Here is a 56,747-nt window from a genome sequence, read left to right on the forward strand (position 1 = left end):
GGCGCCCTTCTCGACGCTCTCTCCATAAATGCGCCGCAGCCGCATCTTGAGGCCGCCCGTCATGGTGAAGCTGCGCTCCAGCAGCAAAAGGTCGCCATCGGGCAGAAAGGCGCCATCGGTGATGTCGAAATCGCCGCTGCGCTTGACTGTGAAGACGCCCTTGCGCGGCCCTTCGATGATGGCGGCGTAGATGTTGCCGGTCTTGTCGAGGCTCCTTTCCGAGACCACGACAAGGCCGCCTCGATGCTGGCCGTTGGCATTTGAATGGGTGACTGTCTCGAAGCCGCGGTTCTGCCGCAGGTCCCGCGCCGGCACCAGGAAATCCAGCTGCCTGAACGGCGCCTTCATGTTGTCCGGGTCGATCCTGAACTGGACGACGCGGTGGTTGCGCTCGAAACCGACGGTGGCAATGCCGTCCTTGACCGCGAGGCCCTCGGCATCGATTTCCCGTTTTTCGTCGATCGGCTGGCCGCTCTGGTCGACCATTTGCTGCATGCGAAATTTCTGGATACCGACGGGTCGCCCGTCGGCGTCTCGGGCCACCGAGCCGAAGAACCAGTAACCGGTATCGGCCACACCGATGAAATCGCTGCCGGCTTTCAGAAACCGGAAGGCCGACAGCGCGCCGAAATCGTGTGATGGCGAGGTCATCTCCAGCCCGCCGACGAATTCGAGTTGGCCAACTGCTTGTCGGTACCGCCAATATGGAATTCGGTGATCGGGCGGGCCGAGATTGCGACAGGCTCAACTGCGGCCGAGCCGGCCGAACCGGCTGGCGCCGAAGCCATGCCGGCAAGCAAGGCGATGGCGGCGAAAAGCGTGTCCCGAAGCCCGCGCCGCGAAAGGATCATCCGGCGCGTCGTGTGCCGCCGCGCCGCGTATCCTTCGCGCTTTCCTCGGCAAACAACGAAGCCAGTTGCTCGGTCATGGCGCCGGCCAGTTCCTCGGCATCGACGATGGTGACGGCGCGCCTGTAATAGCGGGTCACGTCATGGCCGATGCCGATGGCCAGCAGTTCGACCGGCGAACGGGTCTCGATCAGCTCGATGACGGCGCGCAGATGGCGTTCGAGATAATTGCCCGGATTGACCGACAGCGTCGAATCGTCGACCGGCGCGCCGTCCGAGATCATCATCAGGATCTTGCGCTGTTCGGGCCGGGCGATCAGCCGGTTGTGCGCCCACAGCAGCGCCTCGCCGTCGATGTTTTCCTTGAGCAGGCCTTCGCGCATCATCAGGCCGAGATTGCGCCGCGCCCGCCGCCAAGGATGGTCGGCCGACTTGTAGATGATGTGGCGCAGATCGTTGAGCCGGCCGGGGTTCGGCGGCTTGCCGTCCTTCAGCCATTTCTCGCGCGCCTGCCCGCCCTTCCATGCCCGCGTGGTGAAGCCGAGAATCTCGACCGAGACGCCGCAGCGCTCCAGTGTGCGCGCCAGGATATCGGCGCAGGTGGCGGCGACGGTGATCGGCCGGCCGCGCATCGAACCGGAATTGTCGAGCACCAGCGTCACCACCGTGTCGCGGAATTTGGTGTCGCGCTCCTGCTTGAACGACAGCGGCTGCATCGGGTCGATGACCACGCGCACCAGCCGCGCCGGGTCGAGATAGCCCTCTTCCAGGTCGAAATCCCAGGACCGGTTCTGCTGCGCCATCAGGCGGCGCTGCAGCCGGTTGGCGAGCCGACCGACGACGCCCGACAGATTGGCGAGCTGCTTGTCGAGGAAGGCGCGCAGCCGGTCGAGCTCTTCCTCTTCGCAAAGCTCCTCGGCGCCAACCGTCTCGTCGAAAGCTGACGTGTAGATCTTGTAGTCGATTTCCTTCGGCAGATTGGTGAAGGGATTGTCGTTGCGGCGTGCCTCGCCGGGTGTCTCGGCGTCGGCATCGTCATCGTCGGACAGATCGTCGGCCGTTGCGTCGGAGGCTTCGGTCTCCGCCGATTGCTCGTCGTCTGCCGACGCCTCGGCATCCTCGGACTGCGACTGCTCGGAGCCGGAATCGTCTTCGCCGCCCTCCTCGCTCTGTTCCTCGCCTTGCGGCTGGTTGCCGTCATTGTCCTCGGAGTCTTCGGTCTCCTGGTCGTCGCCGAGTTCCTCGGCCATTTCCATGGAGGCGAGCATCTCGCGCACGACGCGGGCGAAGGCCTGCTGATCCTCGAGCTTTTCCGACAGGCCGTCGAGGTCGGCTCTGGCTTTCTCCTCGACCCAGGGCCGCCAGAGTTCGACCAGCCGCTCGCCGCTCTTCGGCACCGGCCGGCCGGTCAGCTTTTCGCGCACCATCAGCGCGAGCGCCTCCTCGATGGGCGCGTCGGCCTTGTCCTTGACGTCGACGAGGTTGGCCTTGGTGTATTTATCCTCAAGCATCGAGCCGATATTGTCGGCGACGCCCTGCATGGCGCGGCTGCCGATCGCCTCGACGCGAGCCTGCTCGACCGCATCGTAGATGGCGCGGGCGGCCTTGCCTTCGGGCGCCAGCTTGCTGTGGATGCGAACATCATGGCAAGCGCGCTTCAACGCCATGGAATCGCCGAGTCCGCGGGTGATCGCGATGTCGGCTTTCGATGCCTTCTTGGGCAGTTCGGGCAGGCGCGCGCGGCTGCCCGCCAGCGCCGGCCTGTCCTTGGCGAAGCCGACTTCCATCTCCTTGTCGCCGGCGATGGCGCGCATGCAGACGGTGACGGCGCGCTTGAAGCTGTCGGCTTCAGACCCCGTCTTCGACTTGTTGCGCGTGTTGTCGCCTGGACCCGCCATCGAGGCTCTGCTTAGCCCAGCACCACGTTGGCCGCGCTCTCTGGCAGATCCTGGCCGAAGGCGCGCTGGTAGAACTCGGCGACCACCGAACGTTCCAGCTCGTCGCACTTGTTGAGGAAGGTCAGCCGGAACGCCATGCCGACATCGCCGAATATTTCGGCATTCTCGGCCCAGGTGATGACGGTACGCGGGCTCATCACCGTCGACAAATCGCCATTGATGAAGGCCGAGCGCGTCATGTCGGCGACGCGCACCATCTTGTTGACGATGTCCTTGCCTTTGGTGTCGCGATAATGCTTGGCCTTGGCGAGCACGATGTTCACTTCATTGTCGTGCGGCAGATAATTCAGCGTGGTGACGATCGACCACCGGTCCATCTGCGCCTGATTGATCTGCTGGGTGCCGTGATAAAGGCCGGTAGTGTCGCCCAGCCCGACCGTGTTGGCGGTCGAAAACAGGCGGAATGCCGGATGCGGGCGAATGACCCGGCTCTGGTCGAGCAGCGTCAGGCGGCCGGACGATTCCAGCACGCGCTGGATGACGAACATCACATCCGGACGGCCGGCGTCATACTCATCGAAACACAGCGCGACATTGTGCTGGTAGGCCCAGGGCAGGATGCCGTCGCGGAATTCGGTGATCTGCAGGCCGTCCTTGACGACGATCGCGTCCTTGCCGACAAGATCGATACGACTGACATGGCTGTCGAGGTTGACGCGCACGCACGGCCAGTTGAGGCGGGCGGCGACCTGTTCGATATGGGTCGATTTTCCGGTGCCGTGATAGCCCGAGACCATGACGCGGCGGTTGTAGGCGAAGCCGGCGAGGATCGCCAAGGTCGTCGCCTTGTCGAACAGATAGTCGGGATCGATGTCGGGCACATGCTCTGATGTCACCGAATAGGCCGGCACCACCATCTTGGACTCGAAGCCGAATTTCTCCTTCACCGACACCGTCGTGTCGGGCAGATTGGCGATGTCGCGATCGACCTTGTTCATATCTCTCAACGTCTCCACGGGCGAAACGTCGCGTTGCGCCGGCAATCCATTTTGTTCGGGGGCGGTCTTAGAGCCTTTTCCAACCTTATGAAAGTTGGAAAACGACACAAACCATGGGGTCGCTCAGCACAGGCCTGCCTGTTTGAGCACGCGATAGGCCTGAAGCACATCGCGGAACCGGTCTTCCGAACCTCTGTCGCCGCCATTCGCATCCGGATGGTGACGCTTCACCAGTTCCTTATAGCGCGCCTTGATGTCCTTGCCAGTCGCCTTTGTATCAAGACCAAGCGTTTCCAGCGCCTTGGCCTCAAGGGGCTTGGCCTTGCGCTCGCGTGCCTCGCGCGGATCCTTCGGCCCCTTGAACAGGTCGAACGGGTCGCGCATGCGGTTGTAGTAGCCGGCGCGGCCGGAGCGCATCTGCGCCATATCGGGCGAGGAGCGTGTCGAGGCGCCGTTGACGCCCATCTTCCAGGTCGGCCGATGGCCGGTCATCGCTTCCTTCTGGAAGCGGGCGACCTCGGTGTCCGGCACGCCGGAGAAGTAGTTGAAGCCCTTGTTGTACTCGCGCACATGGTCGAAGCAGAAGCGGAAATACTCGCCCTCCTTCATGCGCCCGACAGGCGCGCGATGCGTGCCCGCCTCCTTGCAGCCATCCCACTGGCAAATCGGCGCGTGCGCCTTCACCTCCGCGTCCTTGTCTGGACGGACGCGAATCTTCTCGAAATATTTGGGATACGGCTTCATCTCACCCATTTATGGGGCGTTCGCAGATGCGAAACAAGAATTGACATTTTCGCGATCATCGCCCTAACCGCTGAATCGCGGCTTAAAGCGGGCGAATGACCGATTTTGTTGTACGCCGGCGGCCTGGTGAAACCGATTTTCGGTTTTCATGGCGGCGAGCCAGCCATATGTGGTGAAGGGAAAAGACGATGTCCATACAGGCGACCATGGAAGACAAGCTCAACAAGGCATTTTCGCCCGAGCGGCTCGTCATCCTCAACGAAAGCCATCTCCACGCCGGCCATCATCACATGGAATCCGGTCACCACACAGAATTCGACGGCGCCGGAGAGACGCATTTCCGGGTCCGCATCGTCTCTCGAAGTTTTACGGGCATGAGCCGCATCGACCGTCATCGCGCCGTCAACCAGCTTCTGGCCGACGAGTTGAAATCGGGCGTGCACGCCCTGGCGATCGAGCCCGCGGCGCCCGGCGAACAGACGCGCTGGTAGGCCAAGCTGCGAGCCAGCCCTGCGCCTCTCATGCTGCGTTTAAATGACCGCTTCGATCAGAAACGGCCCCGGTCGAGACAAGGCAGCGTCGAGCAGCGCGTCGAAACGTTCGCAGCTATCCGCACGCGCCGCCTCCACGCCCATGCCTTTGGCCAGCGAAACCCAGTCCAGCGCCGGATGGTCGAGATCGAGCATGCGCCTAGCATTCTCGCCGATCGCGTTCACGCCGACATTACGCATCTCGCCATGCAGGATCGCATAGGTGCGGTTGGAAAAGACGATCGTCAGCACGTCGAGATGTTCCCGCGCCTGCGTCCATAGCCCCTGCACCGTGTACATGCCGCTGCCATCTGCCTCGAGATTGATCACCTTGCGGCCGGGACAGGCGATCGCCGCACCTGTCGCCAGCGGAATGCCGCCGCCGATCGACCCGCCCGTGCCCATCATGTAATCATGCGGCGCGGCAAAAGCCGACAGCGCGAAGAAACGTCGCGCCGAGGTGACGGCCTCGTCGCAGACTATCGCGTCGGCCGGCAGCTTTCTCGCGACGGACAGCGCAATGGCATCTTCCGTCAGCCGGCCATTCGGCGTTGCCTCGTCAGGGAAGGCAGTGGCAACCGCCGTCAGCTGTGACCGCTTGACGCCCAGTTCGTCGCGAAGCGCTTCCAGCGCCGCATGCAAGTCTTGCCCATGGGCTGCGAGCGTCAGCACCTGGCAGTCACCACGGACAAGCCGTCCCGGTTTTCCCGGATAGGCAAAGAAGGCGACCGGCTCCTTTCCGCCGACCAGCACAAGGACATCGATATCCCTGAGCATCGCCGTCGCCGCGTCGACCGGATAGGGGATGCGCGTCGGCGCGACACGCCCGCGCCCGCGCTGCATCCGGGCGATCAGGACCTCGCTGAACAGCCTGACATCGCAGGCCGTCGAAATCTGGCCGGCGATTTCAAGAGCATCGGCCCGTGCCGCCCGCCCCCGGACGACCATGCCAACACGGCCCGGAGTCGCGCGGATCGCGGTAGCGATCGTTCGCACGGCCTCCATGCCGACGGCTGGCGGCGATGCGAGTTCCACCTTGCCGGGCGAAACCGCGTTGGCGTCGCCCCATGCGGCATCAGCCGGCAGGATCAGCGTCGTGACGCCGGGCGGCGTCAGCGAGGCGCGAAAGGCCGCCTCCGTGGCCGGCTGGACATCGGCGGGCCCTTCGATGCGTCGAACCCAGTTGGACATCGGCGCCGCGAGGCCTTCGATATCGCTGGTCAGCGGCGCGTCGAGTGGCAAATGGTATGAGGCGTGGTCGCCGACGATGTTGATCATCGGGCTCATGGCGCGCCGGGCGTTGTGCATGTTGGCAAGACCATTGGCCAGCCCCGGCCCGGTATGCAGCAGCGTCGCGGCGGGACAGTCGGTCATGCGCGCATAGCCGTCGGCCGCACCGGTCACCACGCCCTCGAACAGGCCAAGCACACAACGCATCTCGAGCTTACGGTCGAGCGCGGCGACAAAATGCATTTCGGATGTGCCGGGATTGGCGAAGCACACCTTCACATCATTGGCCAGCAGCACGTCGCACAGGACATCGGCGCCATTCATGCAAGTTTCTCCCATTCACGAAGAGCAGTTGCACCCGCGGATGTCCGCACGGCAATATCCCGCCGCCGCTTTTGGCATGATCCAGCCACAGGGCGCCGCGGCGGTCAGCATGTCTCCATCCCTGCCGAAATCGCGGTCGATCTCCAGATCGCAAGAGTCTCCGCGGACGCTGCGAGCGCTCAATCAGGACGGGCAGCCATTCGGGCTGGAGCGATGCCAGGATTTTGATGCCAGATGCACGCGCGTCGACGGAACAAACAATGCCTTCCCGCAGTTGAATGGGTGGGCCCCGCCAGAATGGCTCTGAAGGCAATGATCATGCGTGAGAACCCATCCGACGTCTTCCACCTGTTTTCGGAAATTTATGCAAACGCCGCCCAGGAGGAGATAAGTCTCCAGCAATATCTGCTTGCCTGCCGCGAGGACAAGTCGATGTATGCCTCGGCGCCGGAACGAATGGTCGAGGCGATCGGCGAGCCTGACCTGGTCGACACCAGCAAGGACGAGCGGCTCGGCCGCATTTTCTCGAACCGGACCGTCAAGATATATCCCTCCTTTTCCGATTTCTACGGAATGGAGGATACGATCGAGCGCATCGCCGGATATTTTCGCTATGCCTCTCAGGGCCTCGAGGAGCGCAAGCAGATCCTTTACCTCCTAGGCCCGGTCGGCGGCGGTAAGTCCTCCTTGGCCGAACGGTTGAAGAAATTGATGGAGGAGCGCCCGATCTACACGCTGAAGGTCGGCAACCAGATCAGTCCGGTTTTCGAATCGCCGCTTGGCCTGTTCCATCCGGATCGCATGGGCGATCTCCTGGAGGACAAATACGGAATAGCCCGGCGCCGCCTGAACGGGCTTATTTCGCCATGGGCGGCCAAGCGCCTCGACGAATTGTCCGGCGACATTTCCAAATTCAGCGTCGTCAGACTGATGCCGTCGCGGCTGCGCCAGATCGGCATTGCCAAGACAGAGCCTGGCGACGAGAACAATCAGGATGTCTCAGCCCTGGTTGGCAAGGTCGACATCAGGCAATTGGAAAATTTCAGCCAGTCCGACCCCGACGCCTATTCCTACAGCGGTGGACTGAACCGGACGACGCAGGGTCTGCTCGAATTCGTCGAGATGTTCAAGGCGCCGATCAAGGTGCTGCATCCATTGCTGACGGCGACCCAGGAAGGCAGTTACAACGGCACCGAGAATTTCGGTGCCTTTCCCTACCAGGGCATCATCGTTGCCCATTCCAACGAATCCGAGTGGCAACAGTTCAAGAACAACAAGAACAATGAGGCGTTTCTCGATCGCATTCTCGTGGTCAAGGTGCCGTATTGCCTGCGCATCACCGAAGAAAGGCAAATCTACGAAAAACTGCTGCGCGAGAGTGAATTGGCCGCCAGCCCCTGCGCGCCCGAGGTGTTGGACATCCTCAGCCGGTTCAGCGTCTCGACGCGCCTTGCCGAGCACGACAATTCGCCGCTGCACACCAAAATGCGCGCCTATGACGGTGAGAACCTGAAGGAAGTCGACCCGAAGGCGAAGTCAGTCCAGGAATATCGCGACGCCGCCGGCGTCGACGAAGGCATGACCGGCGTCAGCACGCGCTTTGCCTTCAAGATCCTGTCGCAGACGTTCAACTATGACACCGCGGAAGTGGCCGCCGATCCGGTGCATTTGATGTACATACTGGAAGAGGCGATCAAGCGGGAGCAGTTTCCGAAGGAGATGGAAGCGGCCTATCTCGAATTCATCAAGTCGGAACTGGCCGCCCGTTACGCCGAGTTCATCGGCCACGAAATCCAGAAGGCCTATCTGGAGTCCTATAGCGAATATGGCCAGAACCTGTTCGACCGCTACATCGCCTATGCCGATGCCTGGATCGAGGACCAGGACTACAAGGACCCCGATACCGGCCAAATCCTAAACCGCGAGGTTCTGGACAGCGAATTGTCGCAAGTCGAAAAGCCGGCAGGCATCGCCAATCCGAAGGATTTCCGCAACGAGGTGGTGAAGTTCACGCTGCGTGCCCGGGCGCGCAACCACGGTCGCAACCCGTCATGGACGAGCTACGAGAAGCTGCGCGAGGTGATCGAAAAGCGCATGTTCGGCCAGGTCGAGGACCTCCTGCCGGTGATCAGCTTCGGCTCCAAGCAGGACAGCGTCACCGAAAAACGGCACAGTGAATTCGTCCAGCGGATGGTGGAGCGCGGTTATACGGAACGGCAGGTCCGCCGGCTGGTCGATTGGTACATGCGGGTGAACAAGGCGGGCTGAGAGCAGCCCGAATGGTTGCATGCCGATCTTTATCGACCGTCGCCTCAATCCGAAGGACAAAAGCCTTGGCAATCGCCAGCGCTTCCTCAGGCGTGCCCGCGAGGAACTCAAGCGCAGCATTCGCGACCAGATCCGCGCTGGGCGGATCGCCGACGTGGACGCGGACCATGTCGTGCCGATGCCCGAGAGAGGCACCGGCGAGCCGACCTTCAACGACGCCAGGGACACCGGCCGGCGCCGGCACATTCTGCCGGGCAACAGGCAATTCGCCCAAGGTGATCTGATCCCCAAGCCTGGCCAGGGCGGAGGCAAGGGCGGTTCGTCACCGGGAAACACCGCGTCCGAGGACGACTTTCGTTTCGTCCTGTCGCGCGAGGAGGTGCTCGATCTTTTCTTCGAGGATCTCGAACTCCCCGACCTGGTGAAGCTCAATCTCAAGGAGATCCTTGCCTTCAAGCCACGCCGGGCGGGTTTCGCGGCCACCGGTTCGCCGACCAACATCAATGTCGGCCGCACGATGCGCAACAGCCACGGCCGCCGCATTGCGCTCAGGCGCCCCAAGCAAGCGGCGGTAGATGCGATCCTGCAGGACCTCGCCTCGCTGGAGGCCGCACGGCCCAATGCTCAGACGCGCGAGCGCATCGCGGCCCTCAAAGAGGAGATCGAGCGGCTGGAGCGCCGACGCCGGCGGATTGCCTTCGTCGACCCGGTCGACATCCGGTTCAACCGCTTCGACCCGCGCCCGGTGCCGAATGCGAAAGCGGTCATGTTCTGCCTGATGGATGTGTCGGGCTCGATGGGCGAGCGCGAGAAGGACCTTGCCAAGCGCTTCTTCGTGCTGCTGCACCTGTTCTTGAAAAGACGTTATGAGCGCACCGAAATCGTCTTCATCCGCCACACGCACGAAGCGCAGGAGGTGGATGAGGAAACCTTTTTCTACTGCACGCAAAGCGGCGGCACCATCGTTTCCACGGCACTCGAGGAAATGCATCGCGTCATCGAGCAGCGTTATCCCGCGAGCGAGTGGAACATCTACGCCGCCCAGGCCTCGGACGGCGACAATTTCGCCACCGATTCCGAGCGCTGCATCGCCCTGCTGAATGGCAAGCTCATGCGCCTGTGCCAGTATTTCGCCTATGTCGAGATCATCGACGAACGCGAGAGCCACATCTTCGGCGCGACCGAAAACGGGACGTCGCTCTGGCGGGCCTACAGCGCCATTGAGTCAAACTGGCCGAACTTCCAGATGAGCCGAATAGCCACGGCCGCCGATATTTATCCTGTCTTTCGTCAGCTCTTTGCCAAACAGCCCGCGCTCCGGAAGAGTGCCTGAGGGGAAACCATGGCCAGGACAGCCAGCAAACCGGGTTTGCTCTTTTCCGGATCCGACTGGGATTTCCAGAAATTGTCGCAGGCTTATGAGGCGATCGCGGCAATCGCCGTCGAGGAGCTCAAGCTGGACACCTATCCGGTGCAGATGGAAATCATTTCTTCGCAACAGATGCTCGACGCTTATTCATCGGTCGGCATGCCGCTGATGTATCGTCATTGGTCGTTCGGCAAGCATTTCCTGTACCAGGACTTTCTCTACCGCAAGGGCGGCCGGGGGCTGGCCTATGAACTGGTCATCAATTCCAATCCCTGCATCGTCTACCTGATGGAGGAAAACACCATGGCCCTGCAGGCCCTGGTGACGGCGCATGCGGCGCTCGGACACAATCATTTCTTCAAGAACAACCACCTTTTCCAGCAGTGGACCGACGCCGGGGGAATCCTGAGCTACCTGGAGTTCGCCAAGGGCTACATTGCCCGATGCGAGGAGCGGCACGGATTGTCAGCCGTGGAAAGCATTCTCGATAGTGCCCACGCGCTCATGGAGCAAGGCGTGTTCCGATATCACAGGCCGCCAAAGCTGTCGTCCGAGCGGCAGCGTGAAGGGCTGCGCGAGCGCCTGGAATACGAAGAGCGCTCCTACAACGATCTATGGCGCACGCTGCCTCCTTCACATGACACCAGCAAGACGGAGAAGAAGGATGAGGGCCTGACGGAGCGGAAGAAATCGCTCAACCTGCCCGAGGAAAATCTGCTCTATTTCCTCGAGAAGAACAGCCTTGTCCTGGAGCCGTGGCAGCGCGAGATCATCCGCATCGTGCGTGTCGTTGCGCAGTATTTCTATCCGCAGCGGCAAACGCAGGTGATGAATGAAGGCTGCGCCACCTTCGTGCACTACACCCTCATGAACGCATTGTTCGACCGCGGTCAGATCAGCGAGGGCGCCATGCTCGAGGTCCTGCGCAACCATTCCAATGTGATCTTCCAGCCGGCCTTCGACGACCCCCGGTTCTCCGGTATCAACCCATACGCGCTCGGCCTCGACATGATGCAGGACATCCAGCGCATTTCGATCGAGCCGACGGCGGAGGACCGCGACTGGTTTCCCGACATTGCGGGCCGCGGTGACTGGCGCGACGTGCTGCTGGACGCATGGGCTAATCACCGCGATGAATCCTTCGTCCGCCAGCACCTCAGCCCAGCCCTGATACGGAAATGGCGGATGTTTGTCCTGGCCGACCAAGCCGACGACTCGCATTACGAGGTCGCCTCGATACACAACGAGCGCGGCTACCAAAAGATACGTGCCGCGCTGGCCCAGAGCTACGACATCGGGGCGAACCGGCCAGATATCCAGGTAGTGGACGTCGACCTGCTCGGTAACCGGCATTTGCGGCTCCAGCACAAGGTGAAGGAGGGCGTACTGCTCGACAATGGCAGCCGCGACGCGACCCTGCGCCATATCCGGAGCCTCTGGGGTTACGAAGTCAGCCTGGCTTCGGTCGACGCCGAAACCGGTGCGACACTTAACGAACGCTCCAGCAATGACTGCTGAGTTTCGGCCTCGGGCCGCATCGTAGGCTGTCGAGCGGAACGAGTGGAACATGCTCCGCGGGCAGGCTGGGTGAGCTCAGCCGACCGTCGATTTCAGGAACGCCAGCGCCGCTATGGTCAGCGCATCATCACCCTCGCCGAAGTCGCGGTTGATCGACGTGTGCGTATAGGCGCTACCGTCGAACAGCGTCACATCAGTGCCGCTGGCGCGCAGGCGCTCGGCAAAGGCCGTGGACTGCTCGCCGCGACCATCGGCGCGAGAATAGGCGATGAACGTCGGCGGATGCTTGCGACCATCCACATAGCTCGCCGGCGACAGCACCGCCCATTGCGAAGGATCGGAAAAGACCCGAGAATAGGCCCGCACCATGCCGCCATTTTTGGCGAGGGCGGCAAGATCATAGGCTCTGGTATCGTCTAGAAGCAGCCCGGCAACGCCGGGCAATTCGCCGCGCATGCCGGTCAACGCAATCAGATGGCAGCCGGCCGAATGGCCCATGCCGACGATGCGGTTGGGGTCGCCGCCATGTTGGGCGATGTTGGCCCTGACATAGGCATAGGCTTTCTCGACGTCGCCCGCCTGGGTGGCGACATCCGCCTGCGGCAGCATGCGGTAGTCGATGGAGACGAAACAGAAGCCGTTGGCGAGCAGGAAGGCCGGCTTGGCGTTTACCTGGCTGCGTTTGCCGAACCGCCAGGCGCCGCCATGGACGAAGAAGACCACCGGCAGGTTTCTAGCGCCATCGGGCGCATAGATGTCGAGCTTGGCGGGACCATAGTCGAAGGTTTCGGGCGATGGCTTGTCCTGTGCCGCCAACACGCCGGCAGGCAACAAGGTGGACATCGAAGCCAGGAGCAGGGTTCGCCGATCGATCGTCATCGGGGAAAGAATGCATCCCGGCGGGCGGGAGTTCCAGTGAGGATCGATAAGGCGACGGCTCAAGAGCAACTCCAGGAAAAGTGCGTAGCGGTGGAGCGGCTCGGCGATCCCATCAAGCACTGAGCCGCTCAACTATCGCCGGCCGGCCGGATCCTGACCCTGGCAATCCGGTTCTTGTCGCGTTTCATGACGACGAAGCGCTTGCCGTGGAACGTAAAAGCCTGCTTCTCCTCGGGGATCGATTGCGCCTCGTGGATGACGAGGCCGGCTATAGTGGTCGCCTCTTCGTCAGGCAAGTTCCAGTCGAGCGCCCGGTTGAGGTCGCGGATCGGCACCGTGCCTTCCACCACGACGGAACCGTCGGCCTCCTGCTTGACGCCCTGGATGTCGACATCGTGCTCGTCGGCGATCTCGCCGACGATCTCCTCGATGATGTCCTCCAGCGTCACCAGCCCCTCGACCTCGCCATATTCGTCGACGACGACGGCGAAATGCGCCTTGCGGCGCAGGAACGCATTGAGCTGTTCCTGCAAGGTCGTGGTGTCGGGCACGAACCAGGGTTTTGACGCGATCTTCATCACATCGATCTGCGAAAAATCGTTGCCAACCTCGTTCAGCGCCCGCAGCAGATCCTTGGCGTGCAGCACGCCGACGATGTTGTCGAGCGAGCCTTTCCAGAGCGGCATGCGGGTATGTGGGCTCTGCAGGATCTCGCGCACCACCGCTTCCGGCGCGTTGTCGGCATTGACCGAGCGCATGTTGGTGCGGTGGACCATGACGTCGGACACTTCAAGCTCCTCGAGATCGAACAGACCGCCGATGCGGTCGCGGTCCTCGCGCACCATCTGCCCGTCGCGGCGGAAATCGTCGACCGCGCCGCGCAATTCGTCCTGGCTCGAGCGCGGCGGCTCGATGCGCGACAGTTCATAGCCGAACATGGCAAGCAGGCGTGTGCGCACGGCAGCGACCAGCACGACGACAATGGTAAGGACGGCGACGACGACCCAGCCAGTGTCCATCTCAGCCGGCTTTCCGGCTGGCTGGGTGGCTTTCCCTGAGGAACGACAGCACTTCCGAGGCCGGCACGTCCTTGGCGATGAAGGCCTGGCCGATGCCGCGCGTCAGAATGAAGGTCAGCGCGCCGCGCGACACCTTCTTGTCCTGCGTGATGAATGAAAGCAGGGCTTCGGCATCTGGCAGTTCGCCCGGGATATCGGCCATCCGCCTCGGCAGCCCGACGGCACGCAGATGCGCCTCGACGCGGGCCGCGTCGTCGGGGCTGGCGAGATTGAGCCGCGACGAGAACCGGTGCGCCAGCGCCATGCCGATGGCCACCCCTTCGCCATGGACAAGGCGAGCGCCGTCATACTGCGTGGCGGCTTCCAGCGCATGGCCGAAAGTGTGCCCGAGATTGAGCAAAGCGCGGTCACCGGTCTCGAACTCGTCGCGGGCAACGACATCGGCCTTCGCGCGACAGGCCTCGGCAATGGCCTCGACCCGTTCCGGTCCGCCGGCGAACACCTTTTCCCAGTTCGCTTCCAGCCAGGCGAAGAATTCCGGCCGGTCGATCAGCCCGTATTTGGCAAGCTCGGCATAGCCGGCGCGGAATTCGCGGATCGGCAGCGTGTCGAGCACTTCGGTGTCGGCCAGCACCAGCTTGGGCTGGAGGAAAACGCCGACGAGGTTCTTGCCGCGCGGGCTGTTGATGCCGGTCTTGCCGCCGACCGAGGAATCGACCTGCGCCAGAAGCGAGGTCGGAACCTGCACGAAATTCATGCCACGCCGCACGATGCCAGCGGCAAAACCGGTGAGATCGCCGATGACGCCGCCGCCAAGCGCGATGACGACGTCGCCGCGCTCCAGCCTGGCCGCCAGGACGCCATCGACCACCGCCTCGAGATGGGCAAAGCTCTTGGTCTTCTCGCCGGGCGGCATCGTGATGACGGCCGGCGAGATACCACCCGTCTCGAGCCCGGCCTTCAGCGCATCGAGATGCGCGGCGGCGACGTTCTCGTCGGTCACGACGGCGGCGCGTGTGCCGGGCAGCCGGCGCGAAATCTCGGCGCCGGCGCGCGACAGCAGGCCCGAGCCGATCAAGATGTCGTAGGCCCGGTCACCCAGACCGACTTCGACGGTGACTGGCTGATCCGCGCTCATGTATCGACCTCACCCGTCGCGGCTATCGCATCGATGCCGAAATGCCGGCACAGCGCCTCAAGCACCTCGGCCGCGATGACCTCCTTGCGATCGTCGCGGGTCGGCACGGTGATGGCAGAGGTGGCATAGACCGGATAGCGTTCCCCCATCAGCCGCTCCAGCACGGCGCGGGGATCCGCGCTTTTCAAAAGCGGCCGGTTCTGCTTCTTGGAAACGCGGTCCATCAGAAGGTCGAGCTCGGCCTTCAGCCACACCGACACGCCGTGCGTGGCGATGGCCTCGCGCGTCTGCGCGTTCATGAAGGCACCGCCGCCGGTCGACAGAACCTGCGGGCCGTTTTCAAGCACGCGCAGGATGACACGCTGTTCCAAAGCCCGGAACTCGGTCTCGCCATAGCGCTCGAACAGTTCCGGAACGGTCATCCGCGACACGCTCTCGATCTCCTGGTCGCTGTCGATGAAAGGCAGCGAAAGCATCGTCGACACCTTGCGGCCGATCGCCGTCTTGCCGGCGCCCATCAGCCCGACAAAGACAATGGACCGGCCGCCCAGCCGGCCAAGCAGCGCGGCATGGGTCTCGCCTGGAGGATTTGCCTGTAACGCGTTCATCAGCTGTTTCTTGGGCCCTCTTTGCCGGCGTATCGACATGAAAAGCCGGTTTGCGTCAAGCGTGCCGAGTGCCTTGGGCTGATATGGACAGGGCGACGCTCGCATCAGAAGTTGCTAACAGGGCCCCGCTTCTTCCTTGAATTGGCCGGATTGGCGTCCCATAAGGGCACAGGGTTTGGAAACGCAGAACAAAAAGACGGGCGAGAATTGATGCCGACACTGTTTCGCTTTGTCGTGACCCTCGCGATTCTGACCGGCATTGCCTATGGTACGATGTTCGCGCTGGTGATGTTCGTCGAGCCGAAAAAAGCGGAAATGAGCGTGCGTATTCCGCCGGAAAAGCTCAATCCTAAGAAAAACTGAATCCCAAAAAACTGACTCGGAACCGCCTCAAGGAAATGAACAGCGCCGCCCGCATCGAGGCCTTCCTGGAAATGATGAGTGCCGAGCGGGGGGCGGCCGAGAATACGCTTTCCTCCTATCGCCGCGATCTGGAGGATGCTTCCGACGGGATCGATGGCGGACTTGCCCGCGCAGGTGCCGCCGATATCAGGGCCTATCTCGACGAGATTGCCGCGCGCGGCTTCGCGCCGACCTCGCAGGCGCGCAAACTGTCGGCGATCCGCCAATTCTTCAAGTTCCTCTATGCCGAAGGTCTGCGCGGCGATGACCCGACCGGCACGCTTGACAGCCCGAAAAAGGGCCGCCCGCTGCCCAAGACGATGAGCGAGGCCGAAACCGGCCGGCTGATCGACCGCGCCGCGCACGAAGCAGGCGATGCCGGGCTCGCCCACGCCGACAGGCTGGCGGCGCTGCGCCTGCATGCGCTGGTCGAAGTGCTCTACGCCACGGGTCTGCGCGTTTCCGAGCTGGTCGGCCTGCCGGTGACGGTGGCGCAACGCGACGACCGTTTCTTCATGGTGCGCGGCAAGGGCGACAAGGAACGCATGGTGCCGCTGTCGGCCAAGGCGCGCGCGGCGATGCGGAGCTGGCTTGGCGCTCGGGCCAAGCTGCCCGCCTTCGCCGACAGCCCGTTTCTGTTTCCGGCGGCATCCGACAGCGGCTATCTCTCGCGCCAGGTCTTTGCCCGTGATCTGAAAGGATTGGCGGCACGCGCCGGCATTGCCTCGGCCAAGATCTCACCGCACGTGCTGCGCCATGCTTTCGCCAGCCACCTCTTGCAGAACGGCGCCGATCTCAGGGCCGTGCAGCAACTGCTCGGCCATGCCGACATATCGACGACACAGATTTACACCCATGTGCTGGAGGAGCGGCTGGTGCGGCTGGTCAACGATCATCATCCGCTTGCCGACTAGGCCTCATATCGCTATGTGAGGACGACATTTCACCGCCCGGAGCCTTGGTTTCAATGGTTCCGCAGTCTTGCCTTCCGACGCATCGGTCCGCCCAAGCATGTACAACTACCTCGATTTCGAAAAGCCGGTGCAGGATCTTGAGCTCAAGATCCTCGAGCTGAAGAAGCTTGCCGAGAACGGCGAGGCGGTCGATGTCGCCGATGAGATCACCAGGCTCGAGAAGCGCTCGCGCGATGCGCTGCGCGAACTCTACAAGGCGCTGACGCCGTGGCAGAAGGTGCAGGTGGCGCGCCACTCCGACCGGCCGCACTGCGTCGACTACATCAAGGGCCTGTTCAGCGACTTCACGCCGCTCGCCGGCGACCGCAATTTCGGCGAGGACCAGGCGATCGTCGGCGGCTTTGCCCGTTTTCGCGGCGAACCCATCGCAATTCTCGGCCAGGAAAAGGGTTCGGACACGGCGAGCCGCCTGAAGCACAATTTCGGCTCGGTACGCCCCGAAGGCTATCGCAAGGCGGTGCGGCTGATGGAGCTTGCCGATCGCTTCAATATCCCGCTGCTGACGCTGGTCGACACGGCCGGCGCCTATCCCGGCGTCGGCGCCGAGGAGCGCGGCCAGGCCGAAGCCATAGCCCGCTCGACCTCGGCCTGCCTTGGCCTGAAAGTGCCGTCGATCTCGGTGATCATCGGCGAAGGCGGTTCGGGCGGCGCCATCGCGATCGCCACCGCCAACCGCGTCTACATGCTGGAGCACGCCATCTATTCGGTGATTTCGCCTGAAGGCGCCGCCTCCATCCTGTGGCGCGACACGACCCGCTCCAAGGACGCGGCGACCAACATGAAGATCACCGCCCAGGACCTGCTGGAACTGAAGATCATCGACGCCATCATCCCCGAGCCGATGGGAGGTGCCCAGCGCGCGCCCGAAACGGTGATTGCCGCGACCGGCGATCTCATCGCCAAGACGATGAAGGAATTTGCCGGCGCCAACACCGATTTCCGCGAACAGCGCCGCGAGAAGTATCTGGCGATGGGCCGCAGCCTCTGACGCCCCTTGGGCGGCGGAACACGGATGGCGGAAGCTCCCTGTCCTTGGCAATGTGGCGGCGATGAGCAATTTCGCCACAAAAATGCCGCCCCATTCGGTTCAATGAAATCACCGTGAGATTGGCCGAGCCTTGCGGTAAGGAATTTTCAAGGTTAACGGGCTTACCGTCCGTCGGTGTTCAGCATGCGGGTTTGGCCGTTTCGAAGCCATTGGCCCGAGAAAAAAGACATAGCCTTGCCCATGTTTGCCAAGCTTGCACGTACTGGAGTCCTTGCCGCCTCGATAGCCGTCGCGGGCTGCAATGATTCGTCGATGAAGGACTTTGCCCCGGAAGCCAACAAGCCGCTGCCCGACAAGATCCTTGCCGACATGAGAGCCAAGGGTATGGTCCGCACCTCCTCGGTGATGGCGCGCATCTTCAAGGAAGAAGGCAAGCTCGAGATCTGGAAGGCCAAGACCAACGGCCGCTACGACATGGTGGCGAGCTATGACATCTGCAAATGGTCGGGCAAGCTCGGGCCGAAATACACGGAAGGCGACCGCCAGGCGCCGGAAGGTTTTTACACGGTTCGCCCGTCGCAGATGAATCCGCGCTCGAACTACCATTTGTCGTTCAACATCGGCTTTCCCAACGCCTATGATCGTGCCAATGGCCGCACCGGGCAGAATCTGATGGTTCATGGCGCCTGCTCGTCATCGGGCTGCTATTCGATGACCGACGCACAGATCGAGCAGATCTACGCCTTCGGTCGTGACGCCTTCCAAGGCGGGCAGACCGAGTTCCAGATCCAGGCTTTTCCGTTCCGCATGACCGCGGCCAATATGGCGCGCTACCGCAGCGACCCGAATTACGAATTCTGGAAGATGCTCAAGGTCGGCTACGACAATTTCGAGGTCACCAAGGTGCCGCCGAAGGTCGACGTCTGCGAGAAACGCTACGTCTTCAACCAGGTGGCCGCCGATGGGCAGACCTTCAATCCGACCGGCCCCTGCCCGGCGACCACGCAGCCGGATTCGCTGAAGAGCGCCTACAACGCCTATCAAAGCACCTATGACGCGGCCTTCAACAGCGCGCTCAAGGCCAGCGTGCCGCCACCCAAGCCGACGATTGCCGGCATCAAGGAAGCCAGCATCGTCTCCGACTGGTCGAAGCGCCGGGCTCGTGGCGAGCGCGTGCCGATCGATCCGCCGTCGCTCAACATCGACGGTTCGGTGACCGAGACGGCGCGCATGGGCCGCATCGATTCGCCCGCCGGCCGCAAGATGGCCGCGCTCGACGCCGAGAAGGCAGCCAAGCAGAAGGCGGAGGAGCAGAGGCTGGCGGCCATCGAGGCCGCCAAGCAAGCCAAGGCACAGGCGTTGGCTGAAAAGGAAGCAGCCAAGGCGCAAGCTGTGGCTGCAAAGGAGGCGGCCAAGGCCGCCAAGGAAGCTCCCGTCGCCACCGCGACCATCGCTGCCCCAACCGAGGCCGCACCTGCGGCCGAGACGCAGGCTGCAAGTGCCGATGAGAGCCGCGTGACGAAGCTGAAGAACAAGCTGCTCGGCATGTTCGGCGGCTGAATTGGCCAATGCATGTCGACCAAAAGTGCGTAGCGGTTTTGGGTCAACGATATGCGTGACTTAGAACAAGCCGCGGTCTATGACCTGAAGGGGCTGAACTGCCCCTTGCCCGCACTGAAGGCGAAAAAACGCCTGGCCGGTATGCAGCCCGGCAGCAGGCTCTGGCTGGAGACCACCGACCCGCTGGCCGTCATCGACATTCCGGCATTCTGCGCCGACAGCGGTCACCAATTGATCGAGACAGCGGCGATGCCCGATGGCCATCGCTTTCTGGTCGAACGCGGCGAACAGCGCCCGTAAGACTCAACGTCCGGCGATCGCCAGCGGATTGTGTTCCAGCGCCGCGCGGTCGGGCGTGTCGACCGACGGCCGGTTGGTGAAGGCAGCGAACAGCCGGCGCACATAGTCTTCCGGCATGTCGAGCGTAATCAGCACCAGACGCGTGCCGCGCTGGCTGTCCGGCCAGGATGGCAGCCGCACCGGCGGATGCAGGATCTTCTGCACGCCATGCACGACCAGCGGCCGCGATGGGTCCTCCTGCAGTTCGATGACGCCCTTCATCCGCAGCAGGTGCTCGCCATGTGTGGAACGCAGGAGATCGAGGAACATCTCGATGGCTGAAAACGGCACCGGCCCGTCATGCACCAGCGAATGGGTTTTTACGCGCTGGTCGTGGCGATGGGCATGATCATGATGATCATGGTGGCCATCATGGTCGTGATCATGCGCGACCTCTTCGCCGAGCCAGCGCCGCACGTCGGCGGACTTGGTGGCCGGGTTGTAGAGGCCGCAGTCGAACAGCACCGCCACACCGGCTTTCGTCTCCCCGACATCAAGCAGTCGAGCCCCGGGATTGATCTGCCGCAGGCGCGCCCGCAGCGTTTCGAGATCGCCGGGATCGGCGACCAGATCGGCCTTGGAGAGCACGATGCGGTCAGCGACCGCGACCTGCTTGACCGCCTCGACATGCGCATCGAGTGTCGCATCGCCGTTGACCGCATCGACCAGGGTGATGACGCCATCGAGCCGAAAAGCCTGGACCAGGGCCGGATGGCCCATGATCGACTGCAGCACCGGTGCCGGGTCGGCCAGCCCCGTGGTCTCGACGATGACGCGGGCAAGGCGGGCGATGCGGCCGGTCTGCAGCCGATCGACCAGGTCGGCCAGCGTGTCGACAAGTTCGCCGCGCACCGTGCAACACAGGCAGCCGTCGGAAAGCTGGATGATGCCGTCGGAGGCCTGCTCGACCAGCAGATGGTCGATCGCCACCTCGCCATACTCGTTGATGATGACCGCGGTGTCGGCCAGCGCCGGATCCTTCAGGAGCCGGTTGAGCAGCGTGGTCTTGCCGGCGCCGAGGAAGCCGGTCAGCACCGAGACGGGGATCGGGAAACCGTTCATCTGATTCTGCCTTTTGATTTGAGCATGATCTCCAGCGAAAACCGGATTTTTTGGATTATGCTCTAATTCGCGACCTTGGCCGACTGGTCGCCTTGCGCGGCGGCACCCGCGATTTTCGGGCCCGTGCCGGCGGGTACCGGCTTGTCGGGCCGCCAGGTCGGGATCGGCACATCGGCATATTCCTGCGCGCCCTCGTCGAGGATTGCTTTCGGCGCCGGACCCGTGGCGCCGCCAAGGCCGACTGCAACCAGTGTCGGCACATGATCGAGCTTCTCCCGATAAGGCGACTTAGGCCGGTCCTTGGCGGCGGCCGGCGGCGGCGCCTCGGACTGCTCCGCCTTCGTCTTCTTCTTGCAGACCTCGTCATGCATGTCGTTGGGCGAGATCAGATCACCGTAAGGCGCGAGCGTGGTGACGGTGGTGGACCCGGCGGCAGGCGCGTCAAAGCCCTGATCGAGCAATTTGGCAGCGGCTTCGGCACGGCTGACCGCCGACTTCTCGCCAAGCACGACCGCCACCAGCGTGCGTCCGTTGCGGGTCGCCGACCCGATCATGTTGAAGCCCGACGGGCAGACAAAACCGGTCTTCATGCCGTCGGCGCCGGGATACCGGCCGATCAGCAGATTGTAGTTCGGAATCGCCTTCTTGCCGACCGCGAGCCCCTCGATCGAGAACCACGGCGCATATTGCGGAAACTCGCGGCGGATCGCCATCACCAGGATCGAAAGGTCGCGCGCCGTCGTGTACTGGTCGGGCGAGTAAAGGCCGTTCGGGTTGACGAAATGGGTGCCGTTCATGCCGAGCCGGGCCGCCTCGGCGTTCATCCTTTCGGCGAAAGCGGCTTGCGAGCCGCCGACATTCTCGCCGACCGCCATGGCGATGTCGTTGGCCGATTTGACCAGCATCATCTTCAGCGCATTGTCGAGCCGCATCACCGAGCCCGGCTTGAAACCCATCTTGCTCGGCGGTTCGCCGGCGGAGTGTTTGGTCACCTTGATCGGCGAATCGAGCTGGACTTCTCCGGCCGCGATCGCCCGGAAGGTCACATAGGCGGTCATCAGCTTGCTGAGCGAGGCCGGATACCAGCGCTTGAACGCATCCTGGTGCTGCAGGATCTGGCCGCTCTTCAGGTCGAAGACCACCACCGGATTGGCCAGCGCCGACCCGGCCAGAACCGACAGCATGATTGCGCCAGCCGGGAATAGTTTGAGGAAATGCCTGTGCCGCATGATCGAATCCGAAATCGCCTCTTGCCCTGATTGCCCCTGGCTCCGTAAGATTTCGTTACGTGACCGCCAGCATAAGGATCCGACCCTCAAAAACCGGAACGCATTATTGCGGTGCTATTTACCCTATGTGACGCCAACATGGCAAAGCGCCTGACAATCACAATTGCAAAGCCCGGGGCACAATTGCAAAGCCTGCGGCACAATTGCAAAGCACCGGCCCATTTGCAAAACCTCAGGCTGAAGCCGGCTGCACCAACAACGAAATGGAACCACCATGCCAATCCTGAACCGCGCCGCCGAAATGCAGGACGAAGTCGCCGGCTGGCGACAGCATCTGCACCAGACGCCAGAGCTGAACTTCGATGTCTTCAAGACCGCGGCCTTCGTCACCGAAAAGCTGAAAGAGTTTGGCTGCGACGATGTGGTGACCGGGCTCGGCAAGACGGGCGTCGTCGGCATCATTCGCGGCAGTCAGGGGGAAGGCCCCACGATCGGTTTGCGCGCCGACATGGATGCACTGCCGCTCAAGGAGATCACCGGCAAGCCCTACGCGTCGACCGTTCCCGGCAAGATGCATGCCTGCGGCCATGACGGCCACACCGCGATGTTGCTCGGCGCGGCGAAATATCTCGCCGAGACGCGCAATTTCACCGGCTCCGTTGCGGTGATCTTCCAGCCGGCGGAGGAAGGCGGCGGCGGCGGCAACGAGATGGTCAAGGACGGCATGATGGAACGCTTCGCTATCGCGAAAGTGTTCGGCATGCACAACATGCCCGGCCTGCCGGTCGGCCAGTTCGCCATCCGTCCAGGCCCGATCATGGCGGCGACGGCCGAATTCACCATCACCGTGAAAGGCAAAGGCGGCCATGCGGCGATGCCGCACGGCACGATCGACCCGATCGTCATCGCCAGCCAGCTGGTCGGCGCCCTGCAGACGATCGCTTCGCGCAGCACCGATCCGGTCGAGGCCGTGGTGGTGTCGGTGACCAAGTTCCACGCGGGCGACGCTTACAACATTATTCCGGAATCGGCCGAGATCGCCGGCACCGTACGCACGCTGAAGAAGGAAGTGGCCAAGAAATCGGAAGAGCGTATCCGGGCGATCTGCGCGGGGCTGGCTACCGCCTATGGCGCGACGATCGAAGTCGATTACGACGCGAACTACCCCGTGACGTTCAACCATGCGGATGAGACGGTCTTCGCCAGCGATGTGGCCGCCGACGTGGCGGGCGATGCCCAGGTGCACCGCGCGATCCAGCCGGTGATGGGCGGCGAGGATTTCTCCTACATGCTGGAAGCCCGGCCCGGCGCCTTCATCTTCATCGGCAATGGCGAAACCGCCGGTCTTCACAACCCGGCCTATGACTTCAACGACGAAGCCATCCCGCACGGCATGAGCTATTGGGTGAAACTGGCGGAGACGGCGCTAGCCGCTTGAGGCCGGTCAGTAAAAACGCCGGCCGAATTGCGTTCGGCCGGCCCTCTTGGCGAAACGATCCGAAGCGGCTATGTGTCGGGCCGCGTGGTCCCGTAGCTCAGTAGGATAGAGCGGCAGATTCCTAATCTGTAGGTCACAGGTTCGATTCCTGTCGGGATCACCACTCAGGTTCAAGCGGCTGGCATTTCCATTGCCTGAAGCAATCCCTACCGAGGCTTGTCGCTTGGCACCCATTTGAAGTGGTCGCCGTCCTTCTCGATCTGCCCGACACCCGGGAACGGGAAGTGTGGTGCGAAGATCATCTCGTGGTCCTCGGCCAGCGTCGTCAGGGTCTTGGCCCTGTTCTGCTCCGCTTCCGGCTTGTCGCTGTCGAAGGCCAAGGCCCAGTCCGGCTTGGCGAGCGAGATGATTGAGCTGTGCACCGTGTCACCAATATCGAACAGCCGTTCTTTTCCGGATTTGATCTGGTAGCCGACATGGCCAGGTGTATGGCCCTTGAGCGCTACCGACGTGATGTCAGGCGCAATTTGGACGCCGGCCTTGAATGGTTTCACATGGTCGGCGATGACACTGACGATATCGGCCGCATCCTTGTTGGACTTGGCAAAATCCCACTCCACGTCCGACATCCTTACCGTGGCATTGGGAAAAGCCAGTTTGCCGTCCTTGACCAGTCCTCCGATGTGATCGGGATGAGAATGGGTGATCAATATCTCGTTAACGTCACCGGGTTTGACACCGGCCTTGGCCAGGCTGTCCTGCAGCGCGCCGCCGACACCGGTGTCGATCAGCACGACACTGGTCTTCGATTTGACCAGCAGGGCGTCAACGCTCAGCGTGATGGTATCGGTCGGCGCCCCCGCCGCCTTGAGCAGTTCGCCGACTTCCGCGGGGCTGTGATCGAGGCCGAAGGTCTTGCCATCGTTGGGTTTGACGAACTGGGCGTCGTGCAGTGCAACGATGTCGAGCTTGCCAAGCTTGAATGATTTTGCATCCGGCTGCTGCGCCGGCATCTGCGCCATTGCCACGCCTTGATAAAAACCCATCAAGACCGTCATGGCCGTCAGCCTGATCGTGGGATTGAACCTTTTCATATGGGCATCCTCTGGCTGCGGAAGGCACGACCGTAGCGGAACACCACTAGTGGGGCGGATAATTCCGGGGTCGGGCCGATCACAAATTTGCTAGGGGATATAGGCCCTGGGCATGTTCCGGCAATGGGCGACCCGTTGCCTATAGCCGCCCCCTCGTGCGGCTCTATCGACTAGGCCGGACGGCCCCTGTCGTGCTCAAGGGCACCTGCCAGCCCCGAAGGATAGTCCGCGCAGAGTCAGCGCACTTCGTCTGAGCCATCGGCGACACCGACGCGATGACGGTAGACCATTTCCCATCCCTTCCAACCCGTGAACAGAAGGATGAGAACCACGATCAGCGAGAGGACAAGGCCGGTGGGCATCACCGCCGTCTCGCCATGGGCATAGCGCGAATACCAATTGTAGAGTTCGATCAGGACGACGACCACATTGCCGCCAGCGTGGAGCCACGCGTCACGCAGATTGCGGATTTGAACATCGCCCAAGACATCGGTCAGCCCGGCAAGAGCTGCCAAGGCGGCCATTATCAAACCCGCCCCGAGCAACCAAAGACTACCGGTGACCCATCCCGGATTGCCCGTTCGCCAGAAGATCAGGTCGCAAACGAAGGTGGCGACGAAAAAAGCGATCGGGAACGGGATCAGCATGGGATGGATCGGATGGCCGGCTATACTTGCGGTGCTTTGTGGGTTGCGGGCCATGGTAGTGCCTCCAAAGCCAGTCGCGCGCGACTGCATTGCATCTCTGAAAGACAGCATGAGGTAAGAACGCCGGCGCCGGCTGAATGTTCCACAACCGGAAGCGGCAGAGACCTCAGGTGCGGAGATGCATGCGGGGAGCAAACCCGTTCGATGGCGGAGCAGGTAGAGCGAAGTGGCGGGGGGCGCGTAGCTATGCCGCAATGTGCGCAAAGCTGGCCGTGCTCACCCACCATGGCGAACCATGGCGGGATTTTTCATGCTTCGGATGCGATCAGGCCGGCTCAGCGGACCCGGACGACAAAATGCTTGGTCACCGGCTCGATGATCTTCCAGGTGCCCTTGAAATCGGCTTCCACCACGAAGGCGTCGCCGGGGCCAACTTCGACCGGCGTGCCGCCGTCGGGCGTGATGATGATGCGGCCGGCGATCATGTGCACGAACTCATAGTCTGTGTAGGTCGCATGATAGGTGCCGGGCGACGCCCGCCAGGTTCCGGATATCACCTTGCCGTCTTCTGTCGTGTGCTGGACGGCGGTCTGCATGGTCGGCTGGCCCTCGACCACGATCCAGCCAGGCAGATCGCCGGCTTCCGCGTGCTCGACCGCGCCGAATTTGAAGATGGTTTTGTTCGTCATGTCGGGCTCCGTTTGCTTCGTGTGTTCGCGGTCGGATAGCCGATGCACATGACGGGAGCAATGCCGTGCCATGCGAAACAGGTGCGGCCGCGCATCCGGGCATGCCCCGCCCGCTGCCCGCGCCGACTTGGAGTGCTATGGCTTGTGCCGTGCCGAGACCAACTCCGCCCTGCGTTGCGCCGTCTCCAGCCCGAGGCCGATGAACGCGCGCGCGTGCTTGGCGAGGGCCATATTGTCGGTCCACAGATTGCGCCAGATGGCGGTCTTCTTCGACAGGTTTTCGTCGACGATCTCCGAGGAGAAGGATTCGAAGCTGAGGTCGTCGGCATAGCCGATGGCGGTCAGCGCATCGAATATCCCGGCGAAGTCGATATTGCCGGTGCCGAGGAAGCCGCGATGGCTCTCGCCTATATGGACATAGCCGATCTTGGCCGCCGCGTGGCGGATGGCGAGACCGACATCGGCCTCCTCGATGTTCATGTGGAAAGTGTCGAGATGCAGGAAGATGTTGTCCGACCCGGTGTCCTCGATGAAGGCGAGGCCCTGCGCGGCGGTGTTGAGCAGGTTGCTCTCGAAGCGATTGACGATTTCGAGGTTGAGCGTGACGCCGGCGGCCTTCGCCGTCTCGGCGACCTTTGCCAGCGTTGCCGCGCTGCGGTTCCATTGATCGCGTGTCGGCGCCTCGACCTGCAGCCCATGGCTGGTCGAAAGAATGCCGGCGACCTTGCGGCCGCCAAGATCGCGCGTCAGCGCGATGGTGTCGTTGAGGATCTCGACGCCGCGCGCGGCGATCGCCTTGTCGGCGCTCGAAATATCGCCATCTCCAGGCAATCCAATGCTGATCGCGACGCCGAGATCAAGAGCGGCAATGCGTTTGGCAAGCGCGCCGATATCGACATTGGCGGGGTCGAGATAGGAGAATTCGATCAGGTCGAACCCGGCCTTCTTGGTATTGGCCAGCGTGCGTTCGAGCTCGCCCTGCGCCGAGCTTGCCGACCAGACGAAGGAATGGATTCCGATGCGCGACATGATCGTCTCCGGCATTGAGATGGGATGAGAATGGGTGCGGCCGGGATCACCCCGGCCGCACCAGCCGTGGGAGGCTTAGCGGGCCGCGGTCCAGCCCTTGTAATCCTTCAGGTTCTCGGCCGTGATCAGCTTCGGGTCAAGTAGCACCGTCGGCTCAGCGGGCTTCTTGCCGGCCAGCAGATCGGCCGCCATGGTCAGCGATTGGCCGGCCATCACATAGGGATCCTGCGAGGCCGAGGCCTTGATCATCGATTTGCCAGACGCCAGTTCCTTCTCGATATCGGGTGCGCCATCGACTGCCGTGAAGACGAACTCGGAACGGTTGAGCTGCTTGGCGGCGAGTTCGGCGCCGATCGCCGTCGGATCGTTGATGGCGAATACCGCGTCGATCTTGTCAAAACGAGTGAGCAGCGACTGGAACACTTTCAGGCCGCCGTCACGCGAGCCTTCGGCATTCTGGTCGTCGGACAGGATCTTGATGTCGGGATGCTGGGCAAGCACGTTCTTGCAGCCCTTCACCCGCTCCAGGATCGACGAAGACGCCGGTCCGTTGAGGATGACGTAGTCGCCCTTACCGCCGGTGTGGTCGACCAGGTATTGGCAGGCTTCCTCGCCGGCCTTGACGTTGTTGGTCATCACAGTGACGTCGGCGCCCGGTGCCGAAACGTCGAAGGCGGCGACGACGATGCCGGCGGCCTGCGCCTTCTTCACCGCGGGAGCGATTGCCTTGGCGTCGACCGCGTTGAGCATGATCACGTCGACGCCGGCGGCGATGAAGGAATCCACCTGCGAGACCTGCTTGTTGAGGTCATAGTCGGCCGACACCGACGTCACCTCGACCTTCGGATTGATCTTCCTGGCCGCATCCTCGATGCCCTTGATGGTGGCGACGAAGAAGGGGTTGCCGAGCAGGCCGACCGAGATGCCGACCTTGTTGAGGTCCTTGGCCGATGCCGGCACGATGGCGACGGCCGCGAGGGCGGCGCCGCAGAGCAGTTTGGCGATGGTCTTCATTACGCTTACTTCCTCCTGATGCCCCGCGCCTCTCACGGTGCGTTACAAGCCGGTCTTTAATGCCGGCGACCAGGTCACTCACGTTCTCGCCCCTGCTTGGAGCCGGTAGCGGTCGAGGGCGACCGCCACGATGATGACCAATCCCTTGATGATGTACTGCCAGATATCAGAGACACCGGCCAAGATGAGCCCGTTGGACAGCACCGCGATGATCAGACCGCCGATCAGCGTGCCCCAGATCGACCCGACGCCCCCGACGAAGCTGGTGCCGCCGAGGATGACGGCGGCGATGGCGTCGAGTTCATAGCTCTGCCCGAGTTGTAAGCCGTTGGCGGCGTAGAGCCGGGCCGCCGACATCGCGCCGCCGAGACCGGCGAGCAGGCCGGAAACGCCGTAGACGAAGAGCAGCACCAGCGGCACCTTGATACCGGTCAGTCTGGCTGCCTCGGCATTGCCGCCGACGGCGTAGATCCAGGTGCCGAGCACGGTGCGCTTCAGCACCAGCCAGGACAGCACCACCACCGATAGCGCGATGATGACCAGCCAGGGGATGCCGAGCACCGAACCGTTGCCGATGAAGTCGAACGGCAGGTCGGAGTTGAACACCGTCGTGTCCTGCCCGAGCAGGCGGGCAACGCCGCGCACGGCGGTCAGCGAACCCAACGTGACGATGAACGGCGGCAGCCTGATATAGGCGACCAGCAGCCCGTTGATGAGCCCGAAACCGAAACCGACCAGGATGGCCGCCGGCACGCCGAGCAGGCCCCAGTCCGGCACCAGCGACACCAGCACCGCCACCATCGCCGAGGCGGCGAGAATGGAGCCGACCGACAGGTCGATGCCGCCGGTCAGGATGACGAAGGTCATGCCGGCGGCAAGCACGATGTTGATCGACGATTGTTGCGTGACGATGAGCAGGTTGGTGCCGGTCAGAAAGCGCGGATTGATGAACTGGAAGCCGGCGGCAAGCAGCACCAGCACCGGCAGCATGCCAAGCGCCGCAAGCGCGGTGCGCAGCCGCCGGCTTCTGACCGCCGCCTGATCCACGCTCTTCGTCCCGGTCGTCCTGTCTGTCATCGCTGAGACGCTCCCGTCGCAAGTTCCATGATCGCTTCCTGGCGAAGCGGCTCGCCTTCGGATGCCGTCACCTCGCCAGCGATCGCGCCATCGCGCATCACCAGCACGCGGTCGGCGACGCCGATCACCTCGGGCAATTCGCTGGAGATCATCAGGATGGCGATGCCCTTGTTGGCGAGATTGTCGATCAGCCGGTAGATTTCCGACTTGGCGCCGACATCGACGCCGCGGGTCGGCTCGTCGAGGATGACGACCTTCGGCTCGGTCTCCAAGAGGCGCGCGAGCAGCACCTTCTGCTGGTTGCCGCCCGACAGCGAGCCGGCATTGGCCTGTGCCGAGCCGGTGCGGATGGACAGGTCGGCAATGGCCTTTGCCGCTCTCCTGTCGGCGGCGGTGAAATCGCGAAAGCCGCCGGCTCGCGCATCCCTGGCCAGCACGCCCATGCTGATGTTGTCCGAAATCGACATGTCGAGGAACAGGCCGAGTTCCTTGCGGTCCTCGGTGAGATAGGCGATGCCGGCGTCGAGCGCCTCGCGCGGCGAGCCGATGGTCACCGGCTTGCCGTCGAGTTCCATCGTGCCGGCGCTGCGCTTGTCGGCGCCAAAGATCAGCCTGGCAAGCTCGGTGCGGCCCGAGCCGACGAGGCCTGCCAGTGCCAGCACCTCACCGTGATGGAGGTCGAACGAACAGTTCTTCAGCAGACGCCCGTCGGACATGCCGCGCACCGAGAGCGCGACGGCGCGTTTCTCGTCCGGCGGGCGATGATCCTTCTTGTAGAAGGCGGAGAGATCGCGGCCGACCATCATCGAGACCAGGCGCGACGCGTTGAGGTCGGCGCGATCGAGCGTGCCGACATAGCCGCTGTCGCGCAGCACACTGACGCGGTCGGCGAGTTGGTAGACCTCCTCCATGCGGTGGCTGATGTAGATGATCGCAATCCCTTGCGCTTTCAGCGTCGCGATCACCTCGAACAGGCGGTCGGTCTCGCGCGAGGTCAGCGACGTGGTCGGCTCGTCCATGACGATGATGCGCGCATTGGTCGACAGCGCCCGGGCGATCTCGACCAGCTGGCGCTCGCCGAGCGACAGGCTGGAAACCAGGGCACGCGCCGAGAAGGAGACACCGAGCCGGCCGACGATCTCGGCGGCGCGGCGGTTGCACTGGTCGCGGTCGACGACGCCGAACCGGCGCGGCTCGTTGCCGAGGAAAATGTTCTGCGCCACCGTCAGGTTCGGCGCCAGTGACAATTCCTGGTAGATCACCGCGATGCCGGCGGCGCGCGCCTTGATCGGATCGCCGGTCGCGGCGAGCGCGCCATCGATCAGGATCTCACCGCCGGGATCCGGCCGATAGGCGCCGGACAGCACCTTCATCAGCGTCGACTTGCCGGCGCCGTTCTCGCCCATCAGCGCGTGCAGTTCGCCTGCGTGGACGCTGAGCGAGACGTCCTGCAGGGCGCGTATCGCGCCAAAGGTCTTGGAGATGTGGCGCATCTCCAGCACCGGCTGGCGCGCCGCTAGCGTCCGGACTGCCGCGCTCATCGCGCACCCCCTGCCGTATTGGCGGCGCTATCATGCCCGGCAACGCGATCGCGCCAGGTGTCGCGATAGCCGGCGAGGCCGCCGAATTGTGTCGCCTGCACCGGCTCCGGCGGCTCGGCAGCGAAGTCTCGGCCCACGCTCCCGAAGGCGAGCGCCGCGGCGCCCGTGGCGCTGCCTTCCAGCGAGGCACCTTGCAGGAAGGCCTGACCGGGACGCAGCTGCGCCAGCAGCCCGGCGAGCAGGCCGCCAGTGTTCAGTCCGCCATCGACGATGACGGTATTATCGGAATGGCTGAGGTCGAGGCAGAGATCGATCATCAGCGCCACGTAAAGCAGCGCCACCGCCGCGCGTTCACCGGCATCGGGCGTGCGCCCGACCAGCCGGCCAGGGCGATCCGGCATCGGCCCGCCCGGAGCGAAGCTCGGCAGCGCCGTGAGGCTGGCATCGATCGCCTGCTGTATCGGGCCATGCGGGATCGGGCCTTGCCAGCCGCCGCTGATGACGGCGAATTCGCGCCCGCCCATGAAACGGATGGTCGGCACCGGACCGCCGTCGACATCGACATTGACCAGCATGTCGCGGTCGCGGTCGAGCGCTTCGAGCGGACAGTCGGGATTGAGTACGACGACCCAGGTGCCAGTCGACACGACGGTCAGCGGTCCAAGCCCTTGCCGTCGATAGGCGTACAGCGCCGCATTGGAGTCGTGGACGCCGTTGTGGATAGCGATCGATCGCCCGGTACTGCCGAAGCGCTGCTCGCCGATGACGGCGCCGGCGCGTTCGAAAGCCGGCATCTGGCCGCGCCAGCCTTCGGCGTCGACCAGCGAGGAAAAATCACGTTCGCGCGGCGCCCACAAATGCGAATGGCAACCGAGATAGGACACCTCGCAGACCGGCAGGCCGCCGAGACGCCAGCTCCAGTACTGGGGATAGCCGAGGAACCATTTCGCCGCCGCGAACGTGTTGGGATCGACTTCCTGCAGCCACAGCATGTGACGGCCATAGTTGAAGCCGAGCGGCAGGCGGGGAGAGAACGTCTCGGCGAAATCCGGGATACGGCGGTCGATCCGCGCCGCGATTTCGGCCGGCGGCTCCTGCTCGTAGTCGAGGATCGGATGGGTCAGCGCCTTGTCGTCGACAAGGGCGAAGGTGCAGCCATGGCCCGACACCATCACTCCTTCCACGCCGTGGCTCTCGACCGCGTCGGTGACGGCACCGAACGCCCAGCCATGGAGGGCGGCATCGTCGAGTACGCTGAAACCGCCTTGTCGCGTCCATTTCGGCTGCGTGCGGCGCTCGTCGAGGATGCGTCCGTCCTGGCCGAAGACGAACAGCTTCGAATTGGTCTTGCCGAAGTCGAGCACCGCCACGTTCACGCGAGGGCTCCCGAGGTTGAAGCAATCCGCACCATGACGCCGGCATCCTCCAGCATGCGCGCATCGGCATCGGAGAGCCCGTCATCGGTGACCAGCGTGCCGATGCGCGACAGGGGCAGCGCGACATTGCGGGCGTGGATCGACAGTTTGCGGCTATCGGCCAGCACCACGATCTGATCGGCGCAGAGGCTGAGGTCGACGATGGAGCGCACCAGCAGCGGATGCGATTCCAGCAGCCCTTCCTGGTTGAGGCCTTGCGTGCCGAGAAAGAATTTCGAGGCATAGAACGGCGTTGCCTGGGTCAGCGAATGGATGATGCCTGGCTCGCGGTGCAGGTCGCCGCCGGCAACCGTCAGGCTGCAATGGCCATGATCGCTGAGATAGGCCGCGAGCGGCATCGAGTTGGTGTAGAGCCGGATGTTGCGGTCGGCGAGCTTGACGCCGAGATGAAAGCAGGTCGAGCCGCCATGGACGATGACGGCATCGCCATCGCGTACCATGGTCGCGGCGACCGCCGCGATCTGCCGCTTGGCCTCGACGGCAAGGTCACGGTTCTCGTCATAGGGTCGGGCATAGGCGACGCCCGCATGCGAAGCGCCGTCGAGTGCCGAGATACCGCCATAGACCTTGCGGGCTTCACCGGCCTCATCAATTCGGTCGATATCGCGCCTGACCGTCGCCGCCGAGACACCGAGCCGCTCCTGCAACTCGCGCACGGAGGCGAACGGGCGGTCCCGCAGCAATTCGATGATCTGACGCTGGCGGCCGAGGTCGTTCAACCTTCCTCCCTGACGCATTTTCCGTGGCAATTGGTGCAACTTACTCAACATTAGTCGGATTGCAAGCTGATTTGACGATAGTAGATCAGCATTGACGCAGATCACTCACATCTGCGATACCATCGCCAACACCGGTCCCGACGACGGGATTTTGTGCGAGCGCTGGAGAAAAGGGCCATGGCAACCCAAGCTGATGCACAGGAACTGGCCGCCTTGCGGGCGCTTTCGGCCAGCATCGGACTGAACCCGCATATGACACAGGCGGCGGGCGGCAACACCTCGCTCAAGGCCGGCGACACGCTGTGGATCAAGGCCTCGGGAACCTGGCTGAAGGATGCCCTCAGCGACGACATCATGGTGCCGGTGGCGATGGCACCGCTGCTCAAGGCCGTCGAGCAGCGTGATCCAGCCGCCGACAAACCACAGGCCTTCGCCATCGAAGACCTCAATCCGCGTGGCCTGCGCCCGTCGATCGAGACCACGGTGCATGCCTTGATGCCGCAACGCGTGGTTCTGCATGTCCACTGCGTCGACACGATTTCGCTTGCCGTCCAAGCCGATGGCGAGGCCGAGGTCGCCAGGCGGCTGGGCGACATCGAATGGGCCTGGGTGCCCTATTTCCGGCCAGGCCTACCGCTCGCCCGCGGCATTGCCGAGAAATTGCGGCCGGGGGTCGACGTGCTCATCCTTGGCAATCACGGGCTGGTGGTCGCCGCCGAAACCGTCGCCGCGGCGGAAGCCTTGCTGCATCGCGTCCGGTCGCTGCTGGCGCGGCAGCCGCGCACGACCGCAGCACCTGATATCGCCGCCTTGACGGTGCTGGCCGGCGACTACCGATTGCCGGCGGATGTCGAAGCGCACGCGGTCGCGCTCGATGCGGAAAGCCTGGAGATGGCCGAAGCCGGCAGCCTCTATCCGGACCATGTCATCTTCCTTGGCCAGGGCTCGGTCGTTGCGAAACCGGGCGAGGACGTGGCCGGCGTCATCGCGCGGGTCGGCGCGGCACCGGTGGCAATCCTGTTTCCCCGCGCCGGCGTTCTGATGCGCGGCGACGCCAGCGCCGGTGCCGACGCCATGCAGCGTTGCCTCGCCGACGTGACCGCGCGCGTCGATGGCAAGGCGCGGCTGAACTATCTCACCGCCGCCGAGAATGACGAGCTGGTCAACTGGGACGCCGAGCAGTATCGCCAGAAGCTAAACGCCGCCAGCACGGCCTAACAGGGGACGGACGACATGACGCCACTTGTCGTCGGCATCGACATCGGCACCTCCGGCGCCCGGGCCGTCGCCATGCGTCAGGATTTTTCCATCGCCGGCCAATCCGCAGTGCCACTCGACAGATTTGGCCAGAACCCCCGTGATCCCCGGACTTGGTGGCAAGCGATCCAGGCGGCGCTGGCGGATCTGCTTTCGGGCATCGACCGCGCCGCGATCCGGGCCGTCGCCGTCGACGGCACGTCGGGCACGCTGCTGCCGGTCGACATCGATGGGCGGCCGCTGGCCGAGCCACTGATGTACAACGACAAGATCGATGACGCCGACATCCTGGCCATGGTCGCCCGTGAGGCGCCGGCAGCGAGCGCCGCCCACGGAGCGACTTCCGGCCTCGCCAAAGCCTTGCGGTTCCAGCATCAGCCCGGCATAGCGGCCGTGCTGCACCAGGCCGACTGGATCGCCGGCAACCTGTCCGGACGCTTCGGCGTCAGCGACGAGAACAATGCGCTCAAGACCGGCTATGATGTCGAGGCCCGCCGCTGGCCGGACTGGATCGCGACCACCGGCATGCGCATGGACCTGCTGCCCGATATCGTCGAACCGGGCGATGTCACCGGCACGCTAACCGCGGCCGCCGCGGAGCTTTTCGGCCTGCCGCGCGATGTGGTCGTGGTTGCCGGCACCACGGACGGCTGTGCCTCGTTCCTGGCGACGGGCGCCACCGCGGCCGGCGACGGCGTCACCGCTTTGGGCTCCTCGCTAACCATCAAGATCCTGTCCGAACGGCCGATCTCGGCGCCGCGATTCGGCATCTACAGCCATCGGCTCGGCGATGTGTGGCTGGCGGGCGGCGCCTCGAATTCCGGCGGCAAGGTGCTGGCGCAGCATTTTCCGCTCGCGCGGATCATCGAACTCAGCGCGATCATCGACCCCACGACCGAGACCGGCCTCGACTACTATCCGCTTGGTGCGGCTGGCGAACGGTTTCCCGTGGCCGATCCGGCCTTGGCGCCGCGTCTCACCCCACGGCCCGCTGACGATGCCGACTACCTCAAGGCGATGTTCGAGGGCATGGCGGCGATTGAGGCGCTTGGTTACAGCAGGCTGGCCGAACTTGGCGCGCCGGCCCTGACCTCCATTCGCAGCGTCGGTGGCGGCGCCGCTAACCCGGTGTGGAGCGCGATCCGGCAGCGCAAGCTCGGCGTCGCGTTCCTGCCGGCATTGTCGGACGAGGCCGCCGCGGGTACGGCGCGGCTGGCGCTGAAAGGCGCAAGCGAGGCAGGGCTTCTATGAATACGAAAAAGCTCGAACGTCTCGACGGCATCGGGCCGCTGGCGGAACGCTATCAGGTCTTCCTGCTCGACCAGTTTGGCGTGCTGCATGACGGGCAGGCTCCCTATCCCGGCGCGGTGGCGGCACTGCCCACGCTGAAGCGCGCCGGCAAGACCGTGGTGCTGATCTCCAATTCCGGCAAGCGCGCCCGGCCCAACGAGGCACGCCTGCTGAAGCTTGGCTTCGAGGCCGGCAGTTGGGACCATTTCGTGTCCTCCGGCGAGGTGGCGTGGCGACGTTTCCACGAGATGGCGGCGACCGGAGCCTTGCGGTCCGGCACGAGGTGCCTGCTGATCAGCCGCGACGGCGACCGCAGCGCGATCGAAGGCCTGCCCTTCGGGCTGGCGGAGGCTGGCGAAGACGCCGAACTGGTGCTGATTTCGGCCAGCGAGGGGGACCGCCACGACCTCGACCACTATCGCCGGCTGCTCGCCCCGGCGGCGGCGCGGCAAGTACCGTGCTTCTGCACCAATCCCGACAAGATCATGCTGACGGCGGTCGGACCTCGCTTCGGCGCCGGCGAGATCGCCGATCTCTACGAAACCCTGGGCGGCGGTGTCACCCGCATCGGCAAGCCCTATCCGGCGATCTTCGAGGCGGCACTCGCCCTGGCCGGCGAACCAGAGCACGGCAGCGTGATCTGCGTCGGCGACAGTGTCGAACACGATGTTGCAGGCGGCAATGGTGTCGGAATCGCAACGGCGCTGGTGCTGGGTGGAATACTGGCCGGCACGCCTGACCTTGCCGCTGTTTTCGACGAACACAAGGCCTGGCCGGATTACACCACGAATTCGTTCAGCTTTCGCTGACCGCTTCCAGCATCCGTCTTGCGCTTTCCTCGTCGGTGATCAGGATTGTCGGCACAATCAGGTTCATGGCGCCGAGCAGCGCATCGGTCTTTTCCGCGCCGCCGGAGGTCAGAATGCGGATCGGCGCCTTGCGCAGCCGGTCGACGTTCACCGACATCACATGGTTGTTGACGGGATGGTCGACCAGATCGCCATTGCGGTCGTAGAAATGGAACAGGAGGTCGCCGACGGCGCCGCGCGCCAGCAGCGCCTCCCGGTCCGCTTCCCTGAGGAAGCCGCCGCGCGAGAAGGTGGTGGCTGAAGCGATGCCGCCAACACTCAGCAGAACGGCATCGAGCGCGTCGGCCATTTCAAAAACCTCCTGCAGACCGCAACGTTCGACCAGCGCGATCTTGGTCTCGACGCTGTCGACGACGGCCGGCGTCGGCATCAGATAGCCGTCGCCCTGGAAGATTTGGGCGAAGCGCCAGGCGAACTCGGCCGGGTTGGTCCGGCGTGCGATGCCGACGCCGCCAAGCAGCGAAATCACCTTGAAATCGGTCAGCGATTTGGCGCTGATGAACGGCAAGGTGTGGAACAGCGTATTGCCCCAGCCGACGCCGACCTGCATGCCGGACTTCATCGCATCGGACAGGAACATGCCGGTCTTGGCGGCGATTGCCGGGATCGGGTCGGCATTGGCCGCTGTCAGCGGCGCCACCAGCGCCTGCTGCAGGCCGAAGGTCTTTTCGAGCGCGCGTTCCAGCCGCACGATCTCCAGAAGCTCGCTCTCGATGGTGATCTTGACCTCGTTGCGCGACCGCGCCTCCGCCAGCATGCGCACGATGGTGACACGGCCGACCCCAAGCACGTCGGCGATCTCGTTCTGCGTCATCTGCTCGACGAAATACATCCAGGCGGCGCGGATCCTGAGGCGGTCCGTCCGGCTCTCGCTGACGACCTGCTCGGTCGCTTCGGCTCCTGCCCGCCTTTCGTCGGTTTGTCGTCCCCTGGCCAAATGATCCCTCCCCCGCGGCGGCGGACGCGCGCGCCGTCGCCGATTCTGCGTGCTGGTCTAGTATCGCCTATTGATCTACCAATCGATAGGAACAATGTAGAGTCGGTGGGCCGGCCATTGCAGGTGGCTCCGCACGGCACATTCGAGGCGAACCGCGATGCTCCGACAAATCTCCGAAGATGTCCGCGTCAACCTCAAGGACCGGCTGCGGGAAGTCCGTGACATCATCCGCCAGAGCCGCCATGACGGCGCCAGCGAGGCCAGCCTGCTGCACGAAGCGACCAGTCATCTGCCGCCGTTTCCGGGCAAAGGCATCGAAGGCCTGCTCAGCCATGCCGCGAGTGCCGTCGACGAAGCGCTGTCGATCGCCGAATCCTTCGTTCCGCATGAACGTCCGATAAGGGTCGACGGAACGACCGTAAAAGGCCTCGGCACCTATTTCCCGGCAGGGGACGAAGACCAGCAATTGAGCGCCGAGCGCCTGTTCCGGCGCGACATGTATTATCTGACCAAGGCGGTGCTTGCCGGGCTGAAGATAGACCATGCCCGTATCCATGAAGCCGGGTTCGCCGCCGTCCACGCGGCCATGCGCAGGCGCCATGGCGATCTGTTGGCTGCGCTGGCCGCGCCTGGTGCTGGACTGCAGGCGATCGCGGCGACGTGTTCGGCGTTGCTGATCGAGTGCCTCGGCCATCGCCCGATCCGTTTTGATGACACCGCCCCGGAAGCGACGGCAATGAGTGATAGGGCGCTCGACATAAGCTGCCTGGGGCCGGTCGTCCTGGCCTGCGGGCTGGCGACAAACGGCCGCAACGATGCGCCGGAGCCCGACATGCTGGAAATCGCGATCCTGGCCGCCGATATCCGCCGCGACCGTATCATCCAGGCCTGCGCCAAAACGAGCCCGGCCGATGAATTGACACCTGTCTTCGCCACCTTGCTTGCGCATTTGCCATAAGGCCTCCTGGCGCAGTTCCAGAAAACAGAGCGGCCGCAGGGCTACTCCCCGGCCGCCATCGCCGTGATCGTCTTCTTGGCGCGCTGAATCGAGGCCGGGCTCATCGACAGTTCGGTGAGACCCATCTCCAGGAAGGCGGGGATGAGATCCGGCCGGCCCGCCGCCTCGCCGCACATGCCCACCATGATACCGGCGGCGACGCCGGCCCTTGCCGTCAGTTCGATCGCAGACATGACGGCTGGATTGGTGACGTCGTTGAGCTTCGCAACGGTCGGGTTGAGCCGGTCGGCGGCCATGATGTACTGGGTCAGGTCGTTGGTGCCTATCGAGAAGAAAGCCACCTCCTTGGCCAGTGCCCGGGCGATCAGCACGGCAGCCGGGGTTTCGATCATCACGCCGAGATCGAACGTCGCGTGCGGCACGCCTTCGGCCTGGAGTTCGGCGGCGCATTCGTCGACAAGAACGCGCGTCTGCCGCACCTCGCCAAGATCGGAAACCATCGGCAGCATCACCTTGATGTTGCCGTGTACGGCGGCCCTTAGCAGCGCCCTGAGTTGGCGCTTGAAGATATCGGGCCGGTCGAGGCACATGCGGATGCCGCGCCAGCCGAGGAACGGATTTTCCTCGTCGGGAAACTCGATGCCGGCAATCGGCTTGTCGCCGCCGATGTCGAGCGTGCGCACGATGACCGGATAAGGCGCGAAGGCCTTGGCCAGCGCCGCATAGGTCTCGGCCTGCATGTCTTCCGACGGCAGGTGCATGTGACGCATGAACAGGAGCTCGGTGCGGAACAGGCCGACACCCATGGCGCCGGCTTCCTGCGCCGCCTCGATCTCCTCGAGCGAGCCTATATTGGCCGCGACTTCGATCACCTTGCCGTCCGCCAGCTTCGGCGTCACCGTCTTGAAGGCGGCCAGGCCGGCACGTTCCTTCGCCGCCGCTTCGACCCGGCTGGCGAAATCGGCGCGTGTCGCCGCATCGGGATCGATGATCACCTGGCCGGTATTGCCGTCGAGCGCTACTTCTTGCGCCGTGCGCAAGGCATTGATCCGGTCGCCAAGGCCCAGTACCGCCGGAATGCCATGCGAGCGAGCGATGATGGCGATGTGCGAAGTGGCGCCGCCATGGCCGCACACCACGCCGCCGATGCGTTTCAGCGGCGCACGCGCCAGGTCCCAGGCGCCGATGTCGTCGGCGATCAGGATCGCACCTTGCGAAATATTTTCGAGGCTGACGTCGTCTTGGCCCAGCAGCGCCAGGCAGATCTGCCGTCCGACCGCATGGACATCGTCCGCCCGCGCATTGAGGTAATGATCGTCGACGGCGCTGAAATCGGCGGCGATGGTGGAAGCTGCGGTAATCATGGCCGAGACCGCGTCATTGCCGCCCTTGATCGCCTTCTCGGCCTCGCCGGTCAGGCTGTCGTCGGCCGCGATATCCCTGAGCGCCGCCACGATGCCCCGCTCACCGGCCGACAGACTATCCTGCGCCAGCGCCCGATCCATACGCGCCTGGACAGCGGCGACGGCGGCGCGGAACCTGTCGATTTCGCCGGCGATCTCATCGGCTTGCAACATGCGGCCCTGTCCGGCGATGTCAGGCGGGAAATGCGCGAATGCCGGCCCGACGGCAACGCCCTCGCTTGCGGCGACACCACGCAAACCATTCGCTTCGGCTGGTGCCGCCGGCGCGGATTGGGACGCAGGCGCCGCTTTCTTGCCTGCGTCATTCGCCGGGGCGTGGGCTTCGTCGTCATCGAGACCCGCCTTGGGGTTCTCGAGATAGCCGATCAGCGCCTCGATCGCCTCGATGGCATCGGCGCCGTTCGCCCGCACGGTGACTTCCTGGTTTTCCTTGACCGCCAACAGCATCAGCTTGACCGAGCTCTTGGCGCTGACCGCCTTGCCGTCCTTGACCAGTTCGACGTCGGATTCGAAAGCCTTGGCGAGCTTGACGAAGCGCGTGGCGGGACGGGCGTGCAAACCTTCATGCACTCTGACGATGGTCGAGCGTTCCATGGCAAATACTCTGCTTTTTTGGGCGCCAAAGCCAGACCGGCTGGGGCGCGAATGCTTTCAGGCGGCGATGGTGATGATCGCGTCTGTTTTCAGGGCGGCCACGAGCGCTTGCGTATCGACCTGCGATGCACAGATCTCGCCCGGCCTTTCGGCCTCACTGGCGCCATTGAACGAGATGACGACGTGGCCCATCTCGAGGACCTTGCTCCAGGCGCTGGAGCCGACCGCGGTTATAACGGCCGAAACCGGGCCAAGGGTGATCGACGCGCCCTTTTCAGGCGCGCCGTCGCTGGGTCCGATCTCCGTCTTGTGGAGCACGGAAACCTCGGCAAGCTCCGGTGGCGAGCCATCCGCGAACAGGATGACCACGCCGCCCTCGGCGAGGTCCGCCACTTCGGGTCCTATTGCCGTGACCCGTGTCTTGAGAAGAACCGACATATGGCGAACCTCGTTATTTCTGGTGTCTAGAACACGATCAGGGAGACGATCCAGGCGATCAGCACCGAGACCGGACCCATGATCTGGCGGCTGATGAGCACCGCCGGCACGCCGATTTCGATGGTTTTCGGCTTGGCTTCACCCAGTGCAAGGCCGACAGGAACGAAGTCGCAGCCGACTTGGGTGTTGTAGGCAAACAGCGCCGGCAGCGCCATTGCCGGCGAAATCGTGCCGTTGGCGATCTGCGGGCCGATAATGGCGACGCCGATGACCTGCGCGATGACGGCGCCTGGCCCCAGGATGGGCGACAGGAACGGCAGGCCGCAGATGGCCGAGATGACCAGCAGGCCGACGATGTTGTTGGCCAGCGGTCCCATCGGCTGCGCCAGCACGTCGCCGATGCCGGTGTACAGGATCAGGCCGATAAGCATGGTCACGAAGGCCATGAACGGCAGCACGTTGCGGACGACCTGGTCGATGGTCCGGCGGCCGGCATTGAAGAAAATGCCGACGACACGACCCATGACGCGGCCGATCGTGCTGATGAACCCGATCAAGCCACCCTCGCTGGGCAGCGCCGTCGGCGTCGCAGTGCGGTTGTTTGAGCTCATCGACGCTGCTCCCCCTGCAGCTGTGACCGCCTCGGAACCGTCCGCCATTGTGACATTGGCCGGTTTCACGCCCGAAACATAGATATCCTCGGTGATGAACTGGGCGAGCGGCCCAGCCTGGCCGACCGGCGTCAGGTTGACGGTCGGGATACGCTTGCGCGGATAGACGCCGCATCGCGCGGTGCCACCGCAATCGACGACAACAACCGCCATCTCGCCTTCCACTGGCGGCGCCTTGAAACCGTCTACGGCTGTGGCGCCGGTCATGTCGGCGATGAGCTGGGCCACGGGATGGATCCCGCCACCGGTGACGGAGACGACCTTGTCGCGCTGCGCGGTCGGCTCGATGACGAGCGGGCCGCCCCAGCCGGTGGAACCCCGGGAGACTTTTACGGCTTTGTATGTCTTGGTCATGATGTCCTCCCCGCCCTTACAGTTCAACGCCCTGGCGGCGTGCCATGATGGCTGTGATGCGCTCGGTCAGCATGCCCTTGAGCAGGATCACGACGAGACCAACGATCGCGTACCAGATCGCCACCTTGACATGGTAACCGGCGACGACAACGCCCCGCTTCTCGAGATCGAGCAAGGCAACGAGCATGCCTCCCCAGACGAAATATTCGCCAGGGTTGATGTGCGGGAAGAGGCCGAGCGGCGGATGCACGTAGGACACGGCCGCGTCATAGAAGGCGGGCTTGTGCCTCTCTTCCAGGAACGACCCGAAGGTGTAGGCCATCGGGTTGGTGAGGAAAAACACCGCCAGCAGCGGTAGCACGGTATAGCGGGTCAGCGCGATGCGGCCAGCACCACGCGCCAGGCCGTGGACACGCTCTTCGCCGACCAGTTCGGTGACGGCGTAGAAGGCTGTCATCAGCACGACAAGTGTCGGGATGATGCCGGTGACAAAGCCGGCGAAAACCTCGCCGCCCTTCTGGAAGATGCCGATGAAGTACTTGCCGATGGCAGTGAGCCAGCCAAGCTGCTCTTCCTGCTGCACATTTTTCAGCTGTTCCTTCAGCTGCTCGGCGGTGACCGGCGCCCCGTCGGTCTGCGCCTGCGCAAGGATCACGAGATGATCGGAAGCATGCTCGACGGCGAGCCTGCCATGCAATGCAGCGTCCGAAACCATGGCACCCGCGATATGCAGGTTATGCGCGGCCATGTCGGCATGCTGCGCCAACAACGAAAATACAGACATTTCTCCTCCTTATGCCGGCCCGCCGGTTGATCCCAGTCGGCGCACGGCCTCCTCTATCCCTTTGATCCAGAGGCGGATTCAGATTTCAGGTCGATTTGACCTGGAAATCATCCGACTCTAGGCCCTTGCTACATTCAAGCCGGCCAGGCCCGGCTTCTTCCCCGGCTCCGATCGTGCTTTGTCGATCTGTTCGATCGCCCGCTTCACGGCCTCGGCCACACCGGGTTCCCCCTCCCCCATGATCGCAGGGTTGGACCGGAGTCGATCGAGGGGGACACCCTCGAATTCTTCATGTCGCTTGAATTTGGTGAACACGGAACGGCCGCTCATCACCATCATGCGGCGCACGATCAGGTCGGGCGTAACCACGACCAGCGCGATTGTTCCCTTGGCAAATCGGCCGCGAAAATTGCCAGCGCCGACGAAGCCATCCTTGTACTGATCGGTGACGCCCCGAAAGACATCCGAATAGTGCCGCATCTGCAGCCAGACGCCGAGCGACTGCAACGCCCACACAATAACCAGCAGGAGCAGTCCCCACTGCCAAATCGCCATTCGGTTCTCCTCCCGAAGCCTCAGTCGAGGCGCACCTTGGACCGGCACGCGACAACAACAAAGTGAGAACATTTGTTTCCGCGAATGTCAATATGTATGATATTGGCCTCAGCCACGGTCATCCACAGGGCCGCCGCGCGATTTCGGCGGGGGCACGACTGTGCTAGCCTGTGGGGAAACGGGATACAGGAAATGGAACTGCCCTTCAGGGATGAACTGGCCCTCATGCCCGATCTGCGCCACCGGCTTCGGCAGTTGCGATGGTTCCGCGCCACCTTCCGCGGCAGCGCCAAGGTGGTTTCGGACACATTCGGCGTACGCTTCGAAATCGACGAGGCGAAGCTGACCCGGGCTTTTCTCGACTGGGTCGAGGTGATGGAAGCGCAGAAGCGCTTCGCCACGATCGACCGCGCCGATTTCATCGTCTTTGCCGCCGGCCTCGTGCTGCGCGAACTGATCAAGCAGGCGCCGGCCAGGGAGATCTCCGGCCTTACCCACCTCATCGAAACGGATCAGAATGCCGGCACGCTGGACATCATCCGCTTCTGGCCGGAAGGCTTTCTCTACACCAACTACTGCGTCTCGGTGATTTCGGCCATTTACGAGCAGGAGTTCGGTTCAGCGCCTAGCATCGACAAATGCGCCGACGACCTGCGCACCTGGTGGTCCTATCGCGAAAACGTCACCGAAATGCCGGCCTATGCCGTGGCTTTCCTCGACCGCTTCCTGGGCGCGGAACCGAACTGGATCACGCCCGACCGCGCGCAGTCGCGGCAGGCCATGCAACGAGCGTTGGGGTCCTCCCGCGCCAGCGATGCCTTGCGCCAGCTTTGAATTGGCCTCTATTGCCCCCTATTCGAGAGGCCGCGAGTGCCCGCTATTGAACATTTGACTTTTTGTCGATAGCGATGTGCCAATTCTGACAGAGGCCGGGAGAAACGCGTGGCGCCGTCAAGACTGATCATTTTCGATTGCGACGGCGTTCTCGTCGACAGCGAGCCACTGGCCGCCAAGGCCTATGAACGTGTCTACGATAAGCATGGCATGCCGGGCGTTCACGGCGGTATCATCGCCCAGTGCGTCGGCATGAAGCAGGCCGACATCATCGTCAGGATCAAGGAATTGACCGGCCATCAGTTTCCCGCGACGGCCGATGGCGATATCTGGGCCGAGACTAAAGCCCTGTTTTCGCAGGAATTGAAGCCGACACCGGGAATCACCGCATTCCTGGAAACGCTCGAGGGGGGCAGTTGCGTTGCCTCGTCGTCCTCCGTCGAGCGCATCGACCACAGCCTGGCCATCACCGGACTGGCGCGGTTCTTCGGCGATGCGATCTACAGCTCCTCGATGGTCAAGAACGGCAAGCCGGCGCCAGACATTTTCCTGTTCGCCGCTGCGAAGATGGGCGCCAACCCGGCGGACTGCATCGTCATCGAGGATTCACCTTTCGGCATCCAGGGCGCGGTCGCCGCCGGCATGACCGCGATCGGCTATATCGGTGGCGGACATACTTATGCCGAGCATGCCGCTCGGCTGACGGCCGCCGGTGCCGATTTCATCTGCGCCGACTGGCATGAAGTTAGCCGGCAATTGTCCGGGCTGGATGTATCGGCTTAGCGAGCGGGTAGTCCAAGGCGCGCCCATTCGCCAGGCGGAATCACAGCTCCGACACGGAAGTCGAAGGACAAGACCCTGGTCGCGTCGCTGTCGACCTCGCAGCGGAAGCCCAGGTGGTACCATGTGGTTGAGGTACGGAAAGCAACGTCAGGGGCGTCAAGAACATTGCCGGCCTTCAGCGGAACGCTTGGGATCAAGATGGGAAAGTAGGAATCGTCCAGCAATTGCTGCTGCAACGCGCTGGCGCAAAGTTTGGCCCCACGCTGACCGCGAGGCACGCCACCCATCGAGGTCGTGGCCAGCGCGTCACCCGTAGCGCCCTGCGAGTAAAGCCTGCGAACGCCCGGAAGGCCTGAATACCTGCGCGATGCGGCGCTGGCTACATCAGTGGAACCTGGGCTTCCGGCGCCCCCATTTCGGAACTTCGCAGCCTTTGAAGAACTGGGCTTCGGTGTATTTGTCGGTTTAGGCTCCGGCTTCGCAGCCGACATTGGAAGCTCGACCTCACCGCCCCCGTCTGTGGCCAGCGGCGTTGGTGCCGCGCCTGTCTGCTTGGCGGCGTCCTGCACTCCCGCCTGTTGTTTGGCGTCCTGCTGCTTATCTGCGTCCTGGGTCAGAGTTGCCTGCTTGTCCTGCGCGGGCTGGGTATCCTTCGCGTCGGCTACCGGCTTTTCGCCGGCCTCAGCTAAATCCGCCGGCTTCTCGGTCCCTGCCGGCACGTCGGATTGGGTCTCAGCAGGCTTCTGCACGACCGGCGGCTTCGATTCCTCATCCTTGGTCGGCGACGGCGAACTGTCTTGAGCGCTGGCCCCATCCAGGGATTTCCGGGGGCCCGCCTCCTTGTCGCCGAACTGAAAAACAGGCTTCAGCACCTCGATTGCCGGAGGCTTCCGAGGTTGCGGAGCCGGCTTTTCAACTTTCTGCTCAGGCGGTTTTTCAACCCTCGGTTCCGGTGGCTTAGGGGACGGTACAGGGGCCGGTTTCGGTTTTGGCTGCTCGGGCGGGGCCACGAGCGCGACATTGACCGGTTCCTCCTCCTGCGGCTGTTGGCGAGGCGTGGGCAGGCCATAGATCAGGAGCCCCGCGACAAGCGCATGCAGGATCAGCGATGCGGGGATACCCCACAGCAAATTCCGACGCCGCTCTCCTGTCTCGCCCTTCATCCTGACCGATGTGGAATGAAATAGCGGCGGCTTCAAGCATAAGCATTGGATTGGCGCAATTTGGCCGCTGACAGGTTGGTGATCTGGATCACCACGGGCAGGGCCGTGTTAGCGAGGCGTCGGCACGACATCGAGCAGGATGCGATCATTGCCGTTGCTCACGGCGAGGGCGGGTGCCACCCTTTTCGCCGAAACCGCCAAGCAGGTTCAGTCATCACGAGGCTGCTCCCGCCGCCGGGATCAGCCAGCCGGATTTTATGCGCAGGCGCGCTTGCGCCCCGTTCTCCAGCACAACCGGATCGGGCTGTTCGAAATGCAAGGTGAGGTCGGGACCGGCCTTGGGCGTGAATTCGATGCGCGCCGCTCCGCCTTGGTAGACCGCCCGCTTGACGAGACCGTCGAAGCCCGAGGCATCGGCCGAAATCTCGATGTCGGCGGAGCGGCAGCAGATCCTGGCGCCGGCGCGCGGCCGCTCGCCACGCCGGCAGCGGACCACCAGCTCGCTTCCGAGTACCCGGACCTTGCAATAGCCGCTTTCCTCGCCCGTCAGCACCTCCGCCGGCAGCAGGATGCCTTGCGAAATGAAGGAAGCGACCATTTCATTTGCCGGCTCATGATAGAGGTCGCGCGGCTTCGCAAGCTGCGCCAGGCGTCCACGATCCATCACCGCGATGCGGTCGGCCAGCGCCATCGCCTCGGTCTGGTCATGGGTAATGTAGACGATGGTCGTGCCCGTGCGCTTGTGGAAGGCGGCGAACTCGTCCTCCATCGAGGCCCTGAGATGCACGTCGAGATTGGCGAGCGGCTCGTCGAACAGCACCAGCGAGGGTGCCGCCACCAGGCAACGCGCCAATGCCACGCGCTGGCGTTGGCCGCCGGAAAGATTGGCGGGCCTGCGCTCACCCAGGCCCTGCAGATTGACCAAGGCAAGCGCGTCTTCCACTTTTTGGCGCGCAACCGCCTTGTCGAGTTTGGCCACCTTCAGCGAATAGCCGATGTTCTCGGCGACACTCATGTGCGGCCACAGGGCGTAATTCTGGAAGACGATGCCGATGCGCCGCTTTTCCGGCGCGATGCTGCCGCCGCTGTTCGAAACGACATCGCCGCCGATGCGGATTTCGCCCGAGGTCACTTTCTCGAAACCGGCGATCAGCCGCAGCAACGTCGTCTTGCCGCAGCCGGAAGGTCCGAGCACCGCCAGAAACTCGCCGTCGCCGACGTCGATCGAGACATCCTTCACGGCATCGAAATCGGCGAAGCTCTTGGTCACGTGGTCCAGGGTCAGTCGCGCCATGGCAGAACTCCGCTCGGAAGATGAGGGGCAAGCAGGTTGGTCACCAGCATCAGCACGAAGCTAACCGCGACCGTGATAACGGACATCGCCGCCGCGTAGTTGGAATCGCCGCCCTGCTCGAAGGAAAACATCACCACCCCGATGGTCTCCGAACCCGAGGACCACAACAATGCCGAGACCGTGAGTTCACTGAGCGCCGTCATGAAGATCAAAAGGCCACCGGCGACCGCAGCCGGCGCGACCAGCGGAAAGAGGATGGTGCGCATGCGCGTGAACAGGCCGGCGCCCGCCACCTGCGCTGCCTCCTCCAGTGCCCGGTCGATCTGGTGATAGCCGCTGATGGTCGGCCGCAGCGCCAGCACCAGGAAGCGGGCGAGATAGGCATAGAGGATGATCCAGACAGTGTTGTAGAGCTGGATGCCGGTCAGCGGGATCGGCCGCAGGAACAAGAGCAGCGAAGCGATCGCCAGCACAACGCCGGGCAAGGCGTAGGGCAGTTCGACCGAGAGATTGAGCAGCCGCACCCAGCGCTGCTTGCCCCAGGCGATGAGATAGCCAACCGGCACGGCAACGATGACGGCGACGAACGCTGCAGCAATCGACAGCCAGAAACTGTTGAAGAAGGCGCGGGTGGCGGCATCATGCTCGAACAGCACGAAACGATAATTGTCGAGCGTCGCCGTCTTGGCGGTGAGCGCAATGCCGTAGCCCGGCACCAGCGAGGTCAATACCAGCCCTAACAGCGGCAGGACCAGCACCAATACGACGAGCAGCCACATGCCGGCCTGGACGACCGGCCGCCAGCGGCCCAGTTCATAAGGTTCGGCCGGCAGCGCTGTCGAAGAGATGCGGTAGTCGCGGCGGCGGCTCATCACCTCCTGGGCGAGGATGCCGGCCATGGCGATGATGCCGGTCAGCACGGACAGGAACGCGGTCTCGCCGAGCACCGCCGGACCGCCGCCGGCCAGCTTCTGATAGATGAGCGTCGGCAGCACCAGGTAGTTGGCGGGAATGCCGAGAAAGGCCGGAATGCCGAAATTGCCGACGCAGGAGACGAAGGCAAGTGCTGCCGCCGCCATGATGGAGGGCGTCATCAAGGGCAGCACGATGGTAGCCAGTACGGTGAACCAGTTTGCACCGCCGGCACGTGCGGCTTCGACCAGTTCGCGCGGCAGCTTGCGCAAGCCGGCCCGCACCAGCAGGAAGACCAGCGGCCCGTACTGTACGCCAAGCAGCAGGATGATGCCCGAGGTCGAATAGAGCGGGTTCTTCGTGCCGAGCGGGGGAGCCGCCCCGAAAAGCTTGAGGAACGGGCTCGCCGGACCAAACAGTTGCAGCCAGGCTAGCGCCGTCACCTGCGGCGCGATCATCAGCGGCATGACGTAGCAGAACACCAGGGCGCTTCGGCAGCGTATGTCGGTCAGCGAGACGAGCACGGCCACCAGTGTTCCCGAAAGCACCGCCAGAAGCGTGCCGCCAATGCCGACGACCAGCGTGTGCCACGTCGCGATCCAGGTTGCCGGGCTTCTCAGCCCGGCTTCCACGGCCGCGGTCGACAAGATACCGCCGGGCGCCACGATCTCCTTGACGAGGCGCAGCATGGGCAACATCGAAAGCAGGACGATGACGACGGTCGCCGCCACCGTCAGGACCATTTCCTGGCCACGGCTTTCCCTGATGCGTGTCGGCATGATTGCGTTTCCTGGGGTCAATGCGACCGGGTGCGGTTCATTTTCGGCGCAATTCCGGACGGAAAACGCTTCGCACTTTTCCTGGAATTGCTCTGGCGAAGCGAGCGGGATGCCGCTGCCGGCACCCCGCCGCGATCGACGGTTCAGCCGCCGAACAGTTCCTGGAATTTCGCCTTGTCGGCGTCGGTCTTGGCGACGATCGCCTTGGTGTCGAACTTCATCACCTTGACCTTGACGCCTTCCGGCAGCCAGTCGGGACGGCCGACCGAGGCGCGTGCCGGCAGGTAGCCCATAGACAGCGCCAGCTTCTGGCCCTCATCGGACAGAATGAAGTCGACGAACTTCTTGGCGCCATCGACGTTCTTGGCGGTCTTCATGATGGCGACCGGCTCGGTCACGGCAGGCACGCCTTCGCCGGGGAACACGAACTCGACCGGCGAGCCCTTCTTCTTGGCGTTCATCGCCATGAAATCGACGAGGATGCCATAGGGCTTCTCGCCCGAAGCCACCGACTTCAGCACCGCGCCATTGCCGCGCACGCTGACGGTATTGTTGGTCTTCAGCTTCTGGAAGAAATCCCAGCCATAGTTGGTATCGCCGGCGAAGCCCGAAAGCAGGTAGGCGGCCGCACCCGAATAGAGCGGGCTTGGCATGACCAGGCCATCGGCATAGGCCGGCTTGGCGAGATCGGCCCAATGCTGCGGCTTTTCGGCGGCGGCGGTGTTGTAGACGATGCCGGTGGTGATCAGCTTGCTGCCGAAATAGGTCTTGTCGGCATCATAGGCATCCGCGTCGACCCCGTCGAGCTTGGCCTCGGGATAGGCCATCAGCCTGTCGTCCTTCTTCAGCAGTTCCATCGAGACCGCGTCGGCGATGAGCAGCACGTCGGGCTGCGGGCTGCCTGCGGCGAACTCGGCCGCCATCTTGGTCAGGATGTCGCTGGTTCCGGAGCGATAGATGGTGACGTCGATGCCGGGCTGCGCCTTCTTGAAGGCATCCACGGTCTTGGCCGCGTCCGCTTCCGGCTGGGATGTGTAGAGCGTCAGTGTTTCGGCATTTGCCACGCCGGCGAACAAAGTTGCCGCGAGCGCCAGCTGGCTGGCCAACAGCTTGATGAATAGCGTCTTCATGAGACCTCCTGTCCTGTCTGTGCATGACCGGTCTGGCCCCTGACCAGCACCCCGTCTCTTCCTCCCTGCACGGCGCATATGACTGGTGGATGACACAGCGCACCAAGGCTTGGATCAAGATGAGATCAGGCCGCCTTCTCGCGCGAGAGGCACGTCGACGCCCAACAGGCGCTTTGTGTAAGGCTCCGCCGGGAGGAATCTGGGCGAGAGGTCATCAGATAAAACAACCCGGAGATCGGTGCTAGACCAGCATGCCCATCGGATTTTCGATCAGCTTCTTGAAGGCGACCAGCAGTTCGGCCCCCAGGGCTCCGTCGACGGCGCGATGATCGGTCGACAGCGTCACCGACATCACCGTGGCTATTTTGATCTCGCCGTTCTTGACCACCGCCCGCTCCTCGCCGGCGCCGACCGCCAGGATCGTCGCATGCGGCGGGTTGATCACCGCGGCAAAATCCTTGATGCCGAACATGCCGAGATTGGAGACCGCCGTCGTACCACCCTGATACTCCTCGGGCTTCAGCTTGCGGCTGCGGGCGCGGCTGGCCAGATCCTTCATCTCGTTGGAGATGACGGACAGCGTCTTTTCGTCCGCATGTCGGATGATCGGCGTGATCAGGCCACCGGGGATCGAGACGGCAACGCCGACATCGGCATGCTTGTGCTTGACCATGGCGCTCTCGGTCCACGAGGCATTGGCATCCGGCACCGCCTTTAGCGCCATGGCCATCGCCTTGATCACCATGTCGTTGACCGACAGCTTGTAGGCAGGCGCCTCACCCTTGTCGGTCTTCTTCACCGGCGCGGCGGCATTGAGTTGCGTGCGCAGGGCCAGCAGCGCATCGAGTTCGCAGTCGAGCGTCAGGTAGAAATGCGGGATGGTGGTTTTGGCTTCGACCAAGCGCCGCGCGATGGTCTTGCGCATGTTGTCATGCGGAATGAGTTCGTAGGAGCCTTCCTCGAACAGCTTCAGCACCTGGTCGTCCGACATTGGCTTCACCGCCGGCGCGGCGGCTGGTGCGCCAGCCGGAGCCTTGGCGGCGGGCGCTGCCTTGGCACCACCGCCGGCGATCGCGGCATCCACGTCTGCTTTCACCACCCGGCCATGCGGGCCGGTGCCGGATATGGCTGAAAGGGTGAGGCCGGCCTCGCGCGCCAGACGGCGAGCCAGCGGTGTCGCGCGTCCGCCCGACGGCGACTGGCCAATCTCCCCGCCTGTGGGGGAGACACCCGGCAGGGCAGAGGGGGGCGTGACGGAATGAGGCGTTGGCAGGACAGCGCCCCCTTCTGTCGGCTCCGCCGACATCTCCCCCACGAGGGGGAAGATTGGCGCCTTGTCCCCATACGTCTCATTCTCCGCATAGATCCACGCAACCGGCGCGCCGACCGGAATGTCGACACCTTCCTTGCCCGTCACGTCGCGCAACACGCCACTGGCCGGTGCATCGATTTCCATCGCCGCCTTGTCGGTCTCGATCTCGAACAGCACGTCGCCCTTCTTGACGTGCGCGCCTTCCTCGGCGAACCAGCGCGAGATCTGTCCGGTCGCCATGTCCATGTCGACCTTGGGAAGAATGACTTCGGTCGGCATGTCTCAGCGAACCCCTTTCACGAGGTCGCGCGCGGCGGTGATGATGTCGGGAACTTGCGGCACCGTGGCCTTTTCCAGCTCCGGATTGTACGGGATTGGCGTTTCCGCGCCACCCAGCCGCACGATCGGAGCGTCAAGGTAGTCGAACGCCTCGCTCTCGGCGATCATGGCGCTGACCTCGGCGCCGATGCCCAGCGTTTTGACTGCTTCATAGACGCACATCAGCCGCGACGTCTTCTTGACGCTATCGATGACCGTCTGCTTGTCCATCGGCCGGATGGTCCGGAGATCGACGACTTCGACGTCGATGCCTTCGGCCTCCAGCATGGCGGCGGCGTCGAGCGCCTTCTGCACCATGATCGAGGTGGCGACGATCGTGAGGTCGCGGCCCTCGCGGCGGATGTCGGCCCTGCCGATCGGCACGGTGTAGTAGCCTTCCGGCACCGGCCCCTTCATCTTGTAGAGCAGCTTGTGCTCGAAGATCATCACCGGATCGGGATCGGCGACGGCAGCCAGAAGCATGCCCTTGGCATCATAGGGTGTCGCCGGCTGGATGACCTTCAGACCTGGCACATGGCCGAGCCAGGCTTCCAGGCTCTGGCTGTGCTGCGCCGCCGCACCGGTGCCGGAGCCGGCGGGAAACCGCATCACCACCGGCACTGAAACCTCGCCGCCCAGCATGAAGCGCATCTTCGCGGCCTGGTTGACGATCTGCTCCATGGCGAGCGTGGCGAAATCGGAAAACTGGAATTCGAAGATCGGCCGCATGCCGGTTAGCGCGGCGCCGACAGCAACGCCCGCACCGCCCAGTTCAGAGATCGGTGTGTCCAGCACCCGCTCAGCGCCATAGCGCTCGACCAGGTCGCCGGTCACCTGGAAGGCGCCGCCGTAGACGCCGATATCCTCGCCCATCAGGAAGACGCGGTCGTCCATGTCCATGGCAATCGCCATGGCCTCCTGGATCGCCTGGGCGTAGCTCAGTTCACGCACCATCGCGTCCATCACGCCTGCTCCGTATACACGTAATCTCCGGTCTCGCTGACGTCGGGCGAAGGGCTCGCCTTGGCGAACTCGATGCCGTCGGCGATCTCCCGCGCCACCGCCTCGCGGATGGCCGCGATGCCCTTGTCGTCGATGAAACCGAATTCCCGCAGTTCGTTCTCGAAGAGCGTGATCGGATCGCGGTTGGACATCCAGTCCTCGATCTCTTCCTTGGTCCGGTAGCGATTGCGGTCGCTCTTGGAATGGCCGCGATGGCGATAGGTCTTGGATTCGATCAGCGTCGGCCCCTCGCCCGCACGTGCCCGCTCGACCGCCCTGTACGAAGCCTCGGCGACCTCGGAGAAGATGTTGCCGTTGACGATGACGCCCGGCATCGAATACGCGGCGGCGCGGTCGGCGATGTTCTTGACAGCGGTGGAGCGGGCCGTCGACGTCGACATGCCGTAGCCATTGTTCTCGCAGACGAAAATCACCGGCAACTTCCAGACCGCCGCCATGTTGAGCGCCTCGTGGAAGGCGCCTTCATTGTTGGCGCCGTCGCCGAAGAAGGAGACCACGACCTTGCCGGTCTTCATCATCTTGGAGGAGAGCGCGGCGCCGACGGCGATCGGAATGCCGCCGCCGACAATGCCGTTGGCGCCGAGATTGCCCTTGGCGACATCGGCAATGTGCATCGAACCGCCACGGCCCTTGCAGTAGCCGGAGGTCTTGCCGAAGAACTCGGCGAACATGCGCTTGACCTCGGCGCCTTTGGCGATGCAATGGCCGTGGCCGCGATGGGTCGAGGTGATCTGGTCATCCTCGCCAAGCGGCATGCATATGCCCATGGCGCTGGCCTCCTGGCCGATCGACAGATGCATGGTGCCGTGGATGAAGCCCCGCGTGTAGCTTTCCTCCGCGCCCTCTTCGAAGCGGCGGATAAGGTACATCTTGTAGAGCACCTGCTTCAGTTGCTCGGCGCTGTATTGGCGATAGACGAAGGGCAGGTTGGCGCGACTGTCCGCGACGGCTTTGCTGGCTCCGGCCATGATCAGGCCTCCACGGTTCCGTAGACGAGCTTGTCCTGGCGGGCGCGCAATTCGGCGATCTTGGAGCCCGCTGCCGGGGCGGCATTGGCGTAGGTGATCAACTCGCCCTTCTTGATCGGCGCCGTCACCGAACCGCCCTGCAGCAGGCCGCAGGGAATGGCCCTGGCGGCATGCGCTTCCGGCGCCGTCATGATCCAGGCGCGATAGCAATATTCGCCGATCGCATCGAGCTTTTCGCCCGGCTGCATGTCTTTCTTGGCCACCGCGCAGACTTCGGCCACCGGCTTTGCCAGCGGCACCATGTCGGCCTTGCCGTAGAGCACGACGCGGGCGCAGGTCAGCGGCACTTCGAGCGACGTCAGGTGATAGGGGCGGTGGAAGGTGAAGTACGGACCCTTGCCCATCTTCAAATCTTCCATGCGTTCCGAGATGCGCGGATGCGACATGTCGGCGACGACGAAGACGCCGGGCGCGACACCCTTGCCGATCGAATAGTCGACGACGCCGACCCTGGACAACACGCCGCCGTCCTTCTGCGGCACCAGCACCTTGTTCAATTCGCCGAGCGTCGCGGCCGGGCCATGCATGCCGGCCTTGTCGGGCACCAGGCCGGTGGCGTTGGCGATCGCCGCCATCTCGACCATGGTCTTGGAACCGTCGACGAACTCGACCAGCATGCGCACATTCATGTGCCGGCGCCTGGCCTCTTCCTCATAGGCGGGCGGCGTGGCGTCGATGTTGAGCGGGTTGTTCTTGCCCTTGCCGGCGGCGACGATCGGGTGGCCCATGGCCGAAACGAATTCGATCAGCTCCATGCAGGAGGACGGCTCGTCGCCGGCGCCCAGCGAATAGGTGACGCCGAGCCGGTCGGCCTCGCTCTTGAGATAAGCGCCGATGGTGACGTCGGCCTCGACATTCATCATCACCAGATGCTTGCCATGCTCCATGGCGCGCAAACCGATCTCTGCGCCGACGGCGGGAACACCGGTCGCATCGATGACGACGTCGATAAGATCGTTGTTGATGACCAGGCTGGCGTCGTTGGTCACCGCCACCTTGCCGGCCTCCATGGCAGCCGTCATCGCCGAAGCGTTCGAAACTTCGCGCGCATGGCCGGTTTCCTGGAAGGCGATGTCCACCGCCTTGCTGGCGGCGGGCAGGTTCAGTTCGGAGATGGCACCGATCTCGATGCCCGACATATGGGCGACACGGGTGACGATGTCGGTTCCCATCTCGCCCGACCCGATCAGACCGATGCGGATCGGCTTGCCCGATTTGGCGCGTTCCTCGAGGTCGCGGGCAAGGCCCGTCAACGAAACATTGGAAGCCATACCACTCATTCCTCCCATAATGCAGGCCTGTTCAATTGCCTGACGGGTATTGAACATCTGTATTTCTGTCAAGACTAATGTCCAAATCCGTGTGCTTTTGCGGCACTTTCCCGGGGTCCACCGCAGGGTGGGAAAGAGGTCGGGAAAGCCGGCAAATCGCGGAATTCATTGGCCCACTCGGGCTCACAGTTGAGCGGTCGGCGTCCTGCTCCTGTTGGCGGTGTTATCCGGCAACAGGAAAATCGTGAAAATGGACGACCACTCCATCGGCATCGATGAAGATCACGGCATAAGCGGGTGGCTCGTGGCCCAGCCGCCAGCTGTCCGAAAAATCGAGGGCGCTCTGATGGTTGGTGCTGCGCAGCGTGCTGACCGGTATGCCGCGCCAGCTGCCGGCGATCAGCCTGTGGACGTGGCCGGCAAAGATGTGGCCGACATTGCCGTGGCGCAGGAGAACGTCATGGAAGGTATCGGCGTCGGCGAGCTTGACCTCGTCAAGCACCGGCATGTGGATCCGGAACGGCGGATGGTGCATGAAGAGGAAGACCGGCCGGTCGCGGGCTTCCTGCAACTTCTCGTTCAGCCAGTCCAGCCGTGCCGGGCACAGCCTGCCCTCGACATGTCCGCTGTCCAGCGTATCGAGCAGGATCAGGCGGCCATCGCTGCCATCGAAAACGCTCTGGACGAACCCGCGCTCGGCTGGCGTTTGCGGGAACATCTCGACAAAAAGCGCACGGTCGTCGTGGTTGCCGAGCATCAGCCGCCAAGGCGGCACGAACCCCGACAGCGCCTCCCTCAACGCCGCATAGGCGGCGCGCTCGCCATCATTGGTCAGGTCGCCTGATATCACCACCAGATCGGCATCGGCATGGTTCCTGCCGATGTCCGCCAGGCAGGCCTCCAGCCGGTCGAGCGGATCGGAGCCATGGAGACGACCACCCGGCGCCATCAGATGCGGATCGGAGAGCTGGATGATTTTCATGGGCCCGCGCACTGCTTCCTGCCGGCGCCCCTGGCGTCGGCCTGAAGGCGTTATCTCTCGACCAGCTCTACTGTGCCGTCCAGCCGCCGTCCATCGGCAAGGTCGTGCCGGTGATCTGCTTGGCTGCATCCGAGCACAGGAACAGCGTCAGCGCCGCAAGCTCTTCCACGGTGACGAATTCCTTGGTCGGCTGCGCGGCCAAGAGCACGTCGTGCTTGACCTGTTCCTCGGTCATGCCGCGCGCCTTCATCGTGTCGGGGATCTGCTTCTCGACCAGCGGCGTCCAGACATAGCCGGGCGCGATCGCGTTGACGGTGATGCCGTCCTGCGCGACTTCCAGCGCCACCGTCTTGGTCAGGCCCGATATGCCATGCTTGGCCGAGACATAGGCCGACTTGAATGGCGAGGCGACGAGCGCATGCGCCGAGGCCGTGTTGATGATGCGGCCCCATTTGCGGCTCTTCATGCCTGGCACCACCGCCTTGATGGCGTAGAAGGCGGCCAAAAGGTTGATGCGGATGATGGCTTCCCACTTGTCGTCGGGAAACGCCTCGATCGGCGCCACATGCTGGATGCCGGCATTGTTGACCAGGATGTCCAGGCTGCCGAATGCCTCTTCGGCGTCATGGACCATGGCGGTGACGGCGGCGCCATCCATCATATTGGCATCGGAGTAGCGGCACTTGACGCCGAAATCCTTCTCGATGCCGGCGCGCTCCTGCTCGATGGCGGCGGCATCGCCCAGGCCATTGATGGTGACGTTGGCGCCCTCGGCGGCAAAGGCGCGGGCGATTGCCAAGCCGATGCCGCTGGTCGAGCCGGTGACAAGCGCATTCCTCGAAGACAGGGAACCCATGGGAGATCTCGCAAGAGGTGGGAGGAACTGATGAGAATAGTTTGTGCGACGCAACACGACAATGCCACGGCCATATGTCGGCTCGATTACAGCCCCGCGACGGCCTTTGCCAGCTCCGTGAGAAGGCGTCTTCGAGGTGACACGGCATTGTCATGGTGCCGTGCAACATATTTGCCAGCGCATTCGCGCGGGTCATTTTCGAACCGTTGGGGGCACCTGGATGGAAATCGCCGATGTCGTGAAGCGCGCCTATGCGATGCCGCTCACCAATCCCTCCTTCCCGCCGGGTCCTTATCGTTTCTTCGACCGCGAATACATCATC

Annotated in this window: 52 protein-coding genes, 1 tRNA gene and 1 pseudogene (2 of these 54 only partly in view); 18 read left to right on the top strand and 36 right to left on the bottom strand. The window is 63.5% G+C overall.

Annotated features, from left to right (window positions below; genetic code table 11):
* The 4 genes and pseudogenes from FJ492_RS09535 to FJ492_RS09550 form a co-directional block, all read right to left on the bottom strand.
* A pseudogene (locus FJ492_RS09535) lies at nt 1–851 on the bottom strand (esterase-like activity of phytase family protein) (it extends 177 nt beyond the left edge of the window).
* On the bottom strand, nt 848–2,746 hold the full coding sequence (cobT, locus tag FJ492_RS09540) for a cobaltochelatase subunit CobT (protein WP_140769689.1): 1,899 nt from the start codon (nt 2,744–2,746) through the stop codon (nt 848–850). The pseudogene FJ492_RS09535 and the gene cobT overlap by 4 nt, the downstream one beginning before the upstream one ends.
* 11 nt (nt 2,747–2,757) lie before the next feature.
* The gene (gene cobS / locus FJ492_RS09545) at nt 2,758–3,744 is read right to left on the bottom strand and encodes a cobaltochelatase subunit CobS (protein ID WP_127276014.1); all 987 of its coding nucleotides are present in this window, start codon (nt 3,742–3,744) and stop codon (nt 2,758–2,760) included.
* 123 nt (nt 3,745–3,867) lie between these two features.
* Entirely contained in the window at nt 3,868–4,497 is a 630-nt protein-coding gene (locus FJ492_RS09550; protein ID WP_032922426.1) for a J domain-containing protein, read from the bottom strand.
* 179 nt (nt 4,498–4,676) lie between these two features.
* Between FJ492_RS09550 and FJ492_RS09555 the strand changes: the two genes are divergently transcribed.
* Nucleotides 4,677–4,979, top strand: coding sequence for a BolA family protein (locus FJ492_RS09555; protein WP_140503342.1), 303 nt, complete (start codon nt 4,677–4,679; stop codon nt 4,977–4,979).
* Between the two features lie 39 nt (nt 4,980–5,018).
* Here FJ492_RS09555 and FJ492_RS09560 read toward each other — a convergent pair whose 3' ends face one another.
* Nucleotides 5,019–6,572 carry an acetolactate synthase large subunit gene (locus FJ492_RS09560; protein WP_140769691.1) on the bottom strand — a complete coding sequence of 518 codons (1,554 nt, stop codon included), beginning with the start codon at nt 6,570–6,572 and terminating at the stop codon, nt 5,019–5,021.
* A 318-nt stretch (nt 6,573–6,890) separates the two neighbouring features.
* Between FJ492_RS09560 and FJ492_RS09565 the strand changes: the two genes are divergently transcribed.
* The 3 genes from FJ492_RS09565 to FJ492_RS09575 are packed head-to-tail and all read left to right on the top strand — an operon-like array spanning nt 6,891 to nt 11,727.
* Entirely contained in the window at nt 6,891–8,840 is a 1,950-nt protein-coding gene (locus tag FJ492_RS09565) for a PrkA family serine protein kinase (RefSeq protein ID WP_140503346.1), read from the top strand.
* Nucleotides 8,841–8,859: 19 nt separating this feature from the next.
* Nucleotides 8,860–10,173, top strand: coding sequence for a YeaH/YhbH family protein (locus tag FJ492_RS09570; RefSeq protein WP_140769694.1), 1,314 nt, complete (start codon nt 8,860–8,862; stop codon nt 10,171–10,173).
* 9 nt (nt 10,174–10,182) lie between these two features.
* Nucleotides 10,183–11,727, top strand: a complete 1,545-nt coding sequence (locus FJ492_RS09575) for a SpoVR family protein (protein ID WP_140769696.1) — start codon at nt 10,183–10,185, stop codon at nt 11,725–11,727.
* Between the two features lie 75 nt (nt 11,728–11,802).
* Here the strand turns inward: FJ492_RS09575 and FJ492_RS09580 are convergent, their stop codons facing one another.
* The 4 genes from FJ492_RS09580 to FJ492_RS09595 form a co-directional block, all read right to left on the bottom strand.
* Nucleotides 11,803–12,606, bottom strand: coding sequence for an alpha/beta hydrolase (locus FJ492_RS09580; RefSeq protein ID WP_140769698.1), 804 nt, complete (start codon nt 12,604–12,606; stop codon nt 11,803–11,805).
* Nucleotides 12,607–12,734: 128 nt separating this feature from the next.
* The gene (locus FJ492_RS09585) at nt 12,735–13,625 is read right to left on the bottom strand and encodes an HlyC/CorC family transporter (RefSeq protein WP_140503354.1); all 891 of its coding nucleotides are present in this window, start codon (nt 13,623–13,625) and stop codon (nt 12,735–12,737) included.
* Nucleotide 13,626: 1 nt separating this feature from the next.
* Nucleotides 13,627–14,763 carry a 3-dehydroquinate synthase gene (gene aroB / locus FJ492_RS09590; RefSeq protein WP_140503356.1) on the bottom strand — a complete coding sequence of 379 codons (1,137 nt, stop codon included), beginning with the start codon at nt 14,761–14,763 and terminating at the stop codon, nt 13,627–13,629.
* Nucleotides 14,760–15,371: a shikimate kinase gene (locus tag FJ492_RS09595; protein WP_140769700.1), complete on the bottom strand. Its 612-nt coding sequence runs from the start codon at nt 15,369–15,371 to the stop codon at nt 14,760–14,762. The genes aroB and FJ492_RS09595 overlap by 4 nt, the downstream gene beginning before the upstream one ends.
* A 210-nt stretch (nt 15,372–15,581) precedes the next feature.
* Here FJ492_RS09595 and FJ492_RS09600 point away from each other — a divergent pair, with 210 nt between their 5' ends.
* From FJ492_RS09600 to FJ492_RS09620, 5 genes are all read left to right on the top strand, one after another.
* Nucleotides 15,582–15,734, top strand: a complete 153-nt coding sequence (locus tag FJ492_RS09600; protein ID WP_027143533.1) for a hypothetical protein — start codon at nt 15,582–15,584, stop codon at nt 15,732–15,734.
* Nucleotides 15,735–15,769: 35 nt separating this feature from the next.
* Nucleotides 15,770–16,687 (top strand): site-specific tyrosine recombinase XerD, encoded by a 918-nt coding sequence (locus tag FJ492_RS09605; protein WP_140769702.1) that lies wholly within the window; start codon nt 15,770–15,772, stop codon nt 16,685–16,687.
* 97 nt (nt 16,688–16,784) lie between these two features.
* The gene (locus tag FJ492_RS09610; protein ID WP_140769704.1) at nt 16,785–17,735 is read left to right on the top strand and encodes an acetyl-CoA carboxylase carboxyltransferase subunit alpha; all 951 of its coding nucleotides are present in this window, start codon (nt 16,785–16,787) and stop codon (nt 17,733–17,735) included.
* Nucleotides 17,736–17,975: 240 nt separating this feature from the next.
* Complete coding sequence (locus tag FJ492_RS09615; protein ID WP_140769706.1) at nt 17,976–19,295, top strand: murein L,D-transpeptidase family protein; 1,320 nt, start codon at nt 17,976–17,978, stop codon at nt 19,293–19,295.
* Nucleotides 19,296–19,346: 51 nt separating this feature from the next.
* On the top strand, nt 19,347–19,595 hold the full coding sequence (locus FJ492_RS09620; protein ID WP_140747980.1) for a sulfurtransferase TusA family protein: 249 nt from the start codon (nt 19,347–19,349) through the stop codon (nt 19,593–19,595).
* Between the two features lie 3 nt (nt 19,596–19,598).
* Here FJ492_RS09620 and FJ492_RS09625 read toward each other — a convergent pair whose 3' ends face one another.
* The gene (locus tag FJ492_RS09625; RefSeq protein ID WP_140712328.1) at nt 19,599–20,696 is read right to left on the bottom strand and encodes a GTP-binding protein; all 1,098 of its coding nucleotides are present in this window, start codon (nt 20,694–20,696) and stop codon (nt 19,599–19,601) included.
* Between the two features lie 62 nt (nt 20,697–20,758).
* On the bottom strand, nt 20,759–21,925 hold the full coding sequence (locus tag FJ492_RS09630) for a D-alanyl-D-alanine carboxypeptidase family protein (protein ID WP_140712330.1): 1,167 nt from the start codon (nt 21,923–21,925) through the stop codon (nt 20,759–20,761).
* A gap of 274 nt (nt 21,926–22,199) precedes the next feature.
* Here FJ492_RS09630 and FJ492_RS09635 point away from each other — a divergent pair, with 274 nt between their 5' ends.
* Entirely contained in the window at nt 22,200–23,363 is a 1,164-nt protein-coding gene (locus tag FJ492_RS09635) for a M20 aminoacylase family protein (RefSeq protein WP_140769708.1), read from the top strand.
* A gap of 86 nt (nt 23,364–23,449) precedes the next feature.
* Nucleotides 23,450–23,526, top strand: a tRNA-Arg gene (locus FJ492_RS09640).
* A gap of 43 nt (nt 23,527–23,569) precedes the next feature.
* Here the strand turns inward: FJ492_RS09640 and FJ492_RS09645 are convergent.
* The 9 genes from FJ492_RS09645 to FJ492_RS09685 form a co-directional block, all read right to left on the bottom strand.
* A complete protein-coding gene (locus FJ492_RS09645; protein WP_140503372.1) occupies nt 23,570–24,457 on the bottom strand; it encodes an MBL fold metallo-hydrolase in 888 nt (295 codons plus the stop codon).
* A gap of 236 nt (nt 24,458–24,693) precedes the next feature.
* Nucleotides 24,694–25,158 carry a DUF2231 domain-containing protein gene (locus FJ492_RS09650; RefSeq protein ID WP_027143542.1) on the bottom strand — a complete coding sequence of 155 codons (465 nt, stop codon included), beginning with the start codon at nt 25,156–25,158 and terminating at the stop codon, nt 24,694–24,696.
* Nucleotides 25,159–25,439: 281 nt separating this feature from the next.
* Entirely contained in the window at nt 25,440–25,793 is a 354-nt protein-coding gene (locus FJ492_RS09655; protein ID WP_140503374.1) for a cupin domain-containing protein, read from the bottom strand.
* A gap of 135 nt (nt 25,794–25,928) precedes the next feature.
* Entirely contained in the window at nt 25,929–26,822 is an 894-nt protein-coding gene (locus tag FJ492_RS09660; RefSeq protein WP_140503376.1) for a sugar phosphate isomerase/epimerase, read from the bottom strand.
* 75 nt (nt 26,823–26,897) lie between these two features.
* Nucleotides 26,898–27,836, bottom strand: coding sequence for an ABC transporter substrate-binding protein (locus FJ492_RS09665; protein ID WP_140503378.1), 939 nt, complete (start codon nt 27,834–27,836; stop codon nt 26,898–26,900).
* 78 nt (nt 27,837–27,914) lie between these two features.
* Nucleotides 27,915–28,913 (bottom strand): ribose ABC transporter permease, encoded by a 999-nt coding sequence (locus FJ492_RS09670; RefSeq protein ID WP_140503380.1) that lies wholly within the window; start codon nt 28,911–28,913, stop codon nt 27,915–27,917.
* Nucleotides 28,910–30,454, bottom strand: coding sequence for a sugar ABC transporter ATP-binding protein (locus FJ492_RS09675; protein ID WP_140769710.1), 1,545 nt, complete (start codon nt 30,452–30,454; stop codon nt 28,910–28,912). Before FJ492_RS09675 ends, FJ492_RS09670 begins: the two co-directional genes overlap by 4 nt.
* Nucleotides 30,451–31,830 (bottom strand): carbohydrate kinase, encoded by a 1,380-nt coding sequence (locus FJ492_RS09680; protein WP_140769712.1) that lies wholly within the window; start codon nt 31,828–31,830, stop codon nt 30,451–30,453. Before FJ492_RS09680 ends, FJ492_RS09675 begins: the two co-directional genes overlap by 4 nt.
* Nucleotides 31,827–32,609 carry a DeoR/GlpR family DNA-binding transcription regulator gene (locus tag FJ492_RS09685; protein ID WP_140503385.1) on the bottom strand — a complete coding sequence of 261 codons (783 nt, stop codon included), beginning with the start codon at nt 32,607–32,609 and terminating at the stop codon, nt 31,827–31,829. The genes FJ492_RS09680 and FJ492_RS09685 overlap by 4 nt, the downstream gene beginning before the upstream one ends.
* 177 nt (nt 32,610–32,786) lie before the next feature.
* On the opposite strand from FJ492_RS09685, the gene FJ492_RS09690 reads away from it, so the two are divergent.
* The 3 genes from FJ492_RS09690 to FJ492_RS09700 are packed head-to-tail and all read left to right on the top strand — an operon-like array spanning nt 32,787 to nt 35,965.
* Nucleotides 32,787–33,827, top strand: a complete 1,041-nt coding sequence (locus FJ492_RS09690) for a class II aldolase/adducin family protein (RefSeq protein WP_140769714.1) — start codon at nt 32,787–32,789, stop codon at nt 33,825–33,827.
* Nucleotides 33,828–33,842: 15 nt separating this feature from the next.
* On the top strand, nt 33,843–35,117 hold the full coding sequence (locus tag FJ492_RS09695; RefSeq protein ID WP_140769716.1) for an FGGY-family carbohydrate kinase: 1,275 nt from the start codon (nt 33,843–33,845) through the stop codon (nt 35,115–35,117).
* A complete protein-coding gene (locus FJ492_RS09700; protein WP_140769718.1) occupies nt 35,114–35,965 on the top strand; it encodes a TIGR01459 family HAD-type hydrolase in 852 nt (283 codons plus the stop codon). The genes FJ492_RS09695 and FJ492_RS09700 overlap by 4 nt, the downstream gene beginning before the upstream one ends.
* On the opposite strand, the gene FJ492_RS09705 is transcribed toward FJ492_RS09700, so the two are convergent.
* Entirely contained in the window at nt 35,952–36,857 is a 906-nt protein-coding gene (locus FJ492_RS09705) for a sugar-binding transcriptional regulator (RefSeq protein ID WP_348640970.1), read from the bottom strand. The genes FJ492_RS09700 and FJ492_RS09705 overlap by 14 nt on opposite strands.
* Nucleotides 36,858–37,119: 262 nt before the next feature.
* Here FJ492_RS09705 and FJ492_RS09710 point away from each other — a divergent pair, with 262 nt between their 5' ends.
* Nucleotides 37,120–37,920, top strand: coding sequence for a hypothetical protein (locus tag FJ492_RS09710; protein WP_140503394.1), 801 nt, complete (start codon nt 37,120–37,122; stop codon nt 37,918–37,920).
* A gap of 41 nt (nt 37,921–37,961) precedes the next feature.
* Here FJ492_RS09710 and ptsP read toward each other — a convergent pair whose 3' ends face one another.
* The 5 genes from ptsP to FJ492_RS09735 form a co-directional block, all read right to left on the bottom strand.
* Entirely contained in the window at nt 37,962–39,938 is a 1,977-nt protein-coding gene (ptsP, locus tag FJ492_RS09715) for a phosphoenolpyruvate--protein phosphotransferase (protein ID WP_140769720.1), read from the bottom strand.
* A 57-nt stretch (nt 39,939–39,995) separates the two neighbouring features.
* Nucleotides 39,996–40,376, bottom strand: a complete 381-nt coding sequence (locus FJ492_RS09720) for a PTS glucitol/sorbitol transporter subunit IIA (protein WP_140503398.1) — start codon at nt 40,374–40,376, stop codon at nt 39,996–39,998.
* A 26-nt stretch (nt 40,377–40,402) separates the two neighbouring features.
* The gene (locus tag FJ492_RS09725; protein ID WP_140769722.1) at nt 40,403–41,401 is read right to left on the bottom strand and encodes a PTS glucitol/sorbitol transporter subunit IIB; all 999 of its coding nucleotides are present in this window, start codon (nt 41,399–41,401) and stop codon (nt 40,403–40,405) included.
* A gap of 16 nt (nt 41,402–41,417) precedes the next feature.
* The gene (locus FJ492_RS09730; protein ID WP_140769724.1) at nt 41,418–42,185 is read right to left on the bottom strand and encodes a PTS glucitol/sorbitol transporter subunit IIC; all 768 of its coding nucleotides are present in this window, start codon (nt 42,183–42,185) and stop codon (nt 41,418–41,420) included.
* Nucleotides 42,186–42,302: 117 nt separating this feature from the next.
* A complete protein-coding gene (locus FJ492_RS09735; RefSeq protein WP_015315467.1) occupies nt 42,303–42,740 on the bottom strand; it encodes a transcriptional regulator GutM in 438 nt (145 codons plus the stop codon).
* Nucleotides 42,741–42,932: 192 nt separating this feature from the next.
* Between FJ492_RS09735 and FJ492_RS09740 the strand changes: the two genes are divergently transcribed.
* Both FJ492_RS09740 and FJ492_RS09745 read left to right on the top strand, forming a co-directional pair.
* Complete coding sequence (locus FJ492_RS09740) at nt 42,933–43,574, top strand: hypothetical protein (protein ID WP_140503404.1); 642 nt, start codon at nt 42,933–42,935, stop codon at nt 43,572–43,574.
* 108 nt (nt 43,575–43,682) lie between these two features.
* The gene (locus tag FJ492_RS09745) at nt 43,683–44,357 is read left to right on the top strand and encodes an HAD family phosphatase (protein WP_140769726.1); all 675 of its coding nucleotides are present in this window, start codon (nt 43,683–43,685) and stop codon (nt 44,355–44,357) included.
* On the opposite strand, the gene FJ492_RS09750 is transcribed toward FJ492_RS09745, so the two are convergent.
* From FJ492_RS09750 to FJ492_RS09795, 10 genes are all read right to left on the bottom strand, one after another.
* Entirely contained in the window at nt 44,354–45,520 is a 1,167-nt protein-coding gene (locus tag FJ492_RS09750) for a DUF930 domain-containing protein (RefSeq protein ID WP_140769728.1), read from the bottom strand. The two genes, FJ492_RS09745 and FJ492_RS09750, sit on opposite strands and share 4 nt — an antisense overlap.
* A 214-nt stretch (nt 45,521–45,734) precedes the next feature.
* On the bottom strand, nt 45,735–46,814 hold the full coding sequence (locus tag FJ492_RS09755; protein ID WP_140769730.1) for an ABC transporter ATP-binding protein: 1,080 nt from the start codon (nt 46,812–46,814) through the stop codon (nt 45,735–45,737).
* Nucleotides 46,802–48,505 carry an iron ABC transporter permease gene (locus FJ492_RS09760; RefSeq protein ID WP_140769732.1) on the bottom strand — a complete coding sequence of 568 codons (1,704 nt, stop codon included), beginning with the start codon at nt 48,503–48,505 and terminating at the stop codon, nt 46,802–46,804. The genes FJ492_RS09755 and FJ492_RS09760 overlap by 13 nt, the downstream gene beginning before the upstream one ends.
* 143 nt (nt 48,506–48,648) lie before the next feature.
* The gene (locus tag FJ492_RS09765; RefSeq protein WP_140769734.1) at nt 48,649–49,635 is read right to left on the bottom strand and encodes an ABC transporter substrate-binding protein; all 987 of its coding nucleotides are present in this window, start codon (nt 49,633–49,635) and stop codon (nt 48,649–48,651) included.
* Nucleotides 49,636–49,876: 241 nt separating this feature from the next.
* Complete coding sequence (locus tag FJ492_RS09770) at nt 49,877–51,226, bottom strand: pyruvate dehydrogenase complex dihydrolipoamide acetyltransferase (protein WP_140769736.1); 1,350 nt, start codon at nt 51,224–51,226, stop codon at nt 49,877–49,879.
* Between the two features lie 3 nt (nt 51,227–51,229).
* Nucleotides 51,230–52,228: an alpha-ketoacid dehydrogenase subunit beta gene (locus FJ492_RS09775; protein WP_140769738.1), complete on the bottom strand. Its 999-nt coding sequence runs from the start codon at nt 52,226–52,228 to the stop codon at nt 51,230–51,232.
* Nucleotides 52,228–53,256 carry a thiamine pyrophosphate-dependent dehydrogenase E1 component subunit alpha gene (locus FJ492_RS09780; RefSeq protein ID WP_140769740.1) on the bottom strand — a complete coding sequence of 343 codons (1,029 nt, stop codon included), beginning with the start codon at nt 53,254–53,256 and terminating at the stop codon, nt 52,228–52,230. Before FJ492_RS09780 ends, FJ492_RS09775 begins: the two co-directional genes overlap by 1 nt.
* Nucleotides 53,257–53,258: 2 nt before the next feature.
* Nucleotides 53,259–54,587, bottom strand: coding sequence for an NAD(P)H-dependent oxidoreductase (locus FJ492_RS09785; protein WP_140769742.1), 1,329 nt, complete (start codon nt 54,585–54,587; stop codon nt 53,259–53,261).
* Nucleotides 54,588–54,810: 223 nt separating this feature from the next.
* Nucleotides 54,811–55,569, bottom strand: a complete 759-nt coding sequence (locus tag FJ492_RS09790) for a phosphodiesterase (RefSeq protein WP_140769744.1) — start codon at nt 55,567–55,569, stop codon at nt 54,811–54,813.
* A gap of 67 nt (nt 55,570–55,636) precedes the next feature.
* Nucleotides 55,637–56,425: a 3-hydroxybutyrate dehydrogenase gene (locus tag FJ492_RS09795; protein ID WP_140503422.1), complete on the bottom strand. Its 789-nt coding sequence runs from the start codon at nt 56,423–56,425 to the stop codon at nt 55,637–55,639.
* A gap of 220 nt (nt 56,426–56,645) precedes the next feature.
* On the opposite strand from FJ492_RS09795, the gene FJ492_RS09800 reads away from it, so the two are divergent.
* Nucleotides 56,646–56,747, top strand: partial view of an acetoacetate decarboxylase gene (locus FJ492_RS09800; protein WP_140503424.1) — the beginning only. 687 nt of this gene lie beyond the right edge of the window; the window shows 102 of its 789 coding nt (coding positions 1–102); it begins with the start codon at nt 56,646–56,648; its stop codon lies beyond the right edge, outside the window.

This window comes from Mesorhizobium sp. B2-5-4, assembly GCF_006441095.1.
Taxonomy (GTDB): domain Bacteria; phylum Pseudomonadota; class Alphaproteobacteria; order Rhizobiales; family Rhizobiaceae; genus Mesorhizobium; species Mesorhizobium salmacidum.

Bases quoted from the DNA above. Each gene is read 5' to 3' on its own strand.
- cobT (WP_140769689.1), bottom strand. From the start codon at position 2,746: ATGGCGGGTCCAGGCGACAACACGCGCAACAAGTCGAAGACGGGGTCT.
- cobS (WP_127276014.1), bottom strand. From the start codon at position 3,744: ATGAACAAGGTCGATCGCGACATCGCCAATCTGCCCGACACGACGGTG.
- FJ492_RS09550 (WP_032922426.1), bottom strand. From the start codon at position 4,497: ATGGGTGAGATGAAGCCGTATCCCAAATATTTCGAGAAGATTCGCGTC.
- FJ492_RS09555 (WP_140503342.1), top strand. From the start codon at position 4,677: ATGTCCATACAGGCGACCATGGAAGACAAGCTCAACAAGGCATTTTCG.
- FJ492_RS09560 (WP_140769691.1), bottom strand. From the start codon at position 6,572: ATGAATGGCGCCGATGTCCTGTGCGACGTGCTGCTGGCCAATGATGTG.
- FJ492_RS09565 (WP_140503346.1), top strand. From the start codon at position 6,891: ATGCGTGAGAACCCATCCGACGTCTTCCACCTGTTTTCGGAAATTTAT.
- FJ492_RS09570 (WP_140769694.1), top strand. From the start codon at position 8,860: ATGCCGATCTTTATCGACCGTCGCCTCAATCCGAAGGACAAAAGCCTT.
- FJ492_RS09575 (WP_140769696.1), top strand. From the start codon at position 10,183: ATGGCCAGGACAGCCAGCAAACCGGGTTTGCTCTTTTCCGGATCCGAC.
- FJ492_RS09580 (WP_140769698.1), bottom strand. From the start codon at position 12,606: ATGACGATCGATCGGCGAACCCTGCTCCTGGCTTCGATGTCCACCTTG.
- FJ492_RS09585 (WP_140503354.1), bottom strand. From the start codon at position 13,625: ATGGACACTGGCTGGGTCGTCGTCGCCGTCCTTACCATTGTCGTCGTG.
- aroB (WP_140503356.1), bottom strand. From the start codon at position 14,763: ATGAGCGCGGATCAGCCAGTCACCGTCGAAGTCGGTCTGGGTGACCGG.
- FJ492_RS09595 (WP_140769700.1), bottom strand. From the start codon at position 15,371: ATGAACGCGTTACAGGCAAATCCTCCAGGCGAGACCCATGCCGCGCTG.
- FJ492_RS09600 (WP_027143533.1), top strand. From the start codon at position 15,582: ATGCCGACACTGTTTCGCTTTGTCGTGACCCTCGCGATTCTGACCGGC.
- FJ492_RS09605 (WP_140769702.1), top strand. From the start codon at position 15,770: ATGAACAGCGCCGCCCGCATCGAGGCCTTCCTGGAAATGATGAGTGCC.
- FJ492_RS09610 (WP_140769704.1), top strand. From the start codon at position 16,785: ATGTACAACTACCTCGATTTCGAAAAGCCGGTGCAGGATCTTGAGCTC.
- FJ492_RS09615 (WP_140769706.1), top strand. From the start codon at position 17,976: ATGTTTGCCAAGCTTGCACGTACTGGAGTCCTTGCCGCCTCGATAGCC.
- FJ492_RS09620 (WP_140747980.1), top strand. From the start codon at position 19,347: ATGCGTGACTTAGAACAAGCCGCGGTCTATGACCTGAAGGGGCTGAAC.
- FJ492_RS09625 (WP_140712328.1), bottom strand. From the start codon at position 20,696: ATGAACGGTTTCCCGATCCCCGTCTCGGTGCTGACCGGCTTCCTCGGC.
- FJ492_RS09630 (WP_140712330.1), bottom strand. From the start codon at position 21,925: ATGCGGCACAGGCATTTCCTCAAACTATTCCCGGCTGGCGCAATCATG.
- FJ492_RS09635 (WP_140769708.1), top strand. From the start codon at position 22,200: ATGCCAATCCTGAACCGCGCCGCCGAAATGCAGGACGAAGTCGCCGGC.
- FJ492_RS09645 (WP_140503372.1), bottom strand. From the start codon at position 24,457: ATGAAAAGGTTCAATCCCACGATCAGGCTGACGGCCATGACGGTCTTG.
- FJ492_RS09650 (WP_027143542.1), bottom strand. From the start codon at position 25,158: ATGGCCCGCAACCCACAAAGCACCGCAAGTATAGCCGGCCATCCGATC.
- FJ492_RS09655 (WP_140503374.1), bottom strand. From the start codon at position 25,793: ATGACGAACAAAACCATCTTCAAATTCGGCGCGGTCGAGCACGCGGAA.
- FJ492_RS09660 (WP_140503376.1), bottom strand. From the start codon at position 26,822: ATGTCGCGCATCGGAATCCATTCCTTCGTCTGGTCGGCAAGCTCGGCG.
- FJ492_RS09665 (WP_140503378.1), bottom strand. From the start codon at position 27,836: ATGAAGACCATCGCCAAACTGCTCTGCGGCGCCGCCCTCGCGGCCGTC.
- FJ492_RS09670 (WP_140503380.1), bottom strand. From the start codon at position 28,913: ATGACAGACAGGACGACCGGGACGAAGAGCGTGGATCAGGCGGCGGTC.
- FJ492_RS09675 (WP_140769710.1), bottom strand. From the start codon at position 30,454: ATGAGCGCGGCAGTCCGGACGCTAGCGGCGCGCCAGCCGGTGCTGGAG.
- FJ492_RS09690 (WP_140769714.1), top strand. From the start codon at position 32,787: ATGGCAACCCAAGCTGATGCACAGGAACTGGCCGCCTTGCGGGCGCTT.
- FJ492_RS09695 (WP_140769716.1), top strand. From the start codon at position 33,843: ATGACGCCACTTGTCGTCGGCATCGACATCGGCACCTCCGGCGCCCGG.
- FJ492_RS09700 (WP_140769718.1), top strand. From the start codon at position 35,114: ATGAATACGAAAAAGCTCGAACGTCTCGACGGCATCGGGCCGCTGGCG.
- FJ492_RS09705 (WP_348640970.1), bottom strand. From the start codon at position 36,857: ATGTATTTCGTCGAGCAGATGACGCAGAACGAGATCGCCGACGTGCTT.
- FJ492_RS09710 (WP_140503394.1), top strand. From the start codon at position 37,120: ATGCTCCGACAAATCTCCGAAGATGTCCGCGTCAACCTCAAGGACCGG.
- ptsP (WP_140769720.1), bottom strand. From the start codon at position 39,938: ATGGAACGCTCGACCATCGTCAGAGTGCATGAAGGTTTGCACGCCCGT.
- FJ492_RS09720 (WP_140503398.1), bottom strand. From the start codon at position 40,376: ATGTCGGTTCTTCTCAAGACACGGGTCACGGCAATAGGACCCGAAGTG.
- FJ492_RS09725 (WP_140769722.1), bottom strand. From the start codon at position 41,401: ATGACCAAGACATACAAAGCCGTAAAAGTCTCCCGGGGTTCCACCGGC.
- FJ492_RS09730 (WP_140769724.1), bottom strand. From the start codon at position 42,185: ATGTCTGTATTTTCGTTGTTGGCGCAGCATGCCGACATGGCCGCGCAT.
- FJ492_RS09735 (WP_015315467.1), bottom strand. From the start codon at position 42,740: ATGGCGATTTGGCAGTGGGGACTGCTCCTGCTGGTTATTGTGTGGGCG.
- FJ492_RS09740 (WP_140503404.1), top strand. From the start codon at position 42,933: ATGGAACTGCCCTTCAGGGATGAACTGGCCCTCATGCCCGATCTGCGC.
- FJ492_RS09750 (WP_140769728.1), bottom strand. From the start codon at position 45,520: ATGAAGGGCGAGACAGGAGAGCGGCGTCGGAATTTGCTGTGGGGTATC.
- FJ492_RS09755 (WP_140769730.1), bottom strand. From the start codon at position 46,814: ATGGCGCGACTGACCCTGGACCACGTGACCAAGAGCTTCGCCGATTTC.
- FJ492_RS09760 (WP_140769732.1), bottom strand. From the start codon at position 48,505: ATGCCGACACGCATCAGGGAAAGCCGTGGCCAGGAAATGGTCCTGACG.
- FJ492_RS09765 (WP_140769734.1), bottom strand. From the start codon at position 49,635: ATGAAGACGCTATTCATCAAGCTGTTGGCCAGCCAGCTGGCGCTCGCG.
- FJ492_RS09770 (WP_140769736.1), bottom strand. From the start codon at position 51,226: ATGCCGACCGAAGTCATTCTTCCCAAGGTCGACATGGACATGGCGACC.
- FJ492_RS09775 (WP_140769738.1), bottom strand. From the start codon at position 52,228: ATGGACGCGATGGTGCGTGAACTGAGCTACGCCCAGGCGATCCAGGAG.
- FJ492_RS09780 (WP_140769740.1), bottom strand. From the start codon at position 53,256: ATGGCCGGAGCCAGCAAAGCCGTCGCGGACAGTCGCGCCAACCTGCCC.
- FJ492_RS09785 (WP_140769742.1), bottom strand. From the start codon at position 54,587: ATGGCTTCCAATGTTTCGTTGACGGGCCTTGCCCGCGACCTCGAGGAA.
- FJ492_RS09790 (WP_140769744.1), bottom strand. From the start codon at position 55,569: ATGAAAATCATCCAGCTCTCCGATCCGCATCTGATGGCGCCGGGTGGT.
- FJ492_RS09795 (WP_140503422.1), bottom strand. From the start codon at position 56,425: ATGGGTTCCCTGTCTTCGAGGAATGCGCTTGTCACCGGCTCGACCAGC.